Origin of the sequence: Methanocaldococcus sp., assembly GCF_024490875.1 — an archaeon.
In the GTDB taxonomy this organism is placed as follows: domain Archaea; phylum AGJL01; class Methanococci; order Methanococcales; family Methanocaldococcaceae; genus Methanocaldococcus.
Map to the genome: position 1 here is coordinate 1 of NZ_JACCLX010000009.1, position 42124 is coordinate 42124.

Consider the following 42124-nt stretch of genomic DNA (forward strand, 5'->3'; position numbering starts at 1 on the left):
GTGTAGAAAGCTTCTTCTCCCTCCTTAAACGAAAAACTAAGTCCTTCTATAATAGATTCCCTAATAATTCCAAATTTATTACCATTATCTCCTGGCTTAATTCTTTCGCCTCCATCTATAACTACCTCTTATCCTTATCTTGACAATCTCAAGTGTGATACTTATGAAAACATACATTGGAAAGATTCACTTGAAGTGGTGTGAAAATTGTAATGTTCCATTATTGGGCAAAGTTTGCGAAGTTTGTGGCTCTAAATCTAAGGATGTGAAACTAACTCCCCCAGGAGATCCAAGATTAGGTTTTCAGTATGATATTGATTTTATAAACAAAGTCATTGAGGAAGAATTTGGTGCAAAAAATGTATTAAATGGGAAAATAATTTTATTAAATAAACTGCCCGGAAATGAAGAGGCATATGAAGTTATAGTTGATGGAGAAGCTAAATATATCTTATACTTTGATGAAAATAAAGAAAAATGGAAAATTAAATTAAAATTAAGTGGAGCGAGAGATTTAATAGAAAAGAGTGCATATAAAAAAATAGTCAAAATAAAAAACGATATCGTTGATATTTTCAAAAATAGAAAAGGTTCTATTTTAAAGCCCGGAATCGTTGAATTTACTAATGATATTGAAGAAAAAGATGATGTTATTATATTAGATGAAAATAACAGAGTAGTTGGTGTAGGTTTATCAGTAGTTTCTTCTGAGAAAATTAAAGAGATGGAAAAAGGCAAAGTTGTTAAGGTTCGATTTTTTATTAAATCTGATAATGAAAATTATGAACCTAAAAAGATTTATAACAGTTTAGAGGAAGCATTTAAAATAATGGTTGAGGCTAATAAAGGAGTTATTGAATCCTATGAAAAAAATGCCATTGGATTTATAAAAAATACCTATAAAAAATTAAAAAAGCCAGTTATGGTAGCGTTTTCTGGCGGAAAGGACAGTTTAGCAACATTAATTTTAACTTTAAAAGCATTAGAAAAAAATATTGATGTTATGTTTATAGATACTGGCTTAGAGTTTGAGGAAACTTTAAAAAATGTTGAAGAAGTAGAAAAATATTATAATATTAAAATTATAAGATTAAAAGGCGAAGATTTTTGGGAGAAAGTTAAAGAATACGGAATCCCTTCAAGAGACGATAGATGGTGTTCTAAAATTTGTAAATTGGAACCTTTAAAAAAATTTATTGAAGAAAATTATAAAGATGATGTTTTAGCATTTGTTGGAATTAGAAAGTATGAAAGTTTTAGTAGAGCAAAAAAAAGAATGATTTATAGAAATACTTACATTAAAAAACAGATAAATGCTTTACCGATATATCATTGGAGTTCTTTACACGTTTGGATATATTTGTTAAAGGAAAATGCCCCTTACAATAAACTGTATGAAAAAGGCTTCGACAGAATCGGATGTTTTATATGTCCAGCTATGGAAATGGGTGAAATGGATAAAATTAAAAAAGAATTTCCAGAGTTATGGGTAAAATGGGAAAATATTTTAAAAGAATATGCTAAAAAGAATAATTTAGGAGAAGAATGGATAAAAAAAGGACTATGGAGATGGAAGTATAAGATGGTGAATTAAATGAAAATAGGGATTGTTGTTCATGGTCCAGAGATTGTTGATAGAGGATATGCATTAAAAATTATAAATTTATTAAAGAAATTTGGAGAAGTTAAGGCTAAGTTAGGAGGAACAATGGGAAGAGTGGCAGTTATAGATAATGAATTGGAAGATATTATAGACATTTCTGAAAAATTAATGCCTTCTCAATCTTTAAAGAAGTTATCTGACAGTGATATTTTAATATTAATGAACTATGGAAAGTTAAAGATTACTGGACATACTTTTGGAAAAATTGTAGTTGAAAGAGCAAATATAGATAAACCAATTATTCAAATTGAAAGACCTGGGGAAAAAGATGGAACAATAATAATTTGGAATGATAATGGCTCAAAAATTGTAAAAGATATTGCTAACTATCTATCAAAAGAATTAAATCTGAGAATTGAAAGATGTATAAGTAAGGGATTAGAAATTTGGGAGAATGGGAAGAGAGTTTATAGAAAAGTTCATGGTGTAGATGTTGGAGAATCGATATTGATTAATGGTATCGTTATAGGAAAAGCAAATAGTAATGAAGTTATTTTAGTTTCTGAGAATGGAAAAATTGTTGATATTATTGGAGGAGAATTAAAAAAAGAAGGAATAAATAAATTAAAAAATATTGATTTAAAAAAGGCTGTAATAAAAACTGGAATTTTAAGGAGACATCCAACAAAACCAAAAATTGTTATTAAAGATTTAAATGAAGGATATGTTATTTTTGTTAATCACTCTGGGGAAGATGTCTTAAAGATGATTAAAGATAAGGATGTTATATGTGCTATAACAATAGGAGATGATACTACAACAGTATGTGGAGATATATTATCAAGATTTGGAATAAAAATTTTGGGAATTACAGATGGAGATAGAGATGAGATATTAAAAAATCCAACAATATTAAATGGCTCTGTAATATTTTTAATAAAAAATATAAGAGATGATGATGCTGGAAGAATTTTAAAGGATAATATAGATTTAAATAAAAAATATAGTTATGGAGAGATTTTAAACACTGTTGAAAGTATATTTAAAAATAACAATGTTGAGTATGAGAAATATTGTTATAAAATTTCATAAATTTCAGACATCTTTATAACTCCCTCTCTAATTGGTATTATTTTATTATCTTCTATTTTAATAATTGTAGATGGCTTAGAATACTTACACTTTCCAATATCTACAACATAATCTACTTTATCTAAAACTTCTTTATCTATCTCTTCCATAGATGTAGGACTCTCTTTTCCAGATATATTTGCTGATGTTGTTGTTAAAGGAACTATTGATAACTCTCTAATTGTTGGTTCATCTGGAACTCTTATTCCAATGTATTCCTTAGAAACTATATCTGGAATTAAATCTTTTTTCTTTAAAATTATAGTTAAAGGTCCTGGTAAAAAATTATCAATTATCTTTTTAGCCAAATCATTTACATATGCGTATTTTTCAATATCTTCTTTATCTTTAACGCAGATTGATAATGGCTTATTTAAATCTCTTTTTTTTATTTGATAAACTTTTTTTACTACTTTTTCATCTAACGCGTTTGCAGATATTCCATATAATGTATCCGTTCCACAGATAATAATTTTTCCTTTTAGTATCTCTCCTTTTAAAAAATTTAATATATTTCCTCTTTCCTTTTCATCAAGTTCATAAATTTTTATAATTTTGTTTAATTTCATTGTTTCTCCCTTTTTAATATATCATCTATAAAGGATTATAGCTCCATATCTACATATTCTTACACATTCTCCACATTTTGTACAATTTTTTTCATTTTTTACAACAATTCTATTATTTTCAATGTCAAAGACATTATTTTTACATACTCTATAACACGACAAACAATTTTTACATTTATTATAATCAATTTCAATGATTTTATGTGATTTATTATTTATGGATTTTTTAATATCTTTTTTATTATTTTTTCTACTAAAAATACTTAAAATTTTAGATAGCAAATTATCACCAAATTATTATCCTATGATTGCATGTTTTAGAGATTCTTTACATATACAGTTTCTTTCTCCAAAATCATAATTTATAAATTCTTCAACAACTTTTAAAATTTTGTCTTCCATTTCTTTTATAGTTTCTAAGACTTCATCAACAGTTAAGATATTTTTTGATATTCCACACGCATAGTTTGTAATATTACACAGAGATACATAACATATTTCTAACTCTCTCGCTAAAACAACCTCTGGATAGCCAGTCATTCCTACAACATCACCCCAATTTTTATAAATTTCTATTTCTTTCTTAGTTTCAAATCTTGGCCCTTCTGTACAAACATAAATACCTTCTCCATAGGCAAAATTATTTTTATTTAGAATATCTTTTAAAATTTTCCTAAGTTCTGGGCAATATGGCTCTGTCATATCTATATGAACTACTTTTCCCTCGTCATAAAAAGTTTCCTCTCTTTTCTTTGTAAATTCAATAAAATCGTTTGGAATAAAAAACATTCCGGGCTTTAACTCTTCTTTTAAAGAACCAACTGAATTTATTGCCAATATTCTCTCAACACCTAATTTTTTTAATGCGTAAATGTTTGCTCTATAATTTATTTTATGTGGAGGAATTTTATGATTATCTCCATGCCTAAATAATAAAACCACATCACTTTCTTTCTCGATCATAACTTTTGCCTTTCCATATTTAGTTTCTATTATCTCTTCTTTGTTTCCTTTTAATATACTACTAATTCCAGTACCTCCAATTATACCAATCACTATATCACCATTTAAATTATTAAAATAACAAAAATAACACTTATACAGTAAAGAAATAAAAATAGAAAATAGGTTATAAAGCATCTTCTCCTCTTTCGCCAGTTCTAACTCTAACAACATCTTCGACAGGTATTACGAAGATTTTACCATCTCCGGGGTTACCAGTTCTTGCATTTTCACAAATAATGTCAATAACTTTTTCAACATCTTCATCTTTTATAACTAATTCAATCTTAACTTTTTGTAATAAATCAACAATATACTCTCTTCCTCTGTATCTTTCAACAATTCCTCCTTGCACTCCTCTACCCTTAACTTCTGTAACTGTCATACCTAAAAATCCATTATCTGCTAATGCTTTTTTAACGATCTCCAATTTTTCTGGTCTTATTACTGCTTCTATCTTTTTCATTTTACCCCTCCATTACTTTTATTTCTTTTTACTTTTTATAATTTATTTTTCTAACTTTATTTTATTTATTATTTATCTTTATCTTTATTTTTATCCCTGTTCCTCAAAGGAAGGTAATTTCCTTCCGTAGTAAAATATATATTTAATTATAATACTTTTGTTTTTTAAAGGCATAAGGAAGTAGGGTGGAAGGTAAGTTTGTTCCTACTAAAACTTTGAGGTGAAAATTATGAATGTTATGAGTGGTGTTGATGTGTTCTTCTTTATGTGGGCGGCATCGTTGATATTTTTTATGAAGGCAGGGTTTATTGCGTTAGAGATTGGACAGTTTAGAGCTAAAAATGTTGCGTATCACTGTGTTTTGAAATTGTTAGACTTAGCGGCTGTATTTATTGCATATCTTTTTATTGGATATGGAATTTCTTATGGTTTAGAAAATATAATGCCTCTAATTACTGGAACTTTTAATGCTTACTTAGGAGCATGGTTTTTAAAAATGGCAATGTTTGCCGCTGCGGCGGTTACAATTATAACTGGTGGTGTTGCTGAAAGAATAAAAATTCTTCCATATTTTATTGGAGCATTGTTAGTTGCTGGAATTTTATACCCAATTGTTGAACACTTAGCATGGGGAGGAGGATTTGCTAATTTGGGAATAAACTATCATGACTTTGCAGGTAGTGGTGTAGTTCATTTATTTGGAGGATTAGTTGGATTAATGGCGGCATATGTTTTAGGACCAAGAATTGGAAAATACATTAATGGAAAACCTCAGGCAATTCCTGGGCATAATATACCCTTAGCAGTTTTAGGGGCATTTATTTTAGCATTTGGATGGTATGGGTTTAATATAGGTAGTGCAACAGGAGTTAGTAATGGTGTAACATTGGCAAGTGTAGGAATTGCTACAACTATGGCTCTTGCTGGGGGGATAATTGGAGGAGCGTTAAGTTCAAAAAACGATCCACTATATACTGCAAATGGAATGTGTGCTGGTTTAGTGGCTGTTTGTAGTGGTGTTGATTTATTTACACCAATAGGAGCATTTATAGTAGGTTTAATAGCAGGATTTCAACAGCCATATACATATAAATTTATAGAGGAAAAATTAAAAATAGATGATGTCTGTGCAATTGGTCCAGTTCATGCTATGAGTGGTTTTATTGGAGTTATTTGTGCAGGAATTCCATTCTTATTAAAATCTGGGGCAAATGTTTCATTAATTGGCCAAATAATTGGTGCAATTGTTATATCAATAATAGCGATTGTTGGTGGATTCATAATTTATAAAGGATTAGATATAACAATAGGTTTAAGAGTTCCAGAGGAAGTTGAAAAAACTGGATTAGATGAGGCAGTATTACAAGTAAGGGCTTACTCAGAAGAGTAAAATTATAGTTTTTTAAAATATGCTTCTTAATATATGATAAAAGTATTTATATAATTTTAATTATCTTTTTTTAAAGAAATTAAATGTCATTTAAATGAATTATTAATTTTAATGATTTTATAATATTCTACAATTTTAAATATGTGATAATATGGAACTTATGATGGCTATAGGTTATTTAGGGTTAGCATTAGCATTAGGAGCTTTTGTAGCAAAAATATCTGAAAAGTTAAAAATCCCAGATATTCCTTTATTATTACTGTTAGGTTTAATTATAGGACCATTTTTACAAATTATCCCTTCTGAATCTGCTATGGAGATTTTTGAATATGCTGGACCTATCGGCTTAATATTTATTTTGTTGGGAGGAGCATTCACAATGAGAGTTTCTTTATTAAAAAAAGTAATAAATACTATTATTCGTTTAGATACTATAACTTTTTTAATTACTCTGTTTATTTCAGGATTAATTTTTAATATTGTTTTAAATCTTCCTTACACATCTCCAGTAGGGTATTTATTTGGGGCAATTTGTGCTCCAACAGATCCAGCCACACTAATTCCAGTATTTTCAAGGGTAAAAACAAATCCTGAAATTGCTATAACCTTAGAGGCAGAGAGTATATTTAACGACCCCTTAGGAATTGTTTCTGCAAGTGTTGTCTTAGGATTACTTGGAGTTTCATCAACTATAAAAAATCCAGTAATTGATATATTATCCCTATCTGTTGGAGCAATTATCATAGGATTAATGTTAGGTAAAATATACGAAAAAATTATTGTGCATTGTAATTTTCATGAATATGTAGCCCCATTAGTTCTTGGTGGGGCTATGATTATTTTATATATTGGAGATGAACTATTACCCAATGTTATTGGCTATGGATTTAGTGGATATATGGCTATTGCAATAATGGCTCTATATTTAGGAGATGTTTTATTTAGAAGGAAGATATTTGAAAGTTATGAAAATATAGTAAGATTTTGCGACGATTTATCTTTATTAGCAAGGATATTTATATTTGTATTCTTAGGAGCGTGTGTTGAATTAAGTATGTTTAAAAACTATCTAATTCCTGGTTTATTAGTTGCCTTAGGTTCTATATTTATAGCTAGACCTATTGGAGTATTTATTGGTTTAATTGGAACAAAATATTCGATTAAAGAAAAGTTATACTTTGCCTTAGAGGGGCCGAGGGGTGTAGTTCCAGCGGCATTGGCGGCAACTGTTGGAGTAGAAATTTTAAAAAATGCAGATAAAATTCCAAAGGAGATAACTAAATATATAACCCCAATAGATATTGCTGGAACTATACTAATTGGAACTTTTTTAACAATACTGTTGAGTGTTATAATAGAGGCATCTTGGGCTGAGATATTGGCTTTAAAGTTAATTGGTAACTATAAATCAAAAGGTGGAAATTTATGATTTTAGAGGGTACAGTTGTCTCTGGATTTGGAGAAGGGAAATATTTTTTATCAATTCCACAATATAAAGAATCTTTTAAAAAAATTTTAAACTTCGAACCTTATGAGGGAACATTAAATTTAAAAATAGACAATGAGTTTAATATAAATAAATTTAAATATATTGAAACAGAGGATTTTGAATACAATGGTAAAAAGTTTTTTGGAGTTAAAATATTGCCAGTAACTATATTAATAAATAATGAAAAAATATATGGAGCAATCGTATGTCCAAAAAAAACACATCATAGTAAAGATATTATAGAAATAATTGCTCCAATAAATTTAAGAAAAAAATTTAATTTAAAAGACGGAGACACTATAAAAATATTAATCAAGGGAGATAAAGATGAATAATGTAGAAAAAGCATTAAATGCCTTAAAAAAAGGAGAATTTATTTTAGTTTATGACTCAGATGATAGAGAAGGAGAGACAGATTTAGTTGTTGCCTCTCAATTTATAACACCAGAACATATAAAAAGGATGAGAAAGGATGCTGGAGGTTTAATTTGCACTGCTATACATCCAGATATATGTAACAAGTTAGGAATACCTTTTATGGTCGATATTTTAGAGTTTGCCTCTCAAAAATTTAAAGTTTTGAAAGAGTTATATCCAAATGACATACCTTATGATGAGAAATCGTCGTTTTCAATCACTATAAACCATAGAAAAACATTTACTGGAATTACTGACAAAGATAGAGCATTTACTATAAAAAAATTAACTGAATTAGTTAAAGATAATAGATATAATGATTTTGGTAAAGAATTTAGAAGTCCAGGACATGTTATTTTGTTGAGAGCATCAGAAGGTTTAGTAAAAAATAGAAGAGGGCATACTGAGATGACTGTTGCCTTGGCAGAGATGGCTAATCTTATTCCTATAACAACGATATGTGAAATGTTAGGAGATGACGGAAATGCTATGAGCAAAAACGAAACAAAAAAATATGCTGAAAAGCATAATTTAGTTTATCTTAGTGGGGAAGAAATAATTAATTATTACTTAGAAAAATATTTAAAAGAGTAAGAAATTTTACTCTTTACTTTCAATTAATTCAATTACAGCCTTCTTTAATGATTTTCCATTAGGGCAGTTGATTTTTTCATTTATAACATTTTTTATTTTGAATTTTTCTCCTTCTTTTATGAATTCTGGTTTGCAAAAATTATAATATTTACAATTGAAATTATCGCAATTTATTGGTTCGTAGTTTAAAATAACCCCTTCAATAGCTTTTTTTGATTCTACCATAATTGTTAAATCTGCCAAAACTACTTCAACTACTTTAACTCCATCCTCATGAACTGGACAAGGATGATTTGCTGACCTAACTGAAATTATTTTATACAATCTTCCTACTTCTAAGTTTCCATGGCATAATCTTTTAAACTTGCAGTTATTACATTCTTCAATCATTCCTAAGTATATAAATTCCTTCCCAGTTTTTGCTAACCTACTACCTATCAGTGTTATCTTACGCTCTTTTTCCATAATTATCCCAAAAATCTATTTGTTATTTAAATCCTTACTTTTTGTTTATCTATTTTTTAAGTTAAAGATTTTTGCTGCTAACTCTAAATAAAATTTTCCTAACTCCTCTCTAAAATAATCCAAATCAAGATAATGAGCTTTATGATTCTCTAAATAAATAGCTCTATCTCCCAAGGCAGTTAATAAATCTAATGAACTCGTAACAATTATAAATGAACTATCTCCTAACTTTTCTCTGTCTTCCATAATTATTTCTGATAAAGATTTAACTCCTTCAAACCACTTACTTAAAACTCCACTAACGAGTAGATTTACAGCAGAGTTATCTTCATCAATTAATATAACCTTAATTTTATTTTTTATTGCTCTCTGTATTTGATAAGCCATATACATTGAACCAGAGGCAGTTCCATAAACTGATTTTGGACTTCCTTTAAGTCCTGGTGGCAATTTTTGAAAAAATAAACTTATATCCTGCCCACACATTTCCATACTTCCAGTAGATGCCTTAGATAAACTTTTAGTAGTAATTATATATTCTCTTCCATCTCCAATTAAGTGATCATCCATTCCACTCTCAATTGCCTGTAATAGGGTAGTTTTTCCCTGAGCATTTCTCCCAGTAATTATAAAAATCTCCTTCTTTTTAATTCCTAAACCTTTAACTCTTTTTCCATATTTTAACTCTATTTCTATTGGCTCTAATTCTTCAGGACATTCGAAGGGAATATTTACTTCCTTAGGTCCAGCAATTCTGTAATGCTTCCTAACCTCAGTATATTTTCTTGCTGGCTTTGAGTTGTTGCCAATAAAACACACTAAATTAAGATTATCCAAAAGATTTCTAAGATATTTTTGATTTATTATATTTTTTGCCTCTTCTATTAATAAATTAATTGGAATGTTTTTAATAAATTCATTTAGTTCGATACATAAATTATTTATTTGATTAGCAATAGATTTAGCATCTTTTTCTTTAAAAATCATTCTTAAAAGTAAATATATTTTATCTTTTTCAATGTAATTGTAGTTATCAACTCTCCACAAATCATAACCTAAATTTAAGTCGCAATTAACTACTGTAAGTGGCTCATACAACGCTTTATATATTCTACCAAAATAACCTGCTAATGGGAGAAACCTCTTTTTTTTAATAATTTCTTGTTTTATTTCTTCAATAACTCTCTGAGTAGATCCTTCAATTCCATCAATATATTCAGAAAGTTTTAAAAAATTTTCATTTTTAAAAATAAACGGTAGAACAACCTTTATATTACCATCTGGCTGTCTTACTGCATAATATACTCTATTTTTATTACTTTTAGTTAAAAGAGATGAATTTAAGAATTCATTTTCTTTTAAATTATTTATAATCTCATCTATTAGCATGGTAATTCCCATATACCATTATTTAAAATGGTGCGTCTCAGTTAGTGCCGATTTCTTCATCAATGTCAGTGGGGGTAACTTTCATCATCGACGCCTTTATAATTATTAAATTCAATATTAATTTAAATCTATTTCTAATTTAACAAAAAATCAATATATTTGGAAATTATCTTCAATAGATTCTTATTCAATAAAATTATTTTATTAGTAACCATAATAAATATAACTGATGACTATGAAGTTTAGAGACATTGCCTTTGAATTTGTCTTTTGTATAGTTATGGGTATTATAGTTGGTTATATTATAGGAAAAGATACTAACAATATGGTTTATGTGGTTATTGGTTTATTAGTTGGTGTCTTAGTAGGATTTGTAAGGTTTTTTAAATTTGTAAAGAGTTATAAGTAGTGGTGAGATTTTGAGTAAAAAAACAAAGATTGAGGATGAATTAATAGTAAGAGAAGAGGCAGAAACTAATTGGGATTATGGCTCTAATCCATATGAGAGAAAGATAGAGGATTTAATAAAGTATGGAGTAGTTGTAATAGATAAACCGAGGGGTCCAACATCTCACGAGGTTTCTACTTGGGTAAAAAAAATATTGAATTTAAATAAGGCAGGACATGGTGGGACATTAGATCCAAAGGTTACTGGTGTTTTGCCAGTGGCATTAGAGAGAGCGACAAAAACAATTCCTATGTGGCATTTACCTCCAAAGGAGTATGTTTGTTTGATGCATTTACATAGAGATGCTTCAGAAGATGATATATTAAGAGTATTTAAAGAATTCACTGGCAAAATTTACCAAAGACCTCCATTAAAGGCGGCAGTTAAAAGAAGATTAAGGATAAGGAAGATTTATGAATTAGAATTATTAGATAAAGAGGGGAGAGATGTATTATTTAGAGTTAAATGCCAATCTGGGACTTATATAAGAAAGCTATGCGAAGATCTTGGAGAGGCTTTGGGGACATCTGCACATATGCAAGAACTAAGGAGAACTAAAAGTGGATGTTTTGAAGAAAAAGATGCTGTATATTTACATGATCTATTAGATGCTTATCATTTTTGGAAAGAGGATGGAGATGAGGAAGAGTTAAGGAAAATAATTAAACCTATGGAGTATGGTTTAAGGCATTTAAAGAAGGTTGTTGTTAAAGATTCAGCAGTAGATGCTATTTGTCATGGAGCAGATGTTTATGTTAGAGGAATCTCTAAGTTAAGTAAAGGTATTGGGAAGGGAGAGACAGTTTTAGTTGAAACTCTAAAAGGGGAAGCTATTGGTGTAGGAAAGGCTTTAATGAGCACAAAAGAAATATTAAAGGCTGATAAAGGCGTTGCTGTGGATATGGAAAGAGTTTATATGGACAGAGGAACTTACCCAAGAATGTGGAAGAGGAAGAAATAATGTAAAAATTTTTTATTTTAATTTGTCTATTTTTTTATTAATAATTTTAGTAGGTGTGCATTTATGAAAATTGGAATTACTGCTATAATACCACCAGAAATTATTTATTCTGCAGGTCATACATCTATAGACCTAAATAATTTAGTTCCACAATCGAAAATTTATCCTAAAAATAAACTATGCGCATGGACTGCAACTTGGAGAGAATTAATTTTAAAAGATGAAATTAAAATTGATAAGTTAATTGTTGTTGCTGGTGGAGATTGTCAAAATTCTCTTGTTGATGCCGAAAAAATAGAGCTAAAGAAAAAAATACCAACATATTATTTTTTTTATCAATTTGGGGATAAAAAACATTTTAAAAATGAAATAAAAAAACTTATTGATTTTTTAGGTGGAAATATTGATAAAACTACTTTAAGAGAAGTTTATCAAATAAAAAAACTTGCGAAAAAAGTAGATGAATTATGCTATAAAGATAAAATAAATGGAAAAGATACCTTTTATATTACAATTTCTGCAAGTGATTTAAAAGGAGATTTAAATGCATACAAAAAAGAAATCTATAACATATTAAACAAAGATGAAAACATTGAATATAGTCATAGGATTGCTTTAATAGGAATCCCACCAATTTTTAGTGATTTTTATGAATACTTAAATGAAATAAATGTACATTGTGTTTATAATGAACTTGCTTATGAATTTGTAAGAATGGGAGGCGATTCAATAAAGAATATAGTAAATAGTTATTCTACATACAGTTTTGCAAATCATATAACTAAAAGAATAAAAATCATAAAGAAAGAATTAAAAAGACGGAAAGTTGATGGTGTAATTCACTATACCCAAATGAATTGTCACCATAAATTAGAAGATGAAATTCTTAGAGAATTTATTGATTATCCTATGCTAACAATAGAAGGAGATATTCCCCAAAAAACACCAGAACAAACAAAGTTAAGAGTAGAAGCATTTATAGAGCTATTGGGATAGTTATGATAGGTATTGATGTAGGTTCAACAAATATAAAAATTGTAGATGGGAAAAGCTTTAAAAAATATCCCATAATTAAATTGAATGAAATATTAGAAAAATATAATGATAAAGATGTTTTTGCAACAGGATATTTTAGAAAGAGATTTAGAAATCACATAACTGAAATTACTGCTGCTATATACGGTGTTGATAAAGAAGTTGAAGTTATAATTGATGTTGGAGGACAAGATACAAAGATAATAAATACAAAAACATTAGAGTTTGTAATGAATGATAAATGTGGAGCTGGTACTGGACTATTTTTGCAAACTATAGCAATGTATTTAGATGTTCCTATAGAGAACTTTGGAAAATATTACTCAAAAAATCCATTAAAATTAAATAATACTTGTGCTGTTTTTTCGATTTCTGAAATAATTAACTATCTTGTGAATGGATATTCCGTCAAAGATATTATATCATCTGTAAATTACACTATAGCAAAAAAAATAGATAACATGAACCCATTTGACTGCGACACTATTGCTTTAATTGGAGGAGTTGCAGAAAATAAGGCATTCGTGAAATATTTTAAAGAAATTACTGAAAAAGATATTTATGTTCCTAAAAATCCACAATTTATAAATGCAATAGGGGCGAGAAAATATGGGCTTGAATACGCAACAAAAAATAATCTTTGAAATTTATGATTTATATAAAAAATTTGAATTAATTGGAAGTAACAACAAAAATAAAAAGTCATCAAAACAAATAGAAAAAATTAAAAATAAAATTATAGTTAAAAATATTGATAATGTTAATTATGTTGACAAGGTTCAAGAGATATTGTTAAGTTATGTAGATATTTGGGGCTTTGTTTATAAATCATCAATAAAGCAATGGATTACGACTTCTAAAACTATAAATGTAGCAGGAATTTTCTATAAAAATAATTTGATTGGAGTTGTAGTTTATGGAGAAAAACCAAATTATCTAAAAATTAATTATATTGCAATAGACAAAAAATTTAAAAATAAATCTCTTGGTGTATACTTTATTGACTTTTTGGAAAAAAAAGCTAAAAAATTAAAAAAGAAAAAAATATATGCCGAGGTTCCTAAAGATAATGAAGGAGGGCTTAGATTTTTTATAAAAAATGGTTTTATAATTGAAGGTATTTTAAAAAACCATACAAGAGGTAATAAGGATTTAGTATTAATGGCTAAATATTTAGAGGGGTGAATATGGTAGAATTTTATGCATCATTGACAATTTCACCAGGTCAAATTAGAAAAATGGTTGAACTTTTAAAGAAACATGAGCCAAAAAAATGGGCATTTGAAAATGTAATCTTTACTCCGATAGTTTCATCAGAAGGAACTATTCAAGAAATCAAAAATTTAAAGAAAAAATATAAAACAACTGTTATGTTTGATAGTGGAGGATACTATGTTCAACAAGGGAAGTTTGAAATACATCAACTATTTTCATTTTTGAGAAAATTTTATGAACATAATAAATGGGGAGAGTGGTATGTTTTACCAGATTCTCCACCAGTTTCATCTGATAGTGTAGAGACTGCTTGGGGAAAAGTTTATGAGACAGTTTATTTTGCAAAGAGTTTTGCTGAAGAGTTTAACGGAAAACTAGAAAAAAAATTTGTTCCTGTAGTTCAGGGAATTAATAAAGAGATGATATATTATTGTGTTAAAAATTATGCAGATTTAAATGTTAGACGATTAGGTTTTGGAAGTTTTGGGACGTGTGGAAAAAATAATCAAATTAACCGATTAACTAAAGAAAGTTTAGAAAATTTGAAATATTTATCAATATTAGCAAAAGATTATGGATTTGAATTACATGCTTTTGGAATTGGGGGTCCAAGTTCTATAAATAAAATTAGGGAATATATAGATAGTTTTGATAGCAGTAGTTGGAAAAAAGCTGGAGGCTTTGGGGATGTATTTTTACCGAATCAGCGAACAATCAATATCACGGGGAAAAGCTCAAGACGAGCTAAAAACTATATTGGTTATGACTATAAATTTGATGAATTAAGAAATGGACATGTGTGCTATTTTTGTAATCCAATAGATAAATTGAAAAAATATGAAATTAATAGATGGTTACATAACATTATTGTATTATATGATATGGTGAAAAAATGAAAGGTAGTTTTCATATTCAAGAATCAGCAAAACCCAAAATTATAAGGATAATTTTAGAGAATATTAAATACGGTTGTGATTTACCCGACGATATTAAAGCAAGCACTATTAGAGCTAATAACATTATAAAAAATAAAATAATATCCGATAGTGAAGTTGAATTCCTTTTAGAAATGGATGAAATCACCTTTAACAATTATTTACATTATAAAATGTATTCATCAGAAGAGCCTATTGGATGGTCATACCGAAATGTAATAGATATACTTTACAATGAATACATTGAAAGAAAAGTAAATTATCAAGATATTGAACAAAAGGTAAAAGAAAGGGCTTATGAAGAAGGGTTAGGAAGCATTTCATTTAGTCAAAAAAGTGTCATAGGAGCTTTGAACTTCATTAAGTCACTTTATCCATCTCCAATTAATGAAAATAATGTATTCAATCTCAGAGATTATTGTCAGCCACATCTATTATTATGGGGTATTGATTACCTATATAAAAAACAGTGGGGAGAGGAATACGGTTCATTAATGCTTTTAGATGAGAATAAAATTGAAGAACTCTGTAAGTTTTGTTTGATTGAAGAGAATACGATAGATAATCTCTTGAAAGATCTTGATTTCATCTATGACTTCGTTGAGATTTCAATAAAAATGTTTGGAAAGTATGTGCGATTAAAAAGAACATGGACTTTTGAAGATGTGTTATAGGGGAGACTATGGATTATATTTCTTTAATAAATTATATCAAAAGTAATTATTCATATGATTGGCTAACTTATAACCAAAAAAAAGCATATAAAAAATTGAAAGAATTTCTTATTTATGATGATGTTATTAATCTTTATGGAAAAAAAGGGGTTGGAAAAACATTTTTAGGATGGGTATTTGCAAAAGATAACAACTTTATATATTTTGAAAATGAAGAAATATTTAAAAATCATAATGCAAGAAATATAAATACAATTATTGATAATGGAACTTTAGATGACTGGAGAGAAGTTAGAAGAATGGTTTCACTAAAAGCAAAAAAAGTAATATATATCTCAAAAGAGAAAATTTTAGATTATGGAGTAGAGTTAAAATTGAATTTATATGATGTGAAACAAGTGTTAAATAATTTATCTCCAATTATTGGAAAAAATATAAATGTTAATATTCAAAATTCGAATATTGATTTATGGAAAATTTTTAGAGGGAGGATATATGGATATTAGTGTATTAGAACATATAATAAATAAAAGTCCTGTAGTTGATACACAATCAGCTGAAAGTTTAATATATAATCCTGATTTAGTCGTAGATAAATATGAGAAACATTTAAAAACATACATAAGAGTTGATGATGAAGAATTTGATCGTAGATTTGTAAAAAAAATTAAAAAAGGAAAAACTGTTAAGGGATATATTTCCGCTCCTTATGGTTATGGAAAGACAAGTAAAGCTCTAAGTTTATGGGAATATTGTAAAAATAATAATATATTAGCTGTTCCACCATTTAAGTTTGATAGAAAACTTGATACAATAATGGATGCTGTCTATGGATGGACAAAACATGTTTATAAACATATATATCCTGAATATGTAGAAAAAATTGAAGAAATTTATAGAAAATATAAAACATTAAGTATAGAAAAAGAGATAGATGAACTGGCAAAAAAAGAACACTTAACAAAAGATGAAGCGAGAAGAATAATTAATAGTTTCATAGAAAGAGGTAAATTAATTATGTCAATAACTCCAAAAGACCTAATGAACTTTCTAAAGGAAATATATGATCTTATAAAAGAACATTATGACGGATTAGCAATTTTTGTAGATGAAGTGCAAGGTATAAATAATATGGAAATTATTAACGATTTAAGAAACTTTATTTTTGAACTTAGTATTAGTAATATAGGATTAGGTATATTGTTCATAATTCCTGATTATCAATTAGAAGATTTAAGCATAAGAGCTGGGGATTTAATTGACAGATTACGAAAAGATGGATTCTGTTTAAATTTAGCAAATATATATAATGTAGATTTTGCAGAAAAATTATGGAAAAAATATGGCGAACTTTTAGGGTTTAATCCTTATGATATTATAACAAAGGATTGTTTAAGAAGTATTGGTGAGATATCTTCAAGAGATGATTTAGGTAAAGGTCCAAGAACGGTTATTGGAGCATTTAAGTGTGCTTGTATAAAATATAAAGAAAAATTAGAACCCTATTCTCTATTTGATTTTGTTGACGATATCTTAAATGGCAAAATTGCATATATACAACAAAAATATTTAGATGCCTTAAATGAAGGTTTATCTTTGAATAAGGTTAATTCTGAAGAAAAAAGGAAAGTTATTAAATTGTTGGGTGCCTTTCCAAGAGGAGTTTCTGATGATATAATAAAAAAGTATGGTTTATATAAAGAGTTTGAAGAACTTTCAGATGCTTACTATGGAACTGAAATTCTTTATGCTATTGAAGGGTATTCATTAAAGGGTTTATTAGATGAGAGTTCTAATGATTATGTTGAACAACATATAAGAAAATTTAGACATGTATTTAATGAATCATGGGAAGATGAAATGATTGATGCATTTGTAAATCATTTATTGCCTAAAATCTTTCCAAGAAGAAAAGGTCCTCAAATTATAGGATGGTCATTTAGTCCAGGAATTCCTATAAACTATGGATATTATCATCGATTAATTGGAACTTTTAATAAGAAATATCCTAATAGAATAGTTAGTGTATATTCTTTAAAGAAAGAACCTGGAAAAAGAGATCTGGAGTTTATTAAAAATTTAGTAGGCGATATTTCATCAGATATTGAATTTAAATTTATATTAGATAAAAATATAGACAATAGTGATTTAATAATTAATTACAAAAAAGGAGAGGTAATTTTTAAATTTAATGTTTTAAAAAGAGTTGGAGAAAATAATTTACCTGGTGAGTTAAAAAAACTTCAACAGTATGTTAAACCACAAGAAGTTACACCTATGTTTATGCTATGTTTATTAGATTATTTTGGTAAATTAAAAGAAAAAGAAGGAGAGTATATAAAATATGAAGGTGAGATTAAATTCCTAAGAGATATTCTTATAAAATATTTAAAAAGATTTTTGTTTTCTGATGAATTAGCAGAAAAGCATGAGATAAAAGCAAGATCAGAAAAGATGGTTGAAGAAATATTTAATAGAATCTGTGAATATAAATTTAAAGATTATAAAACATTAATTCATTCTACAAACTGGCAAAAAGATTTAGAGAGATATAGAATGTTATTAGAATCTCTACCAATTTCAAAGAGAAGAGGAGATAAATTTGAAACTACTAAAAAGAACTTAGTTTCTAAATTAACTGGTAGTAAAAATCCAAGTGTTGCAGGATTTGACGAAGAATGTAAAAGCGGAAAATGGAAGGATTTAATACACTTAGAAGAGTGGGGTAAAAAAGATAAAATTGTTGTTAGATTAAAAAAACATCCTCTTGAAGAAAAAATATTAAAAAATTTTATTGAAAAATGGACGCAACCAATACATATTGATGAAATAATTAATTATGGAATGACCTTAGGATACACTCGAGAAGAAGTTGAAGAAATTTTAAAAATCCTTGAAAGTAGAAGATACATTGAAATTAAAAAAGACTATATATTTAAGCTTGAGGAGATAACAAATACTGATGTTTTAAATAAATTTGATGAGGTTGAAAAACTTGCAAAGGATGTAGTAAATCTCTATAAAAAATATGGAAAGGATATTCCAAAGATTCCTATAAATCTATCTAAAAAAGAAGAGATTCTGAATCAGAAAAATTCTGATTTATTATACAAGGACTTAGAACTTTTAGAAAGTTGGGAAAAAACTTTAAGAGGTTATTACGAAATAATTAAAAATGAAATAACTAAAAATAAGGAAGAATTACTAAATGAAATCTTAAAAACAAGAGAAAAAACTGATGAACTAAAAAGAAAAATAGAAGATTTAAAAGAGGATATTACAAAGACACATTATGCATTAAGTGATGTATCAAAACATCTAAAAGAACTATTAATGAGAACAAAAAAGAAATGTAATATACTATCAAAAGAGTTATTAGAATTAAGAGAGATTATAACATCTTCAAGGAATCTTGAAGCTCTAGCAGAGATTTTAAAAACTGCTAATAAAAAAATGAATGAATTAAAAAAAGAATATGTCGATATTAATGAGAAATATAATAAGTTTAAATCCTGGTTAGCTATTCTTAGAAAATTGGAAAAATTATATGAAAAAATAGACACTTATAAAGAATATCTTGATATTGACAAAGAATATGAAAGATTCAACGAATTATTAAATGAAATAATAACTAACTTTGCAAGGGATGGTGAAAACTACCTGTATATGGATAAAGATGTTGAAAAAGACATTGAATTAATTGAAAGTAATATAAAGAAAAAAGAGAGTAATTTAAGAAATGAATTTAATAGGATTCAAGACGAAATAAAAACAAAAATGAACTTTTTATCTAATTCATTAAAATTGTTGGATATCCCTTCATATTCATACAGAGAAGCATTTAGTATTGAAGATAAAGAGACGGCATATCAAAATCTTGTAAGAAATGTAAGAACGTATCTTCAAGATTATGTTCTAAACAGAATATATGATTACATAGTATCATTAAAGACAGACGTAGAAATAAAATTGGACAATGATGAAAACTATCTAAAAACACTAAATGAGATAGAAAATAAATTAAACAGCATAGATCTTGATGTTATAAATAATATCGAGAACATAGTAGATATTGTTGAAGAAGTGAAATCTAATATACTTGAAATATGGGGGGAGATAGATAAAGTTAGAAAAGAGATAAAGAGAGAAATTATTGAAAAAAATAAATCTGATAAGCTAAAAGAAGAAGAAAGGAGAATAATTGAAGTATTAAATAAATATGGTGAAATTTCAATTAAAGAACTTGCAAAACATCTAAATATGTCTATTGAGGGGACATTAAAATGTCTATTGAATATGGAGGAGAATATAAAAATAATTGTAAGGAAGAAATAGAAAAAATAAAGACTCCATGTTACTTAAAAATAAAACATAAACTTTCTCTTCTATTTTTTGATTTTGAAGACATCTCTTATAATGATTTTTGGTCGATGGTAGATAATCCAAATAAAAAACTTCCTCAGAAAAAATTTGTTATAACTGATAAATTTGACTATAGACTACCTATTTATGAAATAGATCATAATCCTTTTACGCCAGAATTAAATAAAATTATTAATGAAAAATATCATTTAATTGAGAAATATGTTAGGACACAAAAAGATATTAAGGATTTTATCATTAATTATGTAAATACTAAAACCCCAAAAACTGTTATCTTGTATCTTATTGATGGATTATCTTATTGGGATTACATAAATGCAGAGATAAATTATAGTGCTGAACCTATATTTGTTAATGGAAAAACAACAACTGAAAATGGACTTAAAAATATAGTTTATGGAAAAAATGATATACCTATCGCAAAGGAACTTTATAAATTTGGATATAAAGGATATGGACAAACATATTGGAATAGAAAAAATAAATTAACGGACATTTTATTTAGATACATAAGTGAAAAGAACATTTTTTATTATGATGAGGATATATACAACATCATCACAGAAAATAAATTATTAAAAAAATATATTCAAATTTATAAGATTGGATTAGATGATGATGCACATAAGTTAAGAGAAGTTAGTAAAAAAAGCATAATTAATAGAATAAAAGAAATATTTGAGAATGTAAATATCTTAATAGATCATCTAAATAAAACTGATCAGTCCTATCTCATAGTAATTACTGCTGACCATGGTATAAAGTGGGACTTTACAAAAAAATATAAAAAAGGTTCTCATGGGAATATATCATTTGAAGAGTGTTTTGTGCCTTTAATTATAATTGAGGGGTAGTTATGTTATTTATTGGGAGAGAAAAACTAAAAGATAGGTTAGGTGAAGAGGTTTATATTGATGCTTCAAAATCTCATGCAATTTTTATTTGTGGTAAAAGAGGTAGTGGTAAAAGCTATACATTGGGAGTTTTAGTTGAAGAACTTCAAGAAAAACATCCTGATTATTTAAAAATTATTATTGATCCGATGGGAATATTTTGGACTATGGTAGAACCAAACGAAGAACAAGAAGAAAACCTTTGGGATTGGGATTTATATCCAGAAAGATATTCTATAAAATTAATAGTTCCTGGGGAAATAGACAAAAGATTTGATGAAGATGTTATAAGAGAAATGAAAAATAGAGGAGTAGAATTCAAAAAACTTTTATTAAATCCTTCTGATATTTCAGCTGAGGGTTGGTGTGATTTATTTAATTTGAATATAAATGAAATGATGGGAATTGCGTTATATAGAGCAATTGATAATATTGGGAAGGATTTTTTTACAATTGATGATATTATTTATGAAGTAGAAAGGGACACAAAATCTAAAGAAACTACAAAAGAAGCATTAATTAACCGTCTAAATATGGCAAAAAAATGGGGTATTTTTTCAAATGAATATATACCAATAGAAGAAATTTTTGAAAGAAACACAATAAATGTTATTGATTTGAGTGTTATTGAAAGTGGAAGATATGGATTGAGAGATTTAATTGTATCGATAATTGCAAAATATTTATTTAACCAACGATTGAAATCAAGAAAAAAAGAAATGTTAAATTTACCATCAAAAATGCCAAAAGTCTGGTTATTTATAGATGAAGCCCATAATTTTATTCCTTCTGGAAAATCAACATTGTCAAAAGAAATACTAATAAGATGGGCAAAAGAAGGTAGACAACCAGGATTAAATTTAGTCATAGCTACTCAACAACCCTCAGCAATTGATAATGAGGTTTTAAGTCAGTGTGATATTATTTTTGCACATAAAGTAACAAATAGGGAAGATATAAATGCATTAAATAAACTTAACCAGGAGTATATGGGAAAAGAATTAAAAGTGTATATTAAAGATTTAAATAAAGGAGAATGTGTATTTATTGATGATGAAAAAGAATTTCTAAAAATAATAAAGATAAGACCTAGAAAAAGTAGGCATGGTGGAGGAGAAAAATAATTTTTTTGGTAATAATCATTAGTATGTTAGTCAAATTTTTAACCTACTTAATAAATTTTCTTATTTTTTATTTTATTTCTTTTCATTCATATATTTCTATAATCACATTTTACATTTAAAGAAAATTTTTTATAGTATTAACAACATAAATATATTTTATATTATAATAAATTTTAAAACACTATTTTAAGTAAATTTAAAAAATTAAGGTGAAATGATGTTTTTAAAGAAGAGACATCTTGAAATTTTAAGAGAAATGAAAAAAACAGATGTTCAAGAGGAAATTAGAAAGAAATTACCAGAAGACTTTAAAAGTAGAATCCTTGAATTGTTTATCTTAGGATTTGTAGAATTAGAAGATGGAAAAATAACATTTACAGATGCTGGAAAAAAGCTTATGGAAATCGTTGATAAATTAAACATTGAAGAATTACCAGATGTTTTCGTCGATACTGAGATAATAAAGATATTACAACTATTTGAGGAAACTAATTACATTCCAGAAAATTGGAAAGTTTTACTGAAAGAAAGACAGATGTTAGATGAAAATGAAAATTTAAATGAAATTGGAAAAGAAATACTAAAAATATTTACAGAAACACATCCAGTTCTATACTTAACAAAAGAAATTATTGACTTTATAAATAAAATTCCTAAAATTAGTACATTAGAAGAGTTGATTACTCACAAAAACACTGTAGAATATGGAGATAATATTGTTAATGCACTCCAAGCAATGAGAATGCTCTATATATCTCCAAGAACTGAAAGAGGGCAGGCATATACAACAACAAAAACAGCAGATTTAGCATTAAAAATATTGTCTTATGTTAAAGTATTTAATAGACCATTAATTTTAAAGGGTAGTGATATTGAATTATTAAGATCGGGAGGAACTTCAAAAGAACTTGATGAAATGGGTTTCCATGATGAGAGTGGAGTTACAGAATTAGGTAATGCGATGATAGATACTTATGAATCTATGGGAATTGTTGAAAAAAAGACATTGCCAATTTATGTATTAGACGATGAGATAAAGGTTTTAGAAGGATTGCTTAAATTAGAGGAGATTAATAAACATACTCCCGATATCTTACCAACATACAGTGAAATTCAGAGAAGAGTAGATGTTGAAGATCTTGGAGAAATTTTGCACACTCTTGAATCTAAAGAACTAATAGAAAGAAAGTTTATGAAAAATAAAGATACATACTGGGTTACAAACTGGGGTAGAACAATAGTAGAGTTAGGAGTCGTTACAACTGAGGGAATAAAGGCAATAACTTATGCATTGAGTGGAGATGTTCCAATAGCTGAGTGGGTTTTAGCAGGTAAAGAAGAAGGTTTAATAAAAAAAGGAGTTACTCAAAAAGGACATACAATGATTAAATTCTCAAAGAGTATTAAGAGAAAGCCCTATTTAACTAAATATGATATTGCAATACTTTTAAAAGTTCCTAAGGGGAAATATATACATAAAGATGAAGTTATAAAATTAGTCCAAGATCTTGTAGGAGGAGATGAAAAGGCTATAATTAAGGCTATTGGAGAAGCAGAATCTAAAGGGTTCATTGTAGAATTACAAAATAAAATTATAAAACTTACAGACCTTGGAACTGATGTTAAGACAGCAATAGAATCTGCAAAAATTAATGAACTATTATCAACAAAGTTTGGTATAACTCCAACAACGTTCAACATATTAAAAGTAATTTACAATAATTTAGATAAATTTAATAAAATTTGGAAGGAAAGTAGAGAAGAGAGAGGTTATAAGGAGGATGAAGTAAAACTCATTAAGAAGTATCTAAGTTTAAGTGATGAAGAAATTCACAAAGCTCTTGTTATTTTAAGAGCATTAGGATTCCTTGGTAAAAAAAGTATTACAAAAGCAGGAGAGATCTTAGTTAAGGCTTATGAAAAATTATATTCTTCCTCATAATCTAATTTTTTTATTCTTAAATATAATTTATATATTTAAATATGTTATTCGTATTAAGCATTCATTAATAAAGAGAAATATAAGAGTTATAAATATGCTCATTTGATAAAAATTGAGATGATAACTATGAAAATTATAAAAAGTGAATATGACAAAATTAAACCATACATTACTAAGGATGGCTCAATAATTAGAGAACTAATACATCCAAATACCCATGGAGATGTAAAACAAAGTTTAGCAGAGGCTATAGTTCCAGTAGGTTCTAAAACTTTACTACATAGACATCATAATTCAGAAGAAATATATTACATTTTGGAGGGTAGAGGATTGATAACTTTGGGAAATGAAAAATTTGAAGTCAAAAAAGGAGATGCTATAGTTATTCCTCCAAAGACCCCGCATAAAATTGAAAATATCGGTAATGTTCCATTAAAAATATTATGTTGCAGTTATCCTCCTTACTCTCATGATGATACAGAAATAATAAAGCCATAGAGGTTCTTTATTAAAACTACAAAGTTATATATAGTTGTGTGTAAAAGTGTGTAATTTGCATCCATATTATTTGAAAATATAAAAAATTAAAGGAGGGTAAAAATGAAGGTGGATATAAAGATAAACGAGGATTTTTGTAAAGGTTGCGAGATTTGTATAGTAGTATGTCCAAAAAAAGTTTATGAAAAATCAAAAAAATTAAATAAAAGAGGTGTCTATCCTCCAATCCCTGTAAATGCTGATAAATGCACATTATGTAACTTATGTATATTACAGTGTCCAGATCAGGCTATATCTATTGAGGTGCAAAAATAACAAAAATATTCTTATAGATTTTTATTTATAAATTTATCAATTACAATTTAACAATTAGAAAAGGATATAATTAAGTTACTGACTTAAATTTTTATTATTATCAAATATATTATGAGAGATGAGATAATGATTCAAATAACCGTTATTCAGATAGACAATTACGGACCTTGGACAGTTACTCCAAATCCAAGGAGAGAAAGTGATTTGCAAGCATTACAGAGTAGATTATATGCAGATTTAAATCTTATGTTTGGAGCACATAAAGGACTTGTATTTTATACAAGATTTGACAACTTAATTGCCATAACAAATGGAATTGATTTAATTACTCACAAAAGAATTCAAGAGAGTATAAGGAATAGGTATCCTTTTACTGTTAGTATGGCTATTGCATCAGCAGAAACACCCTATGAGGCTCAAAAGTTGGCGACAGAAACATTACAAGAGTATGGAAGTGCTCAGGATGAAAATAGAAAAGAGGTTTTAGATGTAGCCAATGAGTTTGTTGTTGATGGATATGTTCAAATAGCCCATATTGACATAAACAACATTACAGGAACCTTTACAGACATTGTTAGTGCTTATGATACTTATTTAAATGTAAATAAGGTTAAATTGTATCTTATGGAGGAACTATTAAAACATAAGGCTTTACTATTTTTTATAGGTGGAGATAACTTTATGGCTCCATCAAATGGTATGGATGAAGAGGATTTCCTAAAAATTTTTGATAAAATTAAAAATAAATACAATATTGAATTAAAGGCAGGAATTGGAATTGGAAAAACTGCTGAGGATGCTTCAAACTTGGCTGACATTGGATTAGAAAAGATAAGAATGAAGTTAGTAAATAAAAATATATGCGTTTTAAGACAAGAAGATATTATAGAACAAAATTTATCAACTAAAAAGTTATGTGAATTACAAAGGTGAATATTACAATGAATAAAGATATATTACTTGAATTAAATAAAAAAGTTGTTTTAGCACCAATGGCTGGAATTACTGATGGAGATTTTTGTATGCAATTTAAGGATTTGTTTGGCATTGTGACAATTGGAGGATATAATTTAGATTCCTTAACTTATGAGGCAAGTATAAAAATGGAAAAAAGAGGAAGAAAAGAATTTATAATAGATTTGAATGAATTTAATGATTATATTATAAATGAAATAAAAAAGGCAAGAAATAGTAATTCATTAGTGTCAGTTAATGTTAGATTTGTCAATATAGACGAAGCATATGATAGATTATTGACTATCTCAAAATATGCTGATATTATAGAATTAAATTGCCATTGTAGGCAGAAGGAGATAACTTCATTAGGAATTGGGCAGGAGTTAATGAGAAACAAATCTCTTTTAAAAGAATTTTTATCCATAATGAATAATTTAAATAAACCAATATTTTTAAAAATCAGATTAAATTATATTCCTTTAAGCAAATTAATAGAAAATTTAGACTATGTTAGAGACTATTTTGATGGATTACACATTGACTGTTTTTATCCAGGAAAGCCATATGCAGATTTAAACTCATTAAAAATCTTATCAGAGAATTTTAAAGATAAAATAATTATTGGAAACAATTCAGTAGATTCACTAAATAAAGCCTTGGAGATGCTAAAATATTCTAACCTTGTGTCTGTTGCAAGATGTGTATTAAAGGGAAATATTGAATGGATAAAAGAGTTAAATAAAATTAATTTCAGTTATTAACATTTTTTAAATGCTTTGCTAACTTTTCAAAAATTTCTTCATCTTCAATATTTTCAAATATCTTTATTAAGTCGTAAATTATCTTTTTGCACATAGCCTTTGAAAAGTCATCTAATACTTTATCAACAGGCTTATTTTTATTTTTTAGTATTTTTAAAGCCTTTTCCACCTCTCTTTTTCTTATATTTTCAATATACTGCCCAAATTGTTGTATTACATTTTCAAATTTCATTTTGTCGAGAATTTCCTTTAAATTTCTTAGTTCTTCCTCAATAATTAACTCTACCTTTGGAATCTCATCCTTTCTCTTTTTTAGATTTTCCTCTGCCACCAATCTTAAATCATCTATTGTAAATAAAAATATATCTGGTAGTTCTCTGATGTCATCTGTTGTATCCCTTGGATTCGCTATATCAATAATAAATGTCTTTCCAGCGTTTTTTAATCTCTCCTTATTTAAAATTGGATGTGGAGCCCCAGTGGCGGAGATGACAATATCAGCATATCTCAAAGCCTCCTCCAATTTATCAAAATTTATGGCAATTCCTCCGAGTTCTTTTGCCAATTTCTCAGCCTTTTCATAAGTTCTGTTTGCTACAATTATCGCCTTAATATTCTTTTCTTTTAACGCCTTAATAACTAAGGTAGCCATTTCTCCCGCTCCAATTAATAGAACATTTTTTCCCTCTAAACCAAAGATTTTTTCAGCCAGTTCAACAGCCGCAGAACCAATTGAAACTCCTCCCTTATTTATATTTGTTTCTACTCTCGCCCTTTGCCCAGTATGAATTGCCTTTAAAATTATCTTCTCTAATTTTTTTGATATTTTTCCTTTCTCTTTTGCCTTTAGATATGCATTTTTCAACTGTCCTAATATTTGGTCTTCTCCCACAATCATTGACTCTAAGCCACAGGCTACTCTAAAAATATGCTTTATTGCTTCATCTCCATATAGAATGTCAAATTTCTCCAAATCAATATTTTCAATTCCTCTAATTTCATCTAAACTGTCAGCGTCAAAAATTAATTCTACCCTATTGCAGGTTTGTAAAAGTATAGCGTTGTCAAACATCTTATAAAATTCCTCTTCATCAAATCTAAGTTTTTCTAACTCAGAGACATTGTATTTTTTATAATCTGCCTTTAATATTATCATTTTTCTCCCGTTCCCACTTTTTTATCAAATTTTTTAGTTCTTCTCTAAATCTTTCATCTTCAAAAATCATTTTTAATATTTTTTTTCTATCCTTTTGATTTGGATAATTTTCTTTTAAAAATTCTCTAATATTTGCTATTAAATCAATATCTTTTGATTTTAAATAATTTTCAACGAAAATTCTTATATTTTTTGCAATTAGAGGGCTTTTTCCTTTCGTGTATATGCTAAATATTACTTCATCCACTTCTGTGTATGCAGGGATTATAAAATTAACTCCTTCAACATTTGTTGAAGAATTTACGAACTTATTTAACTCCTTAGAAATTTTAACTATTCTTCTATTAATTTCATCGTTTATAGCAGAAACTATAAAGTCATAATTACTTATAATGTTTTTTAGTTCATCATCACTTAATTTATTAATATCTATTTTAATTAACTTCAAGTTTTTATTATTTTCTTTTAACTTTAAAATTTCTTCATCAAATTCCTTAGAATAAATATCAACAATGCCCCCATTTTTTAATATTTTTTTTGCTCTCCGTTTTCCAACCTCTCCACATCCAAATATAGCAATTTTTTTACCTTCAAAAGATAATAAAACAGGAAGCAATTTAATCCCCCCATAATATCCCTTCTAAATATTTTTTATATGCCTTAATTATTTTAACTTTTTTTATTTTTCCAATATATTGAGATCCATTTTTAACAACAACCATTAATCCACTATCTGGGAGATAGCCAATAGCGTCATTTTTGTTTTTAAAGTGCCTTTCTGATATTATAACCTCCAAAATTTTTCCAATATATTTTTTCTTTATTTCTAAGTTTATTTTGTTGGCAGTTTCTTTAATTAATAATGAATACTTTGAAATGTTCGGCTTAAAATTCTGAAATGCAGATATTGGAAGAGGTCTAAACTTATAGACGGTTATTTTATCAATGTAATTTTTAATTTTGTGCATAAAATTAATTGTATTCTTTACAGTTCTTTCAGTTTCTCCCGGTAATCCGTAAATAAAATAAACTTGCACCTTTAAATTATATTTTTTTGCTAATTTCACAGCTTTAAAAACATCGTTCGGAGTTGTTGGGCGTCCTAACAATCTACAATGTTCTTCATCTCTACTCTCACAGCCAATATATATTGAAGTTTTTAAATATTTACTGAATATTTTTGCCACTCTTTCATTAAATAAATTTGCCTTTATATTTTCAACTAATATATTTGCCTTATACTTATCAGCCAATTCTTTGCATTTAGATAACAATGACTCAATTGCCTCATAATTTGGTTCTGGATAGTATGGATTTATTAACTTTTCCCCTCTCTTATAATCTAAAAAATCAGGAGCAGATAAAACTATCTTTTTTACCCCTTCTTTTAATAACTCTTCTATCTCTATTAATATATCTTCTTCATCTCTACTCCTTGCATAACCAAAAACTGATGGGACAGAGCAGAAACCACAACCCGGATTTATATTTAAAGGACATTTTAATGTTCCATTTTTACATAAATTACATTTTTTATTGGTGCATAGTAATAGGGGTCTTTTAAAATTACTACAACCTCTAACAACTTCCACATATACTCTTGCAGAAAAATAGTTTTTGTAATCTTTAATTTCAGTTGATGGTGTAATTAATTTTAAATCAGTTAAAATTTCTCTTAGTGGATTTATTTTTAGTTCATCATTATCATAATCCCAGTATGTAGTTCCTTTAACTCCTTCAGCATTAAAATCTTTTTTTATCAATTCTCTTATAGTAATCTCTCCCTCTCCTACTATGCTAATATCCCCCTCTATTTTTTCTAAAAGATATAAATCATTAGCTATTGGACCTCCAATAATTATTTTACTGTTAGTTTTTAATTTAAGTTTTTCAACTAACCTTTTAATACATTTAAAATCTGATGTCATCGCACTGATAAAAATTACATCGTATTTTTTAGTTTCATTAATGTTTAAATCTTCTATTGGTATAATTTTGGCGTTAATACCTTCGTTTTGTAAAATTCCTTTAACAGTTCTCGGTCCTGCTCCTATGACATCTCTCGCTAAAACTCTTTTTCCATCTATATAGGCTAAGCAGTCAATAATTAACGATTTCATTATCTCACTAGGTTATTAATTTTTTAAAAGTAAAGGTTAAATAATCAAAACAATGCAATGAACCATAAATGAGGTTATTGTTAAAAAATTTTTAGTTTTTATATAATTTAATTATTTGGTGAGAATATGAACATTTTAGGGATAGATGTAGGTTCAACCACTACAAAATTAGTTTTAATGGAATATAAGAAAATAGTGGATTACAAAATAGAAAATATTGGTGTTGCTGTTGATGAAAGAGATATTTTAAAGATGGTTAATGAGTTTGAAAAAAAATATAATATAGATAAAGTAGTTGCAACAGGATATGGAAGGCATAAAATAACTTTTGCTGATAGAGTAGTTCCAGAGGTTATTGCATTAGGTAGAGGAGCAAATTATTTCTTTAAGGAGGCTGATGGAGTTGTTGATATTGGAGGGCAGGACAGTAAGGTTATAAAGATAGATAAAGAGGGAAATGTTGTAGATTTTATACTATCTGATAAATGTGCGGCTGGAACTGGCAAATTTTTAGAAAAATGCATAGAGATTTTAAAAATTGATGATGATATAAATAAATATAAATCAGATAGAATTGCTAAAATTTCTTCAATGTGTGCCGTCTTTGCAGAGAGTGAAATCATCTCCTTATTATCTAAAAAAACTCCAAAAGAAGATATTTTAATGGGAGTTTATGAAAGTATTTGTAATAGAATCGTCCCAATGATAAATAGATTGGGAATAAACAATATTGTATTTAGTGGGGGTGTGGCTAAAAATAAAGTTTTGGTAGAGATGTTAGAGAAAAAGTCAAATAAAAACATCTTAATTCCAAAAGAACCTCAAATTGTTTGCTGTGTTGGAGCTATATTGGAAGCGGATAGGAAGGGATTTTAAAATATTTGGTGGAAAGATGAAAGGAAAGAAAATTGCTATTGTCGCTCACTGCATATTAAATCAGAATAGTGTTGTTAATGGCTTAGAGAGAGCAGAGGGAGCATTTAATGAAATTATAGAATTGCTTTTAAAGAAAAATTATGCCATAATTCAACTCCCATGCCCAGAGATGTTGTTTTTGGGAATAGATAGGAAGGGGAGAACAAAGGAAGAATATGATACTGATGAATATAGGAAGCTTTGTAGGGAAGTTTTAAAGTCAATAATAAAATATTTAAAAGAATATAGCAAAGAGGAATTTAAATTTATTTTAATTGGGATAGAGGGTTCCCCAACATGTGGAATTTTTAAAACTGTAACAAAAGAGGGATTGATAGATGGAAGTGGAATTTTAATGGAGGAATTTTTAAAAATGTTAGAAGATAACAAAATACATATTAAAAAATTTGATTTTCCAGTAAATATGAATAAATACAACAAATTTTTAAAAGAATTAGAAAGATTGTTAAGGTAAAATCTTTTTTACTTAATGATATTAAAAATTCTAATCACTAAATTATTATTAAAATTTTAAATGATAATGTTTTTATATTCTTATGTTTCAAAAAATTTTGATGATTTTCAAAAATATGTTATTAAAAAATCTAATAATCTGGGTGATATGATGGAATTAAATGCTATAAAAAAATTAAAAGAAAAATTTGCTAATAGAAAAGAACAACTTTACAAACAAAAAGAGGAAGGAAAAAAAGTTTTTGGAATGTTCTGTGCGTTTGTTCCAATTGAGTTAATATTAGCAGCAGATGCTATTCCAGTTGGTTTGTGTGGAGGTAAAAACGACACAATTCCAATTGCAGAGGAAGACTTACCAAGAAATCTCTGCCCTTTAATAAAATCATCCTATGGATTTAAGAAGGCAAAGTCATGCCCATACTTTGAAGCGTCTGATATAATTATTGGGGAAACTACATGTGATGGTAAGAAAAAGATGTTTGAGTTATTGGAAAGAATGGTTAAAATGCATGTGATGCAACTTCCATATATAAAAACAGAAAAATCTAAAGAATTGTGGATTGAGGAAGTTAAAAAACTAAAAGAATTAATTGAAAATGTAACTGGAAATAAAATTACCGAAGAAAAATTAAAGGAAAGTGTTGAAAAAGTAAATAGAATGAGAGAATTATTCTATAAATTATATGAGTTAAGAGCAAATAAACCAACACCAATAAAAGGAATTGATGTTTTAAAGTTATTCCAATTAGCATATTTGTTGGATATTGATGATACGATAGAAATTTTAGAGGAGTTAATTAAAGAGTTAGAAGAAAGAGTTAAAAAAGGAGAAGGTTATGAAGGTAAAAGAATATTAATTACTGGCTGTCCAATGGTCGCAGGAAACACAAAAATCGTTGAATTAATTGAAGAAGTTGGAGGAGTTGTTGTAGGAGAGGAAAGTTGTACAGGAACAAGGTTCTTTGAAAATTTAGTTGAAGAACCAACTATTGAAAGTATAGCAGAGAGATACTTAAAAATACCATGTGCATGTATGTTCCACAATGATGAGAGAATTGAGAATATTAAAAGATTAGTCAAAGAGTTGAAAGTTGATGGAGTAGTATATTACACTTTACAGTATTGCCACACTTTCAATGTAGAGGGAGCAAGAGTTGAAGAAGAACTTAAAAAAGAAGGCATTCCAGTTATTAGAATTGAAACTGACTACTCTGAAAGTGATAGAGAGCAATTAAAAACAAGATTAGAGGCATTTATTGAGATGATTTAAAATCTTTTACTTTTTTCTTTATTAAATTTTTAATTAATGTATGTATCTATTTTTAAATTTAAAACAGTTAGATTTATAAAGTATATTTTATTAAAATAGAATTAGAATTATAGAATAATTGAGGGAAAGCTATGGAAATAATACATTTAAGTGAAGTAGATTCAACTAACGAATATGCTAAAAAATTAGTTGAAGAAAAAAAGAAAAATTTTGTTGTCTTGGCAGATAAACAAAGTTGTGGGAAAGGTAGATGGGGAAGAGTTTGGTACTCTGATGAAGGGGGGTTGTATTTCTCAATAGTTATTGATCCTAACGAATACAATCCAAAGGTTGTAAATTTGTTAGTTCCAATATGTATAGTTGAAACTTTAAAAAAATATGTTGATAAAGATATTGAAATAGGAATAAAATTTCCAAATGATATCGTTGTTAAAGTTAATAAAGATTATAAAAAAATTGGAGGAATATTAGTAGAACTCACTGACAAATATATGATTATAGGGGTAGGAATAGATGTAAATAATCCAATAAGGAAAGAAATTAGGGAGATAGCAGTATCTTTAAAAGAAATTGTTGGAGGAGATGTTGATAGATTAAAAATATTTAGCGATTTCTTACAAATGTTTGAAAATTACTTAAAAAAACTTGCAAATAATGAGATAGATGACTATGAAATATTAAAGAAATATAAAAAATATTCAATAACTCTTGGAAAGTATGTTAAAATATTATTATCAAATAATAAAATAGTTTCTGGAAAGGTTTATGATATTGACTTTGATGGAATAATCATAGGAACTGAGGAAGGTTTAGAAAAAATACCTTCTGGAATCTGTATTCAGGTAAGATAAAAAATTTTTATTTTATTCTTATTCCAAAAGCAAATAAAAATATCCAGACAATCATTAATATTGTTATCAATATAGAGAGTATAATTAACCCTGGAGAATTACCAAATACTATTGGTATTGGACCTATCATTATAATTCCAGAATATTCAACATTACTTTTTTCATTTTCATTATTATATTCGTTATATTTCTCATAATTCTGATTTTCTTGTATCTGAGAACTTGGTAGTATTAATCCCAAAGTAACAATAAAGAATCCGATAAACATTAAAATAATTCCTAAAAATATTAATATTGGCTTCATAATTCTTCCCCTATATATACAATTTCTATTTTCCTAAAGGATAGTTTGGAGCCTCGTTAGTAATAATAATGTTGTGTGGATGGCTTTCAACTTGACCACTTGGTGTTATAATTACAAATCTTGCCTTTTCTTGCATCTCTTTTATGTTTTTAGCTCCACAATAACCCATTGATGCCTTTAAGCCACCAACTAATTGAAATACTACTTCACTTACAGGGCCTTTATATGGAACTGCTCCCTCAACACCTTCTGGGACTAATTTAACATGCTTCATATGACTCTTTGAAGATTGGAAGTATCTATCTGCTCCAGCTCCTACTCCACCAGTCATAGCCCCTAATGAACCCATACCTCTATACTGCTTATACTTCCTTCCGTTAATAACCATTAATTGTCCAGGCGCTTCATCAGTTCCAGCCAATAGAGAGCCGAGCATAACGGCATCTGCTCCTACAGCTATTGCTTTGGCTATATCTCCACTGTATCTTATTCCTCCATCTGCAATTACTGGAATATTATATTCCTTAGCAACATCAGATACATCAGCAACCGCAGTTAATTGAGGAACTCCTACACCAGCGACAACTCTTGTTGTGCAAATAGATCCCGGCCCTATACCAACTTTTAAAATGTCAGCCCCTGCTTTAATTAAATCTTCAGCCGCCTCCTTAGTGGCAATATTACCAACGATTAATTTTATATCAGTTCCTTCTAACATTTCTTTAAACTTTTTAACATTTTCAACAACTTTCATATTGTGAGCATGGGCACAGTCAATAGCAATAGCATCAACTTCTGCCTCTATTAATGCCTTAGCCCTTTCAAAATCATGAGGACCACAAGCGGCGGCAACTAACAATCTACCTTTTTTGTCTCTTGCGGCATTAGGATATTTTTTTCTTTTTAATATATCTCTTAAAGTTATAATTCCTATCAATCTATTTTCTTCATCAACTATTGGTAATCTTTCAACTCTATTAGAATACATTAACTCTAAAGCCTCCTCTTCTGTAATATTTTCAGAGCCGCAAACTACATCTTTTGTCATGACTTCTTTAACTTTTTTGTCTTTATCCTCAATTGCCTTAACATCTCTGTGTGTTATTATTCCAACTAATTTATCTTCATTATCAACAACTGGCAAACCACTAATTGAATATATATCCATAATTTCAATAACATCTTTTATAGTATCATCTGGTGAAACTGTAATAACTTCTTTGACAACAATTTCATCAGCCTTTTTTACAGCATGAACATGATGAACTTGTTCCTCAATTGACATATTCCTATGAATAACTCCCAAACCTCCTAATCTCGCCAAAGCAATTGCCATCTCTTTTTCTGTTACTGTATCCATAGCAGCAGATAGTATAGGTATATTTAACTTTAAACCTGCTAAATCTGTAGAAACATCAGTGTCCTTTGGTTCTACCCATGAAGCATTTGGAACTAATAAAACATCATCAAATGTATATGCTATTTTAGCATTTAGTAATTTCTTTAAAAACAAACTCTCACCTTATCAACCTTTTTAACTATATTTAGAGAGGGATTATATATACTTTTTTTATTTTTTTATTTGAGTTAAAACATAAAGAATATAATTTGAAATATAATAAACAACTATTAGGAAAATACCTTATAAATAATAAAAGGTGAAATATTGAACATTTTAAATAAAAAAGATATTGAAGGAATATTAAATATATTGGGTGGAATTATTGCTATTATAGGATTATTTACATTGGTTCCTTGTATTATTGCATTTTATTACAATGAAAATACTATTTTTAATTTTTTAATTCCTGGAATATTTTTTACTATTTTTGGTTGCATATTGAAAAAAATTACAAAGCCAAGAAATTTAAAATTACATCACAGTATGATTGCATCTGCATTAGCCTGGTTAATAGCCTCTTTAATTGGGGCTATCCCCTTATATCTTTCTATTCCATATTTTTCCTATGTAGATGCAGTTTATGAAAGTATGTCTGCCTGGACTACAACAGGAATGACCTTAATACCAAATGTTGAAGTTTTACCAAAATCTGTTTTATTTTGGAGAAGTTTTCAGCAGTGGATTGGAGGGGTTGGAATTTTAGTTTTATCAGCCCTTGTTTTAGCAAGATCTGGAACTGTTGCTTATCTTTTATATGCCTCTGAAGCAAGGCAAGATAGAATAATGCCAAGTGCTATAAGCACAATAAAAACTATTGTGTGGATATATACATTATATACTATTTTAGGAATTCTCTTATTATATTTATCAGGGTTAAGTTTTTGGGAATCTATGAATTTAACAATGACTGGACTTAGTACTGGGGGAATGAGTGTAAGTAATTACAGTTTTCCATACAACGATTTAGCAAAAATTGTTATGATATGGATAATGATGGTTGGAGGGGTTATATCATTCTCAATCCATCATAGGATCTTAACTGGAAAGTATTTTAATGATATTCAAACTAAGTATGCTATAATTGTTATAACCATTGTCTCAATAATAATTTCTATAAAAGACCATATATCTATAATCGACTCTTTATTTACAGTAGTTTCTGCTATGACTTCTACAGGATTTACTACTATCAATATTGCTAATTTATCAAATCTTTCTTTATTTTTAATTATATTTTTAATGTTTATAGGGGGAGGAGCAGGAACTACAACTGGAGGAGTTAAGATAATTAGATTTTTAGTTATATTAAAAACAATGTATTATGAAATAAAAGAGGTTATATATCCAAAATCAGCAGTAATTTATGAACATCTTGATAATATTGAATTAAATTATAAAATAATTAGAGAAGCATTTGTAATATGCTTTTTATATGGAATAACCTCATTTTTTATAGCATTAATATTTATATTTTTAAGTTATGGTCCATACAAATCTATATTTGATGCAGTTTCTTTTGTTTCAAACATTGGAATGTCTTTAGGTGTTGTTACCTTAAAAACTCCTACAATTGGAAAAATCGCAGGAATTATAGGTATGTGGGTTGGTAGATTAGAATTTATACCAGTCCTTGTTTTACTTGCATCATTATCATTAAAAATTCAGAAATTACTCAAAAATAAAAAGTTAAATTAATCCTAAGGCATCTTCAATTATCAAAAGTTCTGGCCCAGTAGTGTCTCCTCCAACTATTGCTCCCTTAGAATTCGCAATTATACAAGCACCAACAGATGTAGTTCCTTTATTTGCTGTTCCTTTCCCTATGTATTCAACTTTAAATAAGTTTTTTAAAAATTCAAGTTCTTCATCTTCAACCAATGGATGAGTTAAACAACCTTTATTAGTTACTACTGCATTACTTCCAACTGTTGGAAGATCAGCAATAGTTCCTACTTCAACTTCAACATTTAAAGCATCTTCAATATCTCTTTTAAATTCTTTTAATTCTGGAGAAATTAATGCTCCATTATCATTAGTTAAAATTAAATTGCCTAAGGCAGTGTTCTTTGATTTTATAATTTTAATATTCAAATCTAAATCATTTTCTTTTAAAAAATTTTTTATTATATTTAATTCTTCATCATCTATAATTTTTGGTAATAATAGGCTATATTTATTTCCAACTGACAAAGAACCAAGTAGAGAACTACCTCCTATATTAACTTGAAGACATTTAGTTTTTAAAACTTCAGAAACTTCTTTAACATCATTTTTATCAAGAAATATTGGTAATAAGGTTATGTCTTCAGTAGTCATTGCCAATACTCCAATAGTTGAAATTCCTGAAAAGTATTTTCTTATTATCATAATTATCACTTTTTAATAAAAATAAATTTACTCTGCAAGAGTAGCAATAACTACATTATCCTTTTTAACTGCTTTTACTCTAACTCTTGCAGGAGGTTTTTGAATACCTCTCTCCCAAATCTTCTCATTTAATTCATTATCTATCTTAACAATTTCTGCCTTCATATGTCTCATTAAAAATCTCTTAATCTTCTTTATAGCTCTTGGGGCTCTTTTAGTTCTAACAGATTTGTTTATAACATCTCTCAATGGAATAGTATATATTCTCTCTTCCATTATTAACACCTCCAAAATAGTTAAAAAATATAAAAGTTCTTATAAGACATAACATTTTAAAATAGTATATTTAAAGATTACGGTATCAATTTAAAAATTATAGAATAGTGAAATTTGGAAGATTTTATATCCCACATAAGAAACTATTATATACTAATTATAGCATTATAGATTATTTGAATTCCTGCTTTTGTGATACATTATAATATTTAAATATCTTTATTTTTATTTGAATTTAAAAAGATAAAAATTTAGATTTATATAATTTACAGAATTTTAATTATTAAATTTAAATAAATTATAATAAATATAATGAAGTGATGATTATGGCAAATCTAACACCTATGATGAGGCAATATTATAGAATTAAGGAGAGATACAAAGATGCTTTATTGTTTTTTAGAGTTGGAGATTTTTATGAATTATTCAATGAAGATGCTAAAATTGCTTCAAAAGAGCTTGGCATTGTATTGACATCAAGAGATAAAAAGCATCCAATGGCTGGTGTTCCTCATCATGCAGTATTCCCATATATAAAGAGGTTGATTGAGAGAGGTTATAAGGTGGCAATATGTGAGCAGGTTGAAGACCCTTCAAAGGCTAAAGGTTTAGTTAAAAGAGAGGTTGTTAGAGTAATAACTCCTGGAACTTTAATTGAGGAAGAATTATTGTCTAAAGAGAACAACTATTTAATGTCTATATATAAAGGTTGCAAGTATGGAATTGCCTTGATAGATGTATCTACTGGAGAGTTTTTAACTACAACCGTAGATACATTTGATGAAGTTATTGCTGAAATTTTAAAATTCACCCCTGTTGAATGTATAATTCCAAAAGACTTTGAGAATATTGAGGAGATTAAGAAAAACATTCCAGTAGTTCATCCACTATCTTCTGATTATTATAATAAGGAGGAATGTATTAACCTTCTTAAAGAGTGCATAACAAACTTAAATGATGTTGATATAGAGAAAGAGTCAATATTTGCGTGTGGTTCCGCCTTAAAGTATGTTATTGAGTCATTATTGGTAAAAGACATTAAATTGAGATTACAAAAGTATATCAGTAAGGAGTATATGATTTTAGATTCAACAACTTTAAAAAATCTTGAAATTTTCAAAAATTTAATTGATGGTAGTAAGAGAGGTTCTTTAATTGAAGTTTTAGATAAAACAGTAACATCTATGGGTAGTAGATTGTTAAAGAGATGGATTCAGAGACCTTTAATAAATGTTGATGAAATAGATAAAAGATTGGAGGCAGTTGAAGAACTTTATGAAAAAAGTTTTTTAAGGCAGAATCTTAGGGAGATTTTAAAAGATGTTTATGACCTTGAGAGGATAGTTAGTAGAATAGAATATAAAAAAGCCACTCCAAAGGATTTAGTTGCTTTAAAAGATTCTTTAAAGTCAGTTGAAGAAATAAAAAACTTTAACTTTACTTCTCAAAAACTCAGTAAAATAGTTGAAGAATTAAAAACATTAAATGATGTTGTAGAACTTATATATAATGCTATTGTTGAAAATCCTCCTTTAAGTATAAAGGATGGAGGAATAATTAAAGATGGATTTTGTGAAGAGTTAGATGAGTTGAGAGAACTTAAAGAAAATCACGAAAAGTTTATTAAAGAGATTGAAGAGAGAGAAAGAAAAAATACTGGAATAGAGAAATTAAAAGTTGGCTATAATTCAGTAATTGGCTACTATATAGAAGTTCCAAAGTCAAAAATTAAGTTAGTTCCAAAACATTATAAGAGAAAGCAAACTCTATCAAATGTTGAAAGATATACAATAGAGGAATTGGAATCAATAGAAGATAAAATTTTGGCGTGCGATGAAAAAATAAAAAATTTAGAGTATGAACTCTTTATAAAAATTAGAGATAAAATTGCCGAAAGAATTGATGAAATCAGAGAAGTTGCCTTAAAAATAGCAGAGTTAGACGTATTAGCAACATTTGCTGAGGTTTCTGTATTGTATAATTATACTAAACCTAAGGTAAATAACGGTTATGACATAATTATTAAAGATGGAAGGCATCCAACTGTTGAACTTAATACTAAATTTGTCCCAAACGATGTTACATTAAATAAGGATAGTAGAATTATATTAATAACTGGCCCTAATATGGCAGGTAAATCAACATATCTGAGAATGACTGCCTTAATAACTATAATGGCTCAAATTGGTTGCTTTGTTCCAGCAAAATATGCTGTCATTGGAGTAGTAGATAGAATATTCACAAGGATAGGAACAGTAGATGATATTACAAGGGGTTATAGTAGTTTTATGGTTGAAATTGCAGAAGTAGGGCAAATACTAAAAAATGCAACGAGTAAAAGTTTAATTCTATTGGATGAAGTTGGGAAGAGTACTGGAAGTAGAGACGGGACAAGCTTAGCGTGGGCTATTGTTGAATACATACACAAAATAGGATCTAAAACATTATTTGCTACTCACTATCATGAACTGGCAGAACTTGAAAGTATCTTAGAAGGCGTTAAGAATTATCATTTTAGAATTATAGAGGGAGAAACCTTAGAGTTTGATAGAAAGATTAGGAGAGGAGTTAGTAAAGAAAGTTATGGAATAAAGATTGCTGAGTTAGTTTTACCTAAGGAGGTTGTTGATAGAGCATATGAAGTTTATGAAAATTTAAATAAAGAAATGAATGGCAGTGTAAAAAGTTTATTGAAAGAAATTGCCAATATAAATACTAACAACTTAACTCCAATACAGGCATTGATAGAGTTAGATAAAATTGTGAAAAAATGCAAAGAGATGAAACTTTAAAGGTTAAAGATAGGATATTAAAGATTATAGATGAGCTTAATGAGATAAATAGGGAGTTGAAAAATAAAGCAATAGAAAAGGCAATAGAAAATTTAAAAATTGCTGTTTATGCAGATAAGATTGGCTCAGAGGGTTTTTATCACAATTATATGAGGGAAAAGTTATTGGAAATGTTTCAAGGTAGTCAATATATTGAATCCTCTGGAACTAAAATATCTAATTTAGGTTTTAGACCTGATTTAGTTATTATAAATAAAAAAGAATTAATAATTGCTGAAATAGAAACTAATAATAAGAGGGCTTTAAGAAAAATGGAAAAAATCGCAAAAGTTTTAGATAAATTAAAAAATCTTCCAATTGCAACAAATAGAAATGTTAGAATAATATTCTGTTTGTTAGAGACAAATGATAAAATCATCACTAAGGCAAAAAAGCATAACTTTGAGATATTTGTTTTAGACAATTTTGAGATTAAAAGATTAATATAATTTTTACAAATTTTCATATTTTTATAATATTTACTTTTGGGACTTGATAATATCAAATCGTAAAAAAATTTTGTTTTTTATTATAATAATATTACAATTTTAAAATTTTTTATATTACTGTAATATTTTTTTGTCATTTATATGATTTTATAATATTCAGATCAAGATTTTCCCGAGGTTCGTTATTACTTTTAAAAAAGATGTGAATATAGAAATTTATGAGTTTAATAGGAAATAAAAGATATTTTGCTCTTCTTTTATACTTAAAAGATTATAGATAAATTAAAAAATTTAAATTTATGATATATATTCGTAATATTATCCTTATAGATTTTCATATAAGCATATTATTCATTTTCGAGATTTGATAATATCATATCATAAGAAAATTCTGTTTTTTATTATAATAATATTATGATTTTAGAATTTATCATATTACTATAATATTTTTTTAGTATTTTTATGATTTTGTAATATTCAGATAGAGATTTTCCCGAGGGCCGTTATTACTCTTAAAAAAGATGTGAATATAAAAACTTATAAATATTTTATGTTATTAAAAAAATAAAGAATTTAAATGCTTTTATCCCCTTTGGGGCCTGATTTTAAACTGAACGATTTCGATAGAAATAATTTAGCTAAAAAGATGTTTCCATCCCCTTTGGGGCATGATTTTAAACACTTCTTATTCCTGTTATGCCATCTATTATACATCCATGTTTCCATCCCCTTTGGGGCATGATTTTAAACAGGACACAATTTGAAGAGATAATTTTCTAAAATTACTTTATTATTCTCCTTTATATAGGGGTTATAGTTCGGAGGGTCAATTACCCTTGTTATTTATATACCTCCGAACTTATATATAAATTTTTCTATTCTTAATAATTACTTTAAAAATCCTTAAAATTTTTAATATTAACCTAATTATCGAGGAAAATTAAAGATAAAAATAAACTATAAAAATCTCCAAAAAATCTCAATAATTTAATAAAATTAAATATTCAAATTAATCAAAATAGAAGACCCTTCGAAATTTCATAAAAATTTTTA

General features: G+C 27.5%; 42 protein-coding genes and 1 pseudogene. 30 read left to right on the forward strand and 13 right to left on the reverse strand.

The window, feature by feature from the left end; all coding sequences use genetic code 11:
* The 3 genes and pseudogenes from HZY31_RS02210 to HZY31_RS02220 form a co-directional block, all read left to right on the forward strand.
* A pseudogene (locus HZY31_RS02210) lies at window positions 1–143 on the forward strand (IS6 family transposase); the annotation flags it as partial.
* A 20-nt stretch (window positions 144–163) separates the two neighbouring features.
* On the forward strand, window positions 164–1594 hold the full coding sequence (locus HZY31_RS02215) for a phosphoadenosine phosphosulfate reductase domain-containing protein (RefSeq protein WP_297317841.1): 1431 nt from the start codon (window positions 164–166) through the stop codon (window positions 1592–1594).
* A complete protein-coding gene (locus HZY31_RS02220) occupies window positions 1595–2695 on the forward strand; it encodes a DUF2117 family protein (protein WP_297317842.1) in 1101 nt (366 codons plus the stop codon).
* Here HZY31_RS02220 and HZY31_RS02225 read toward each other — a convergent pair.
* The 4 genes from HZY31_RS02225 to HZY31_RS02240 all read right to left on the reverse strand — a co-directional run bounded on the left by HZY31_RS02225 (window position 2680) and on the right by HZY31_RS02240 (window position 4771).
* Window positions 2680–3303: an L-threonylcarbamoyladenylate synthase gene (locus HZY31_RS02225; RefSeq protein WP_297317843.1), complete on the reverse strand. Its 624-nt coding sequence runs from the start codon at window positions 3301–3303 to the stop codon at window positions 2680–2682. The two genes, HZY31_RS02220 and HZY31_RS02225, sit on opposite strands and share 16 nt — an antisense overlap.
* A 21-nt stretch (window positions 3304–3324) precedes the next feature.
* Window positions 3325–3585 carry an ATP-binding protein gene (locus HZY31_RS02230; RefSeq protein WP_297317844.1) on the reverse strand — a complete coding sequence of 87 codons (261 nt, stop codon included), beginning with the start codon at window positions 3583–3585 and terminating at the stop codon, window positions 3325–3327.
* A gap of 15 nt (window positions 3586–3600) precedes the next feature.
* Window positions 3601–4359, reverse strand: a complete 759-nt coding sequence (gene mtnP / locus HZY31_RS02235) for an S-methyl-5'-thioadenosine phosphorylase (protein WP_297317845.1) — start codon at window positions 4357–4359, stop codon at window positions 3601–3603.
* A gap of 73 nt (window positions 4360–4432) precedes the next feature.
* The gene (locus tag HZY31_RS02240) at window positions 4433–4771 is read right to left on the reverse strand and encodes a P-II family nitrogen regulator (protein ID WP_297317846.1); all 339 of its coding nucleotides are present in this window, start codon (window positions 4769–4771) and stop codon (window positions 4433–4435) included.
* Between the two features lie 238 nt (window positions 4772–5009).
* Between HZY31_RS02240 and amt the strand changes: the two genes are divergently transcribed.
* The 4 genes from amt (at window position 5010) to ribB (ending at window position 8661) form a co-directional block, all read left to right on the forward strand.
* Window positions 5010–6161, forward strand: a complete 1152-nt coding sequence (gene amt / locus HZY31_RS02245) for an ammonium transporter (RefSeq protein ID WP_297317878.1) — start codon at window positions 5010–5012, stop codon at window positions 6159–6161.
* 151 nt (window positions 6162–6312) lie between these two features.
* Window positions 6313–7590: a cation:proton antiporter gene (locus HZY31_RS02250; RefSeq protein ID WP_297317847.1), complete on the forward strand. Its 1278-nt coding sequence runs from the start codon at window positions 6313–6315 to the stop codon at window positions 7588–7590.
* Window positions 7587–7985 (forward strand): CTP-dependent riboflavin kinase, encoded by a 399-nt coding sequence (ribK, locus tag HZY31_RS02255; protein ID WP_297317848.1) that lies wholly within the window; start codon window positions 7587–7589, stop codon window positions 7983–7985. The genes HZY31_RS02250 and ribK overlap by 4 nt, the downstream gene beginning before the upstream one ends.
* A complete protein-coding gene (ribB, locus tag HZY31_RS02260) occupies window positions 7978–8661 on the forward strand; it encodes a 3,4-dihydroxy-2-butanone-4-phosphate synthase (RefSeq protein WP_297317849.1) in 684 nt (227 codons plus the stop codon). Before ribK ends, ribB begins: the two co-directional genes overlap by 8 nt.
* A gap of 6 nt (window positions 8662–8667) precedes the next feature.
* On the opposite strand, the gene HZY31_RS02265 is transcribed toward ribB, so the two are convergent.
* Both HZY31_RS02265 and HZY31_RS02270 read right to left on the reverse strand, forming a co-directional pair.
* A complete protein-coding gene (locus HZY31_RS02265) occupies window positions 8668–9126 on the reverse strand; it encodes a UPF0179 family protein (RefSeq protein ID WP_297317850.1) in 459 nt (152 codons plus the stop codon).
* Window positions 9127–9171: 45 nt separating this feature from the next.
* Window positions 9172–10515, reverse strand: coding sequence for a P-loop domain-containing protein (locus HZY31_RS02270; RefSeq protein WP_297317851.1), 1344 nt, complete (start codon window positions 10513–10515; stop codon window positions 9172–9174).
* Window positions 10516–10744: 229 nt separating this feature from the next.
* On the opposite strand from HZY31_RS02270, the gene HZY31_RS02275 reads away from it, so the two are divergent.
* From HZY31_RS02275 to HZY31_RS02350, 16 genes are all read left to right on the forward strand, one after another.
* On the forward strand, window positions 10745–10924 hold the full coding sequence (locus tag HZY31_RS02275) for an AtpZ/AtpI family protein (protein WP_297317852.1): 180 nt from the start codon (window positions 10745–10747) through the stop codon (window positions 10922–10924).
* Window positions 10917–11924 (forward strand): RNA-guided pseudouridylation complex pseudouridine synthase subunit Cbf5, encoded by a 1008-nt coding sequence (locus HZY31_RS02280; protein ID WP_297317879.1) that lies wholly within the window; start codon window positions 10917–10919, stop codon window positions 11922–11924. The genes HZY31_RS02275 and HZY31_RS02280 overlap by 8 nt, the downstream gene beginning before the upstream one ends.
* A gap of 63 nt (window positions 11925–11987) precedes the next feature.
* On the forward strand, window positions 11988–12920 hold the full coding sequence (locus HZY31_RS02285; RefSeq protein WP_297317853.1) for a 2-hydroxyacyl-CoA dehydratase family protein: 933 nt from the start codon (window positions 11988–11990) through the stop codon (window positions 12918–12920).
* A gap of 2 nt (window positions 12921–12922) precedes the next feature.
* A complete protein-coding gene (locus HZY31_RS02290) occupies window positions 12923–13603 on the forward strand; it encodes an acyl-CoA dehydratase activase (RefSeq protein WP_297317854.1) in 681 nt (226 codons plus the stop codon).
* Window positions 13569–14144 (forward strand): GNAT family N-acetyltransferase, encoded by a 576-nt coding sequence (locus HZY31_RS02295; protein ID WP_297317855.1) that lies wholly within the window; start codon window positions 13569–13571, stop codon window positions 14142–14144. Before HZY31_RS02290 ends, HZY31_RS02295 begins: the two co-directional genes overlap by 35 nt.
* Before the next feature lie 2 nt (window positions 14145–14146).
* Window positions 14147–15070 carry a hypothetical protein gene (locus tag HZY31_RS02300; protein WP_297317856.1) on the forward strand — a complete coding sequence of 308 codons (924 nt, stop codon included), beginning with the start codon at window positions 14147–14149 and terminating at the stop codon, window positions 15068–15070.
* Between the two features lie 173 nt (window positions 15071–15243).
* On the forward strand, window positions 15244–15783 hold the full coding sequence (locus HZY31_RS02305; RefSeq protein ID WP_297317857.1) for a hypothetical protein: 540 nt from the start codon (window positions 15244–15246) through the stop codon (window positions 15781–15783).
* A gap of 8 nt (window positions 15784–15791) precedes the next feature.
* Window positions 15792–16289 carry a hypothetical protein gene (locus HZY31_RS02310; protein WP_297317858.1) on the forward strand — a complete coding sequence of 166 codons (498 nt, stop codon included), beginning with the start codon at window positions 15792–15794 and terminating at the stop codon, window positions 16287–16289.
* Entirely contained in the window at window positions 16279–20118 is a 3840-nt protein-coding gene (locus HZY31_RS02315; protein ID WP_297317859.1) for a hypothetical protein, read from the forward strand. Before HZY31_RS02310 ends, HZY31_RS02315 begins: the two co-directional genes overlap by 11 nt.
* Window positions 20067–21020, forward strand: a complete 954-nt coding sequence (locus HZY31_RS02320) for an alkaline phosphatase family protein (RefSeq protein WP_297317860.1) — start codon at window positions 20067–20069, stop codon at window positions 21018–21020. Before HZY31_RS02315 ends, HZY31_RS02320 begins: the two co-directional genes overlap by 52 nt.
* Before the next feature lie 2 nt (window positions 21021–21022).
* Window positions 21023–22183: an ATP-binding protein gene (locus tag HZY31_RS02325; protein ID WP_297317861.1), complete on the forward strand. Its 1161-nt coding sequence runs from the start codon at window positions 21023–21025 to the stop codon at window positions 22181–22183.
* 217 nt (window positions 22184–22400) lie between these two features.
* Window positions 22401–24125 (forward strand): DUF505 family protein, encoded by a 1725-nt coding sequence (locus HZY31_RS02330; RefSeq protein WP_297317862.1) that lies wholly within the window; start codon window positions 22401–22403, stop codon window positions 24123–24125.
* A 117-nt stretch (window positions 24126–24242) separates the two neighbouring features.
* Window positions 24243–24623, forward strand: coding sequence for a cupin domain-containing protein (locus tag HZY31_RS02335; RefSeq protein WP_297317863.1), 381 nt, complete (start codon window positions 24243–24245; stop codon window positions 24621–24623).
* A 108-nt stretch (window positions 24624–24731) separates the two neighbouring features.
* Window positions 24732–24938 (forward strand): 4Fe-4S dicluster domain-containing protein, encoded by a 207-nt coding sequence (locus HZY31_RS02340; RefSeq protein ID WP_297317880.1) that lies wholly within the window; start codon window positions 24732–24734, stop codon window positions 24936–24938.
* A gap of 126 nt (window positions 24939–25064) precedes the next feature.
* On the forward strand, window positions 25065–25871 hold the full coding sequence (locus HZY31_RS02345; protein WP_297317881.1) for a GTP cyclohydrolase III: 807 nt from the start codon (window positions 25065–25067) through the stop codon (window positions 25869–25871).
* Window positions 25872–25879: 8 nt separating this feature from the next.
* Entirely contained in the window at window positions 25880–26656 is a 777-nt protein-coding gene (locus HZY31_RS02350) for an MJ0144 family RNA dihydrouridine synthase-like protein (RefSeq protein ID WP_297317864.1), read from the forward strand.
* On the opposite strand, the gene hemA is transcribed toward HZY31_RS02350, so the two are convergent.
* Genes hemA through HZY31_RS02365 form a run of 3 tightly spaced genes read right to left on the reverse strand, consistent with a single transcriptional unit; the run spans window position 26646 to window position 29932 of the window.
* On the reverse strand, window positions 26646–27812 hold the full coding sequence (gene hemA, locus HZY31_RS02355) for a glutamyl-tRNA reductase (RefSeq protein ID WP_297317865.1): 1167 nt from the start codon (window positions 27810–27812) through the stop codon (window positions 26646–26648). The genes HZY31_RS02350 and hemA overlap by 11 nt on opposite strands.
* Window positions 27787–28428 (reverse strand): precorrin-2 dehydrogenase/sirohydrochlorin ferrochelatase family protein, encoded by a 642-nt coding sequence (locus HZY31_RS02360; RefSeq protein WP_297317866.1) that lies wholly within the window; start codon window positions 28426–28428, stop codon window positions 27787–27789. Before HZY31_RS02360 ends, hemA begins: the two co-directional genes overlap by 26 nt.
* A gap of 1 nt (window position 28429) precedes the next feature.
* A complete protein-coding gene (locus HZY31_RS02365) occupies window positions 28430–29932 on the reverse strand; it encodes a B12-binding domain-containing radical SAM protein (RefSeq protein ID WP_297317867.1) in 1503 nt (500 codons plus the stop codon).
* Window positions 29933–30058: 126 nt separating this feature from the next.
* Between HZY31_RS02365 and HZY31_RS02370 the strand changes: the two genes are divergently transcribed.
* From HZY31_RS02370 to HZY31_RS02385, 4 genes are all read left to right on the forward strand, one after another.
* A complete protein-coding gene (locus HZY31_RS02370) occupies window positions 30059–30808 on the forward strand; it encodes an acyl-CoA dehydratase activase (RefSeq protein WP_297317868.1) in 750 nt (249 codons plus the stop codon).
* 16 nt (window positions 30809–30824) lie between these two features.
* Complete coding sequence (locus tag HZY31_RS02375; protein WP_297317869.1) at window positions 30825–31322, forward strand: CD3072 family TudS-related putative desulfidase; 498 nt, start codon at window positions 30825–30827, stop codon at window positions 31320–31322.
* Between the two features lie 147 nt (window positions 31323–31469).
* A complete protein-coding gene (locus HZY31_RS02380; RefSeq protein ID WP_297317870.1) occupies window positions 31470–32591 on the forward strand; it encodes a double-cubane-cluster-containing anaerobic reductase in 1122 nt (373 codons plus the stop codon).
* Between the two features lie 131 nt (window positions 32592–32722).
* The gene (locus tag HZY31_RS02385) at window positions 32723–33442 is read left to right on the forward strand and encodes a biotin--[acetyl-CoA-carboxylase] ligase (protein ID WP_297317871.1); all 720 of its coding nucleotides are present in this window, start codon (window positions 32723–32725) and stop codon (window positions 33440–33442) included.
* Between the two features lie 7 nt (window positions 33443–33449).
* Here HZY31_RS02385 and HZY31_RS02390 read toward each other — a convergent pair whose 3' ends face one another.
* Together HZY31_RS02390 and guaB are read right to left on the reverse strand one after the other, a co-directional pair.
* On the reverse strand, window positions 33450–33746 hold the full coding sequence (locus HZY31_RS02390) for a TIGR00304 family membrane protein (protein WP_297317872.1): 297 nt from the start codon (window positions 33744–33746) through the stop codon (window positions 33450–33452).
* Window positions 33747–33771: 25 nt separating this feature from the next.
* Entirely contained in the window at window positions 33772–35259 is a 1488-nt protein-coding gene (gene guaB / locus HZY31_RS02395; RefSeq protein ID WP_297317873.1) for an IMP dehydrogenase, read from the reverse strand.
* 153 nt (window positions 35260–35412) lie between these two features.
* Between guaB and HZY31_RS02400 the strand changes: the two genes are divergently transcribed.
* The gene (locus HZY31_RS02400) at window positions 35413–36843 is read left to right on the forward strand and encodes a TrkH family potassium uptake protein (protein WP_297317874.1); all 1431 of its coding nucleotides are present in this window, start codon (window positions 35413–35415) and stop codon (window positions 36841–36843) included.
* Here the strand turns inward: HZY31_RS02400 and HZY31_RS02405 are convergent.
* Both HZY31_RS02405 and HZY31_RS02410 read right to left on the reverse strand, forming a co-directional pair.
* The gene (locus tag HZY31_RS02405) at window positions 36835–37515 is read right to left on the reverse strand and encodes a translation initiation factor IF-6 (RefSeq protein WP_297317875.1); all 681 of its coding nucleotides are present in this window, start codon (window positions 37513–37515) and stop codon (window positions 36835–36837) included. The genes HZY31_RS02400 and HZY31_RS02405 overlap by 9 nt on opposite strands.
* 27 nt (window positions 37516–37542) lie before the next feature.
* Complete coding sequence (locus HZY31_RS02410; protein ID WP_297317882.1) at window positions 37543–37794, reverse strand: 50S ribosomal protein L31e; 252 nt, start codon at window positions 37792–37794, stop codon at window positions 37543–37545.
* A gap of 323 nt (window positions 37795–38117) precedes the next feature.
* Between HZY31_RS02410 and mutS the strand changes: the two genes are divergently transcribed.
* Both mutS and HZY31_RS02420 read left to right on the forward strand, forming a co-directional pair.
* The gene (gene mutS / locus HZY31_RS02415; protein WP_297317876.1) at window positions 38118–40583 is read left to right on the forward strand and encodes a DNA mismatch repair protein MutS; all 2466 of its coding nucleotides are present in this window, start codon (window positions 38118–38120) and stop codon (window positions 40581–40583) included.
* On the forward strand, window positions 40562–41071 hold the full coding sequence (locus HZY31_RS02420) for a hypothetical protein (RefSeq protein ID WP_297317877.1): 510 nt from the start codon (window positions 40562–40564) through the stop codon (window positions 41069–41071). Before mutS ends, HZY31_RS02420 begins: the two co-directional genes overlap by 22 nt.
* The last annotated feature ends 1053 nt before the right edge of the window (window positions 41072–42124 follow it).

Excerpts from the sequence above, each read along its gene's own strand:
- HZY31_RS02290 (WP_297317854.1), top strand. The coding sequence starts at position 12,923 with ATGATAGGTATTGATGTAGGTTCAACAAATATAAAAATTGTAGATGGG.
- HZY31_RS02335 (WP_297317863.1), top strand. The coding sequence starts at position 24,243 with ATGATAACTATGAAAATTATAAAAAGTGAATATGACAAAATTAAACCA.
- mutS (WP_297317876.1), top strand. The coding sequence starts at position 38,118 with ATGGCAAATCTAACACCTATGATGAGGCAATATTATAGAATTAAGGAG.
- HZY31_RS02285 (WP_297317853.1), top strand. The coding sequence starts at position 11,988 with ATGAAAATTGGAATTACTGCTATAATACCACCAGAAATTATTTATTCT.
- HZY31_RS02225 (WP_297317843.1), bottom strand. The coding sequence starts at position 3,303 with ATGAAATTAAACAAAATTATAAAAATTTATGAACTTGATGAAAAGGAA.
- HZY31_RS02220 (WP_297317842.1), top strand. The coding sequence starts at position 1,595 with ATGAAAATAGGGATTGTTGTTCATGGTCCAGAGATTGTTGATAGAGGA.
- HZY31_RS02350 (WP_297317864.1), top strand. The coding sequence starts at position 25,880 with ATGAATAAAGATATATTACTTGAATTAAATAAAAAAGTTGTTTTAGCA.
- HZY31_RS02240 (WP_297317846.1), bottom strand. The coding sequence starts at position 4,771 with ATGAAAAAGATAGAAGCAGTAATAAGACCAGAAAAATTGGAGATCGTT.
- HZY31_RS02270 (WP_297317851.1), bottom strand. The coding sequence starts at position 10,515 with ATGCTAATAGATGAGATTATAAATAATTTAAAAGAAAATGAATTCTTA.
- HZY31_RS02405 (WP_297317875.1), bottom strand. The coding sequence starts at position 37,515 with ATGATAATAAGAAAATACTTTTCAGGAATTTCAACTATTGGAGTATTG.
- HZY31_RS02215 (WP_297317841.1), top strand. The coding sequence starts at position 164 with ATGAAAACATACATTGGAAAGATTCACTTGAAGTGGTGTGAAAATTGT.
- HZY31_RS02310 (WP_297317858.1), top strand. The coding sequence starts at position 15,792 with ATGGATTATATTTCTTTAATAAATTATATCAAAAGTAATTATTCATAT.
- HZY31_RS02295 (WP_297317855.1), top strand. The coding sequence starts at position 13,569 with ATGGGCTTGAATACGCAACAAAAAATAATCTTTGAAATTTATGATTTA.
- HZY31_RS02305 (WP_297317857.1), top strand. The coding sequence starts at position 15,244 with ATGGATGAAATCACCTTTAACAATTATTTACATTATAAAATGTATTCA.
- HZY31_RS02385 (WP_297317871.1), top strand. The coding sequence starts at position 32,723 with ATGGAAATAATACATTTAAGTGAAGTAGATTCAACTAACGAATATGCT.
- ribB (WP_297317849.1), top strand. The coding sequence starts at position 7,978 with ATGAATAATGTAGAAAAAGCATTAAATGCCTTAAAAAAAGGAGAATTT.
- HZY31_RS02370 (WP_297317868.1), top strand. The coding sequence starts at position 30,059 with ATGAACATTTTAGGGATAGATGTAGGTTCAACCACTACAAAATTAGTT.
- HZY31_RS02325 (WP_297317861.1), top strand. The coding sequence starts at position 21,023 with ATGTTATTTATTGGGAGAGAAAAACTAAAAGATAGGTTAGGTGAAGAG.
- HZY31_RS02365 (WP_297317867.1), bottom strand. The coding sequence starts at position 29,932 with ATGAAATCGTTAATTATTGACTGCTTAGCCTATATAGATGGAAAAAGA.
- HZY31_RS02330 (WP_297317862.1), top strand. The coding sequence starts at position 22,401 with ATGTTTTTAAAGAAGAGACATCTTGAAATTTTAAGAGAAATGAAAAAA.
- HZY31_RS02345 (WP_297317881.1), top strand. The coding sequence starts at position 25,065 with ATGATTCAAATAACCGTTATTCAGATAGACAATTACGGACCTTGGACA.
- HZY31_RS02420 (WP_297317877.1), top strand. The coding sequence starts at position 40,562 with ATGCAAAGAGATGAAACTTTAAAGGTTAAAGATAGGATATTAAAGATT.
- ribK (WP_297317848.1), top strand. The coding sequence starts at position 7,587 with ATGATTTTAGAGGGTACAGTTGTCTCTGGATTTGGAGAAGGGAAATAT.
- HZY31_RS02250 (WP_297317847.1), top strand. The coding sequence starts at position 6,313 with ATGGAACTTATGATGGCTATAGGTTATTTAGGGTTAGCATTAGCATTA.
- HZY31_RS02315 (WP_297317859.1), top strand. The coding sequence starts at position 16,279 with ATGGATATTAGTGTATTAGAACATATAATAAATAAAAGTCCTGTAGTT.
- HZY31_RS02380 (WP_297317870.1), top strand. The coding sequence starts at position 31,470 with ATGATGGAATTAAATGCTATAAAAAAATTAAAAGAAAAATTTGCTAAT.
- HZY31_RS02300 (WP_297317856.1), top strand. The coding sequence starts at position 14,147 with ATGGTAGAATTTTATGCATCATTGACAATTTCACCAGGTCAAATTAGA.
- HZY31_RS02390 (WP_297317872.1), bottom strand. The coding sequence starts at position 33,746 with ATGAAGCCAATATTAATATTTTTAGGAATTATTTTAATGTTTATCGGA.
- HZY31_RS02275 (WP_297317852.1), top strand. The coding sequence starts at position 10,745 with ATGACTATGAAGTTTAGAGACATTGCCTTTGAATTTGTCTTTTGTATA.
- HZY31_RS02265 (WP_297317850.1), bottom strand. The coding sequence starts at position 9,126 with ATGGAAAAAGAGCGTAAGATAACACTGATAGGTAGTAGGTTAGCAAAA.
- HZY31_RS02320 (WP_297317860.1), top strand. The coding sequence starts at position 20,067 with ATGTCTATTGAATATGGAGGAGAATATAAAAATAATTGTAAGGAAGAA.
- amt (WP_297317878.1), top strand. The coding sequence starts at position 5,010 with ATGAGTGGTGTTGATGTGTTCTTCTTTATGTGGGCGGCATCGTTGATA.
- hemA (WP_297317865.1), bottom strand. The coding sequence starts at position 27,812 with ATGATAATATTAAAGGCAGATTATAAAAAATACAATGTCTCTGAGTTA.
- HZY31_RS02375 (WP_297317869.1), top strand. The coding sequence starts at position 30,825 with ATGAAAGGAAAGAAAATTGCTATTGTCGCTCACTGCATATTAAATCAG.